The organism is uncultured Boseongicola sp. (genome assembly GCF_937988555.1).
Classification (GTDB): domain Bacteria; phylum Pseudomonadota; class Alphaproteobacteria; order Rhodobacterales; family Rhodobacteraceae; genus Boseongicola.
The window spans coordinates 1-47,436 of sequence record NZ_CALJXO010000190.1 but is presented as its reverse complement, the minus strand read 5'-3'; the positions used below and the strand labels follow the sequence as shown (position 1 = coordinate 47,436).

General features: G+C 57.7%; 52 protein-coding genes and 2 pseudogenes. 34 read left to right on the top strand and 20 right to left on the bottom strand.

What is annotated here, in order from left to right:
• The 9 genes from Q1B15_RS10680 to Q1B15_RS10640 form a co-directional block, all read right to left on the bottom strand.
• Window positions 1–201: hypothetical protein (locus Q1B15_RS10680; RefSeq protein WP_299753727.1), on the bottom strand; the 201-nt coding region annotated here is incomplete at its 3' end.
• A 360-nt stretch (window positions 202–561) separates the two neighbouring features.
• Entirely contained in the window at window positions 562–759 is a 198-nt protein-coding gene (locus tag Q1B15_RS10675) for a hypothetical protein (RefSeq protein ID WP_299753726.1), read from the bottom strand.
• A gap of 72 nt (window positions 760–831) precedes the next feature.
• The gene (locus Q1B15_RS10670; protein WP_299753725.1) at window positions 832–2,043 is read right to left on the bottom strand and encodes an acetyl-CoA C-acetyltransferase; all 1,212 of its coding nucleotides are present in this window, start codon (window positions 2,041–2,043) and stop codon (window positions 832–834) included.
• 16 nt (window positions 2,044–2,059) lie between these two features.
• Entirely contained in the window at window positions 2,060–2,695 is a 636-nt protein-coding gene (locus Q1B15_RS10665; RefSeq protein WP_299753724.1) for a glutathione S-transferase family protein, read from the bottom strand.
• 37 nt (window positions 2,696–2,732) lie between these two features.
• Window positions 2,733–3,248 (bottom strand): hypothetical protein, encoded by a 516-nt coding sequence (locus tag Q1B15_RS10660; RefSeq protein ID WP_299753723.1) that lies wholly within the window; start codon window positions 3,246–3,248, stop codon window positions 2,733–2,735.
• A 2-nt stretch (window positions 3,249–3,250) separates the two neighbouring features.
• The gene (locus Q1B15_RS10655) at window positions 3,251–3,463 is read right to left on the bottom strand and encodes a hypothetical protein (protein WP_299753722.1); all 213 of its coding nucleotides are present in this window, start codon (window positions 3,461–3,463) and stop codon (window positions 3,251–3,253) included.
• Window positions 3,464–3,477: 14 nt separating this feature from the next.
• Entirely contained in the window at window positions 3,478–5,256 is a 1,779-nt protein-coding gene (locus Q1B15_RS10650; protein WP_299753731.1) for an acyl-CoA dehydrogenase C-terminal domain-containing protein, read from the bottom strand.
• A gap of 28 nt (window positions 5,257–5,284) precedes the next feature.
• Window positions 5,285–5,689, bottom strand: coding sequence for a MerR family DNA-binding transcriptional regulator (locus tag Q1B15_RS10645; RefSeq protein WP_299753721.1), 405 nt, complete (start codon window positions 5,687–5,689; stop codon window positions 5,285–5,287).
• Window positions 5,690–5,858: 169 nt separating this feature from the next.
• On the bottom strand, window positions 5,859–6,227 hold the full coding sequence (locus Q1B15_RS10640) for a MerR family DNA-binding protein (RefSeq protein ID WP_299753720.1): 369 nt from the start codon (window positions 6,225–6,227) through the stop codon (window positions 5,859–5,861).
• Between the two features lie 121 nt (window positions 6,228–6,348).
• On the opposite strand from Q1B15_RS10640, the gene Q1B15_RS10635 reads away from it, so the two are divergent.
• From Q1B15_RS10635 to Q1B15_RS10625, 3 genes are read left to right on the top strand one after another with little or no spacing between them, the layout of a single operon-like run.
• Entirely contained in the window at window positions 6,349–6,786 is a 438-nt protein-coding gene (locus Q1B15_RS10635; protein WP_299753719.1) for a PaaI family thioesterase, read from the top strand.
• Window positions 6,783–7,298: a PaaI family thioesterase gene (locus Q1B15_RS10630; RefSeq protein WP_299753718.1), complete on the top strand. Its 516-nt coding sequence runs from the start codon at window positions 6,783–6,785 to the stop codon at window positions 7,296–7,298. The genes Q1B15_RS10635 and Q1B15_RS10630 overlap by 4 nt, the downstream gene beginning before the upstream one ends.
• On the top strand, window positions 7,295–8,629 hold the full coding sequence (locus tag Q1B15_RS10625) for an MATE family efflux transporter (RefSeq protein ID WP_299753717.1): 1,335 nt from the start codon (window positions 7,295–7,297) through the stop codon (window positions 8,627–8,629). The genes Q1B15_RS10630 and Q1B15_RS10625 overlap by 4 nt, the downstream gene beginning before the upstream one ends.
• Here Q1B15_RS10625 and arsC read toward each other — a convergent pair.
• From arsC to Q1B15_RS10610, 3 genes are read right to left on the bottom strand one after another with little or no spacing between them, the layout of a single operon-like run.
• Window positions 8,626–8,970: an arsenate reductase (glutaredoxin) gene (gene arsC, locus Q1B15_RS10620; RefSeq protein WP_299753716.1), complete on the bottom strand. Its 345-nt coding sequence runs from the start codon at window positions 8,968–8,970 to the stop codon at window positions 8,626–8,628. The two genes, Q1B15_RS10625 and arsC, sit on opposite strands and share 4 nt — an antisense overlap.
• A complete protein-coding gene (locus Q1B15_RS10615; RefSeq protein WP_299753715.1) occupies window positions 8,967–10,013 on the bottom strand; it encodes a quinone-dependent dihydroorotate dehydrogenase in 1,047 nt (348 codons plus the stop codon). The genes arsC and Q1B15_RS10615 overlap by 4 nt, the downstream gene beginning before the upstream one ends.
• Entirely contained in the window at window positions 10,010–10,348 is a 339-nt protein-coding gene (locus tag Q1B15_RS10610) for a DUF952 domain-containing protein (protein ID WP_299753714.1), read from the bottom strand. The genes Q1B15_RS10615 and Q1B15_RS10610 overlap by 4 nt, the downstream gene beginning before the upstream one ends.
• Before the next feature lie 127 nt (window positions 10,349–10,475).
• On the opposite strand from Q1B15_RS10610, the gene Q1B15_RS10605 reads away from it, so the two are divergent.
• Window positions 10,476–11,975: a 5'-nucleotidase C-terminal domain-containing protein gene (locus tag Q1B15_RS10605; RefSeq protein ID WP_299753713.1), complete on the top strand. Its 1,500-nt coding sequence runs from the start codon at window positions 10,476–10,478 to the stop codon at window positions 11,973–11,975.
• Window positions 11,976–12,040: 65 nt separating this feature from the next.
• Complete coding sequence (locus Q1B15_RS10600) at window positions 12,041–12,700, top strand: SOS response-associated peptidase (RefSeq protein ID WP_299753712.1); 660 nt, start codon at window positions 12,041–12,043, stop codon at window positions 12,698–12,700.
• Window positions 12,701–12,914: 214 nt separating this feature from the next.
• Here Q1B15_RS10600 and Q1B15_RS10595 read toward each other — a convergent pair whose 3' ends face one another.
• Window positions 12,915–13,439, bottom strand: coding sequence for a Crp/Fnr family transcriptional regulator (locus Q1B15_RS10595; protein ID WP_299753711.1), 525 nt, complete (start codon window positions 13,437–13,439; stop codon window positions 12,915–12,917).
• Window positions 13,440–13,507: 68 nt separating this feature from the next.
• Here Q1B15_RS10595 and Q1B15_RS10590 point away from each other — a divergent pair, with 68 nt between their 5' ends.
• A complete protein-coding gene (locus Q1B15_RS10590) occupies window positions 13,508–14,068 on the top strand; it encodes a hypothetical protein (RefSeq protein WP_299753710.1) in 561 nt (186 codons plus the stop codon).
• A gap of 45 nt (window positions 14,069–14,113) precedes the next feature.
• Here the strand turns inward: Q1B15_RS10590 and irrA are convergent, their stop codons facing one another.
• Window positions 14,114–14,530: an iron response transcriptional regulator IrrA gene (gene irrA, locus Q1B15_RS10585; RefSeq protein WP_299753730.1), complete on the bottom strand. Its 417-nt coding sequence runs from the start codon at window positions 14,528–14,530 to the stop codon at window positions 14,114–14,116.
• A 187-nt stretch (window positions 14,531–14,717) separates the two neighbouring features.
• On the opposite strand from irrA, the gene fabA reads away from it, so the two are divergent.
• From fabA to Q1B15_RS10570, 3 genes are read left to right on the top strand one after another with little or no spacing between them, the layout of a single operon-like run.
• Window positions 14,718–15,227, top strand: a complete 510-nt coding sequence (gene fabA, locus Q1B15_RS10580; RefSeq protein WP_299753709.1) for a bifunctional 3-hydroxydecanoyl-ACP dehydratase/trans-2-decenoyl-ACP isomerase — start codon at window positions 14,718–14,720, stop codon at window positions 15,225–15,227.
• A 30-nt stretch (window positions 15,228–15,257) separates the two neighbouring features.
• The gene (gene fabB, locus Q1B15_RS10575) at window positions 15,258–16,478 is read left to right on the top strand and encodes a beta-ketoacyl-ACP synthase I (protein WP_299753708.1); all 1,221 of its coding nucleotides are present in this window, start codon (window positions 15,258–15,260) and stop codon (window positions 16,476–16,478) included.
• Between the two features lie 4 nt (window positions 16,479–16,482).
• On the top strand, window positions 16,483–17,271 hold the full coding sequence (locus Q1B15_RS10570) for an enoyl-ACP reductase (RefSeq protein ID WP_299753729.1): 789 nt from the start codon (window positions 16,483–16,485) through the stop codon (window positions 17,269–17,271).
• Between the two features lie 152 nt (window positions 17,272–17,423).
• Here the strand turns inward: Q1B15_RS10570 and Q1B15_RS10565 are convergent.
• From Q1B15_RS10565 to Q1B15_RS10555, 3 genes and pseudogenes are all read right to left on the bottom strand, one after another.
• A pseudogene (locus Q1B15_RS10565) lies at window positions 17,424–17,675 on the bottom strand (transposase); the annotation flags it as partial.
• A 54-nt stretch (window positions 17,676–17,729) separates the two neighbouring features.
• Entirely contained in the window at window positions 17,730–17,870 is a 141-nt protein-coding gene (locus Q1B15_RS10560) for a hypothetical protein (protein ID WP_299753707.1), read from the bottom strand.
• Window positions 17,871–18,149: 279 nt separating this feature from the next.
• Window positions 18,150–19,100 (bottom strand): L-threonylcarbamoyladenylate synthase, encoded by a 951-nt coding sequence (locus tag Q1B15_RS10555; RefSeq protein WP_299753706.1) that lies wholly within the window; start codon window positions 19,098–19,100, stop codon window positions 18,150–18,152.
• A gap of 123 nt (window positions 19,101–19,223) precedes the next feature.
• Here Q1B15_RS10555 and Q1B15_RS10550 point away from each other — a divergent pair, with 123 nt between their 5' ends.
• From Q1B15_RS10550 to Q1B15_RS10530, 5 genes are all read left to right on the top strand, one after another.
• Window positions 19,224–20,930: an acyl-CoA dehydrogenase gene (locus tag Q1B15_RS10550; RefSeq protein WP_299753705.1), complete on the top strand. Its 1,707-nt coding sequence runs from the start codon at window positions 19,224–19,226 to the stop codon at window positions 20,928–20,930.
• Window positions 20,930–21,979, top strand: a complete 1,050-nt coding sequence (locus Q1B15_RS10545; RefSeq protein WP_299753704.1) for an MBL fold metallo-hydrolase — start codon at window positions 20,930–20,932, stop codon at window positions 21,977–21,979. Before Q1B15_RS10550 ends, Q1B15_RS10545 begins: the two co-directional genes overlap by 1 nt.
• Entirely contained in the window at window positions 21,979–22,440 is a 462-nt protein-coding gene (locus Q1B15_RS10540) for a DUF6173 family protein (RefSeq protein WP_299753703.1), read from the top strand. Before Q1B15_RS10545 ends, Q1B15_RS10540 begins: the two co-directional genes overlap by 1 nt.
• A gap of 88 nt (window positions 22,441–22,528) precedes the next feature.
• On the top strand, window positions 22,529–22,663 hold the full coding sequence (locus Q1B15_RS10535; RefSeq protein ID WP_299753702.1) for an aa3-type cytochrome c oxidase subunit IV: 135 nt from the start codon (window positions 22,529–22,531) through the stop codon (window positions 22,661–22,663).
• A gap of 16 nt (window positions 22,664–22,679) precedes the next feature.
• Complete coding sequence (locus Q1B15_RS10530; RefSeq protein ID WP_299753701.1) at window positions 22,680–23,288, top strand: hypothetical protein; 609 nt, start codon at window positions 22,680–22,682, stop codon at window positions 23,286–23,288.
• Window positions 23,289–23,292: 4 nt separating this feature from the next.
• Here Q1B15_RS10530 and Q1B15_RS10525 read toward each other — a convergent pair whose 3' ends face one another.
• The gene (locus Q1B15_RS10525; protein ID WP_299753700.1) at window positions 23,293–23,619 is read right to left on the bottom strand and encodes an AzlD domain-containing protein; all 327 of its coding nucleotides are present in this window, start codon (window positions 23,617–23,619) and stop codon (window positions 23,293–23,295) included.
• A complete protein-coding gene (locus Q1B15_RS10520; protein WP_299753699.1) occupies window positions 23,616–24,317 on the bottom strand; it encodes an AzlC family ABC transporter permease in 702 nt (233 codons plus the stop codon). The genes Q1B15_RS10525 and Q1B15_RS10520 overlap by 4 nt, the downstream gene beginning before the upstream one ends.
• A 55-nt stretch (window positions 24,318–24,372) precedes the next feature.
• Here Q1B15_RS10520 and Q1B15_RS10515 point away from each other — a divergent pair, with 55 nt between their 5' ends.
• From Q1B15_RS10515 to Q1B15_RS10485, 7 genes are read left to right on the top strand one after another with little or no spacing between them, the layout of a single operon-like run.
• A complete protein-coding gene (locus Q1B15_RS10515) occupies window positions 24,373–25,254 on the top strand; it encodes a formate dehydrogenase accessory sulfurtransferase FdhD (protein ID WP_299753698.1) in 882 nt (293 codons plus the stop codon).
• Window positions 25,251–25,433, top strand: coding sequence for a hypothetical protein (locus Q1B15_RS10510; RefSeq protein WP_299753697.1), 183 nt, complete (start codon window positions 25,251–25,253; stop codon window positions 25,431–25,433). The genes Q1B15_RS10515 and Q1B15_RS10510 overlap by 4 nt, the downstream gene beginning before the upstream one ends.
• Window positions 25,430–25,756, top strand: a complete 327-nt coding sequence (locus Q1B15_RS10505) for a hypothetical protein (RefSeq protein WP_299753696.1) — start codon at window positions 25,430–25,432, stop codon at window positions 25,754–25,756. Before Q1B15_RS10510 ends, Q1B15_RS10505 begins: the two co-directional genes overlap by 4 nt.
• Window positions 25,746–26,288 carry a hypothetical protein gene (locus Q1B15_RS10500; RefSeq protein WP_299753695.1) on the top strand — a complete coding sequence of 181 codons (543 nt, stop codon included), beginning with the start codon at window positions 25,746–25,748 and terminating at the stop codon, window positions 26,286–26,288. Before Q1B15_RS10505 ends, Q1B15_RS10500 begins: the two co-directional genes overlap by 11 nt.
• Window positions 26,285–26,890 (top strand): molybdenum cofactor guanylyltransferase MobA, encoded by a 606-nt coding sequence (gene mobA, locus Q1B15_RS10495; protein ID WP_299753694.1) that lies wholly within the window; start codon window positions 26,285–26,287, stop codon window positions 26,888–26,890. Before Q1B15_RS10500 ends, mobA begins: the two co-directional genes overlap by 4 nt.
• On the top strand, window positions 26,887–27,381 hold the full coding sequence (mobB, locus tag Q1B15_RS10490) for a molybdopterin-guanine dinucleotide biosynthesis protein B (RefSeq protein ID WP_299753693.1): 495 nt from the start codon (window positions 26,887–26,889) through the stop codon (window positions 27,379–27,381). The genes mobA and mobB overlap by 4 nt, the downstream gene beginning before the upstream one ends.
• Window positions 27,378–29,489, top strand: a complete 2,112-nt coding sequence (locus tag Q1B15_RS10485) for a molybdopterin-binding protein (RefSeq protein ID WP_299753692.1) — start codon at window positions 27,378–27,380, stop codon at window positions 29,487–29,489. The genes mobB and Q1B15_RS10485 overlap by 4 nt, the downstream gene beginning before the upstream one ends.
• Window positions 29,490–29,574: 85 nt before the next feature.
• On the opposite strand, the gene Q1B15_RS10480 is transcribed toward Q1B15_RS10485, so the two are convergent.
• The gene (locus Q1B15_RS10480) at window positions 29,575–29,949 is read right to left on the bottom strand and encodes a rhodanese-like domain-containing protein (RefSeq protein ID WP_299753691.1); all 375 of its coding nucleotides are present in this window, start codon (window positions 29,947–29,949) and stop codon (window positions 29,575–29,577) included.
• Window positions 29,950–30,378: 429 nt separating this feature from the next.
• On the opposite strand from Q1B15_RS10480, the gene Q1B15_RS10475 reads away from it, so the two are divergent.
• The 13 genes and pseudogenes from Q1B15_RS10475 to Q1B15_RS10410 form a co-directional block, all read left to right on the top strand.
• The gene (locus Q1B15_RS10475; protein WP_299753690.1) at window positions 30,379–31,302 is read left to right on the top strand and encodes a helix-turn-helix transcriptional regulator; all 924 of its coding nucleotides are present in this window, start codon (window positions 30,379–30,381) and stop codon (window positions 31,300–31,302) included.
• Window positions 31,303–31,579: 277 nt separating this feature from the next.
• A complete protein-coding gene (gene rplJ / locus Q1B15_RS10470) occupies window positions 31,580–32,098 on the top strand; it encodes a 50S ribosomal protein L10 (RefSeq protein WP_299753689.1) in 519 nt (172 codons plus the stop codon).
• Between the two features lie 66 nt (window positions 32,099–32,164).
• Window positions 32,165–32,542 (top strand): 50S ribosomal protein L7/L12, encoded by a 378-nt coding sequence (gene rplL / locus Q1B15_RS10465; RefSeq protein WP_299753688.1) that lies wholly within the window; start codon window positions 32,165–32,167, stop codon window positions 32,540–32,542.
• 604 nt (window positions 32,543–33,146) lie between these two features.
• On the top strand, window positions 33,147–37,286 hold the full coding sequence (gene rpoB / locus Q1B15_RS10460; RefSeq protein ID WP_299753687.1) for a DNA-directed RNA polymerase subunit beta: 4,140 nt from the start codon (window positions 33,147–33,149) through the stop codon (window positions 37,284–37,286).
• 50 nt (window positions 37,287–37,336) lie between these two features.
• Window positions 37,337–41,578 (top strand): DNA-directed RNA polymerase subunit beta', encoded by a 4,242-nt coding sequence (rpoC, locus tag Q1B15_RS10455; protein WP_299753686.1) that lies wholly within the window; start codon window positions 37,337–37,339, stop codon window positions 41,576–41,578.
• A gap of 354 nt (window positions 41,579–41,932) precedes the next feature.
• Window positions 41,933–42,210, top strand: a pseudogene (locus Q1B15_RS23455) (PucC family protein); the annotation flags it as partial.
• 91 nt (window positions 42,211–42,301) lie between these two features.
• Window positions 42,302–42,448 (top strand): hypothetical protein, encoded by a 147-nt coding sequence (locus Q1B15_RS10440; protein ID WP_299753685.1) that lies wholly within the window; start codon window positions 42,302–42,304, stop codon window positions 42,446–42,448.
• 94 nt (window positions 42,449–42,542) lie between these two features.
• Window positions 42,543–42,809 carry a hypothetical protein gene (locus tag Q1B15_RS10435; protein ID WP_299753684.1) on the top strand — a complete coding sequence of 89 codons (267 nt, stop codon included), beginning with the start codon at window positions 42,543–42,545 and terminating at the stop codon, window positions 42,807–42,809.
• Between the two features lie 143 nt (window positions 42,810–42,952).
• Window positions 42,953–43,849 (top strand): DMT family transporter, encoded by an 897-nt coding sequence (locus Q1B15_RS10430; RefSeq protein WP_299753683.1) that lies wholly within the window; start codon window positions 42,953–42,955, stop codon window positions 43,847–43,849.
• Between the two features lie 305 nt (window positions 43,850–44,154).
• On the top strand, window positions 44,155–44,526 hold the full coding sequence (gene rpsL / locus Q1B15_RS10425) for a 30S ribosomal protein S12 (protein ID WP_076980154.1): 372 nt from the start codon (window positions 44,155–44,157) through the stop codon (window positions 44,524–44,526).
• Between the two features lie 12 nt (window positions 44,527–44,538).
• The gene (gene rpsG, locus Q1B15_RS10420; protein WP_299753682.1) at window positions 44,539–45,009 is read left to right on the top strand and encodes a 30S ribosomal protein S7; all 471 of its coding nucleotides are present in this window, start codon (window positions 44,539–44,541) and stop codon (window positions 45,007–45,009) included.
• 21 nt (window positions 45,010–45,030) lie between these two features.
• Window positions 45,031–47,151, top strand: a complete 2,121-nt coding sequence (gene fusA, locus Q1B15_RS10415) for an elongation factor G (protein ID WP_299753681.1) — start codon at window positions 45,031–45,033, stop codon at window positions 47,149–47,151.
• A 39-nt stretch (window positions 47,152–47,190) separates the two neighbouring features.
• Window positions 47,191–47,436 (top strand): GTP-binding protein (locus Q1B15_RS10410; protein WP_299749747.1); only part of this gene is annotated, 246 nt, incomplete at its 3' end.

The following is a 47,436-nucleotide window of genomic DNA, read 5'->3' as shown; positions in this document are numbered from 1 at the left end:
GAGGTCCATTCCGCCGGCGAATGTGTCCTTGCCTGAGGTAATGACGATGCCCTTCACGGCTTCGTCTTCCAGACCTCTGTCGAGCAGGCCTTCGAAAGTCACGAAAGCTTCGCGTGTCAGCACGTTCATGGATTTTCCGGGCACATCCCAAGTGATGACCGCAACGCCGTCGTCGTGGAGGCTATATGTGAAATCAGACATCGGTGAATTCCTTTGTAGGCATGGGCAGACGGACGGCTGGCCATTCGGGGCGTGCGGTCTTTTGAGAGGTGGCAGTCGGAGTGCGGTGCGGTGTTCGTGCGGCCTTGAGAAGAGGGACCTTTTTCCAAAGGGGATAGAGATAGGGATCAGTTCGACGCTTTCGATCCGCAAGCGGTTTTAAACGTCCCATAGACAAAGATAGCGGGAGGTATTGACCGCCAAGGGCGCGTTCTTGGCGTCGTAAAACACGGAGTTGACCTTGCCCGGATACCGCGCGTTGCGCGTTTCGCTGACGTCTGGGACCTTGGCAGATATGGATGCTCCGCCAATTGCGGCGACATCGTCGCGCCGACTGCGAACCTAGGCTTTGGTCTCGCCGAGCGAATGGTCGATGCGGATGTGTCCATTGATGAGCAGCGAGCAGGGATAGAGATATATATCCGCAAGGCAGTCGAGTTTCCCCACCAGCAGCTTGGTGCTGTACCAGTCGAAAAACTCTCGAAAAGCGTCGATTTCCATCTGCGGCTTCTTGGTCGTATTGATCGACATCTCGTCCATTTGGTGCCGCCCATAGGCATATTTTATTCATGGGGGTACACCTTTGGATTGAAATCAACATAGTCTTAACGATCAGACGCGTTCGATGATTGTTGCGGCGCCCATGCCCGAGGCCACACAGAGCGTCGCAAGCCCAAGCGTTTTGTCGGTGCGCTCCATCTCGTCAAGGAGAGTACCGATGATAATTGCGCCGGACGCGCCAAGCGGGTGGCCCATAGCAATGGCTCCGCCGTTGACGTTCACTTTGGCGTGGTCGACGTCAAAGGCCTGCATGAAGCGCAGGACCACGGACGAGAACGCCTCGTTGACTTCAAAGAGATCGATGTCGCTGATGGCGATACCGCTGTCCTTCAGGATTTTCTGAGTGGCAGGGACCGGGCCGAGGAGCATGATCGTTGGATCGGTGCCGATTTTTGCGGTGGCGCGGATGATTGCGCGGGGTTTCAGGCCATGCGCTTCGCCGAATGCCTTCGATCCAATGAGGACACCCGCCGCGCCGTCAACGATGCCGGAAGAGTTGCCGGCGTGATGGATATGGTTGATCGTCTCAAGGTGCGGGTACTTCATTAAGGCAACGGCATCAAAGCCGGGCATGACCTCGCCCTGATCTTTGAAGGCGGGTTTTAGCGCGCCGAGGGCCTGCATGTCAGTTCCGGGGCGCATGTATTCGTCGCGTGCGAGGATGGGCAGGCCGTTCATGTCGTTGATGGCGATGATCGAGCGGTCAAAGCGGCCTGCGCCCCAAGCCTTCGCGGCGCGATTTTGGCTTTCCACGGCAAGCGCGTCCGCGTCATTGCGTGATATGCCGTATTGTGTGGCGATGATGTCGGCGGAGATGCCTTGTGGGACGAAATAGGTGTTCATGGCGATCGAGGGGTCAACGGCAATCGCCGCGCCGTCCGCGCCCATGGGAACACGGCTCATGCATTCGACGCCGCCAGCGATATAGCCTTCGCCCGCGCCGCCTTTAATCTGGTTGGCGGCGATGTTCACGGCTTCCATGCCTGAGGCGCAGAAGCGGTTAATCGAGAGACCCGGAATGCGTTCGTCCAGTTGAGAGGCAAGAACGGCAGTGCGCGCAAGGCAACCGCCTTGTTCCATGACTTGGGTGGCATTGCCCCAGATCACGTCTTCAACGGCGTGGCCTTCAAGATTATTGCGCGTTTTCAGGGCGTTCAGCATGTCGGCGGACAGCTTGACCGATGTCACTTCGTGCAAGCTTCCGTCGGCGCGACCTTTGCCGCGGGGCGAACGGACGGCGTCGAAGATATAAGCGTCGCGCATGGAGTTTTCCTTTATTTCAGGCCCGGTCGGCGGGGGAGCCGGGCATCAGGTCGTAGGGATGTTTCCATCCCGGCGTACCGGCGAGGCGGTCAAGCCATCGCGTGATATTGGGCCAGTCCGTGCGGTCAAATCCGAAGTGTTCCGGATAATAGAGATAACCGCAGCAGGAGAGATCTGCATTTGTGACGTTGCCGCCAACGATAAAGTCACGTGACGTGAGGTGCGCGTCGAGGACCCTATAGGCGGCTTTGAGGCGACCTTGGAGGAAGGTGATGACCTGCTCGGGGCGCTTTTCGGGCGCGAGGAAATTCATCATGAAGCGCGTTGTTCCGATTTGGCTGGACAGTTTGTGGTTGTCCCAGAGGACCCAGCGCAAGATTTCACGGGTCTCTTCTGGGGTGGTGCCGCCGAACTTGCCGGTTTTCTCGGTGATGTAGTGTTGGATGACGCCGGATTGAGTGAGGCGAATGTCGCCGTTGATCATCACCGGCGCTTCGCCCATCGGGTTTAACTCGGCGTACGCCGGGGCGCGGGTTGCGCCGTTGAAGAAGTCGACCCAGACCGGTTCCCAATTGAGGCCCGAAAGTTCAAGCGCAAGCGCAGCCTTGTAGCTGTTGCCGCTTTCGCCGAAGCAATGGAGTTCGATGGTCATGGCTGTGTGGTTCCAGTCTATTAATGCTATGGCCAGTTTATTCAGGCAGTGGAATGTCGGCGAATTCCGGATAGGCCGCGCGGAAGATGGTGTAGTGTTGATCCAGTTCGATCCGCATCAGATGCCATGTGTTGTCCAGATCGACCGCAAGCGTGAGAGTCTTGGCCTCGAGTACCGGGTTGTCGCCAACTGCGATCCGGGAGGTCGTTGGCAGGAAGGCATAGTTGGTTCCGGCGGTGGTGGTGCCGCTTGTCATTGTCTCGAAATCCATCAAAAAGTCTTCGACTTCTGCACTGCTCATGATCGTTGCCATTTGGGCAGTCACGGATGTGCGAATGGTTTCGGGCGAAAGCTTGGCTTGCGCTGAGATCAGGTCGATCACGCCCGGCGGGATCGCGGCGACGACGGCTTTGTAGTCGGCGGCTTGGAGGTCGGCGGCGTAGGCTTGAAGGGCTTGTTCAAGGCGAGTCTTGTCGCCTGCGTCGAAGGCCAGAGACGGAAGTGCGAGGCTTGTCGCAAGGATGGTTGCTGATAAGAATTTGATAAAGCGCATAATTATCTCTTTCTCGAATCTAGTTCAGCGTTAAACAATCGTAATCGCGTTGCGAGATTGTCGTGGTCCATCACCGAGTTGAAGTTCTCAAACAAGAAGCTCAGCGCCTCGCCTTCGTCCAGACCCGCCTCCGCCGAAAACTTTTTGAGGCGACGATAGCCGTCCTCGGTCATGGCGACGGGGAAGCGACGGGTCAGGCGAAGGCGTTTGGGCATGTTGGCTCCGGATCTTAGAAGTGGTCAGCCTCCAGCGTCATCACCGGATCGGCTCCGGATTGAATACGCGCAAGGTGAGTGGATGTCATCGGCAGTTGGCGTGCCATGTAGTAACGGCCGGTTTCAATCTTGGCGGTGTAGAACGCAGTGTCGGTCGCGCCGTCGTCCAATGCTACCTGCGCTGCTTTCGCCATTTTCGCCCACATCAGGCCGGTGACCACGTGGCCGAAGAGGTGCATGAAGTCGTAGCTTCCGGCAAGCGCGTTGTTTGGGTTTTTCAGGCCATCAGACATGAAGTACATAGCGGCGGTTTGCAGGTCTTTCGACGCGCCTTTGAGCGGGTCGAGGAACTGGGTTTTCAGTGTCTCGTTCCCCTCGTTTTCTTTGATGAAGCTTTTGACCATTTCAAAGAACGCCATGATCGTTTTTCCGCCATTCTGGCCAAGCTTGCGCCCCACAAGATCAAGCGACTGGATGCCGTTGGTGCCCTCGTAGATCATGGTGATACGGGCGTCGCGCACGAATTGCTCGAGGCCCCATTCCTTGGTGAAGCCGGACCCTCCGAGGGTTTGTTGGGCCAGGACGGTGGCCTCGAAGCCTTTGTCGGTGAGGAAGCCTTTCATCACTGGGATCAGAAGCGAGACCATCGCTTCGGCGTCTGCGTCGTCCATACGTTGGGACCGGTCGATCATTGATGCTCCCCAGTACACCAGTGCGCGGCCGCCCTCGGCGATTGATTTCTGATCGAGCAAATTTCGGCGCACGTCCGGGTGGACGATGATCGGATCGGCGGGGCCGTCGGGGTTTTTTGTCCCCGTCACGTCACGCCCCTGAAGGCGATCCTGGGCGAATCCAAGGGCGTTCTGGTAGGCGACTTCGGCCTGAGCGTAGCCCTGAAGCGCGACCGAGAGGCGCGCTTCGTTCATCATTGTGAACATCGCGCGCATGCCCTTGTGCATGTCGCCAAGAAGCCAGCCGGTCGCGCCGTCATAGTTCATCACACAGGTCGCGTTGCCGTGGATGCCCATTTTGGACTCGAGCCCGCCGCACGTAACGGTGTTCCTCTCGCCAAGGGAGCCGTCTTCGTTCACCATGAATTTCGGAACGACGAACAGCGAGATGCCTTTGACCCCGTCTGGACCGCCCGGGATTTTGGCGAGGACAAGATGGACGATGTTTTCGGCCAGATCGTTTTCGCCGCCTGAGATCCAGATTTTCTGGCCCGTGATCTTGTAGCTGCCATCATCTTCGGGGGCGGCCTTTGATCGGATAAGACCCAGATCGGTGCCGCAATGTGGTTCGGTCAGGTTCATCGTGCCGGTCCATTCGCCGGCGTAAAGCTTGGGTAGGTAGGTAGCTTTTTGCACGTCGGTGCCGTGGGCGTGCAGGGCGGACGCGGCGCCGTGGCTAAGGCCGACATACATCTGGAACGCCATATTGGCCGAAGAAAACAATTCGCCCGTGGCGGTGTTCAGAAGGTGGGGCATGCCCTGACCGCCGTATTCGGGGTCACAATCAAGGCCCATCCAGCCACCGTCCGCCATCGTGGCAAACGCTTCTTTGAAGCCCTTCGGTGTCCGTACAACGCCGTTTTCCAACGTGCAGCCTTCATCGTCGCCGATACTGTTAAGGGGCTGAAGGACGTTCGCGGCGATTTTGCCTGCCTCTTCAAGAACGGCACCGGTGAAGTCGGCATCAAGCTCGTCGTAGCCGGGGGTGTCGCTTTGCGAGACTTTCAGGACCTCGTGGAGGATGAACTGAATGTCTTTAACAGGCGGGATAAAGAAGGGCAGGTGCGGGGTCCTCCGGGTCGGGAAAGGGTTACTGGGCGGCGGCGCTTGACGAGGACGTCAACGAGGCGATGACCTGGTTGCCCCAGTCCATCTGTTGGCGAAGATCGTTGATGGCGACAGTCAACTCATCGCGCTGGCGGATCATGTCGCCGAGACGTTCCAGAGCCAGCTCATACGCACGTTGGATCTGCACAAGATTCTGGCCAGACGTGTCGTAAAGGTCGAGCAACTGCCGGATGTCTTCAAGGCTGAACCCAAAGCGTTTTCCGCGCAAGATGAGTTTGAGACGCGCACGTTCCCGGCGGGTATAGAGGCGGCGGGTGCCTTGGCGGAGCGGTGAAATAAGCTCTTTTGCCTCGTAAAACCGCAATGTGCGCGGCGTAACGTCGTAGGCCTCGCACATCTGGCGAATGGTCAAATAATGTTCTGTCACGGATCTCTCCAAAAGGTGGTCGGACCAAGTCGGGTAGGATGCAGACTTGCCCATGCAATGCCCTTCCCGCAAGTGACGTTGACGTTAACGTCAACAAAACGTTGCGTCACAGGGCAGATCTCCAGGTTCATTTGTTGTTTTAGGTGGTGCTGGCGAGAATAAACGGTGGCTACTCGAGAGACTTCAGGACGTCGGCGCGTGCTTTTCTGAGGTCCTTGATGGTGTTTGTCAGTGTTTCTAGCTCGGCGTCGAGCGTATTCAGCTGACGGTCGGCAAGACGGACGAACTCGCGGTACTGAGGCGAGGTCCCTTCCTTTTCGTAGATCAGAAGCCATTGGCGGATTTCTTCGAGGCTGAACCCCCATCGTCGGCCGCGCAGGATCAGGGTCATCCGGGCGATCTCGCGTGTGGCATAGAATCTGGATCGGCCTTCCTTTTCAGGGGCGAGCAGTTCGAGGTACTCGTAGTATCGCAAGGTGCGTGGCGTGACGTCGAAACGTGCGCACATTTCCTTGAAATTCAAGCGTTCTTCAGGCATGCGCCTTCTCCCTTGCCTGAGGATAGTCCCGCTTTGGTTGTTGATCAACGGCGACGATGGAGACTGTGCTTGCAACAACAACGCGGCGCTGGTTGATAGATTGCAGAACAGGAGGCGTGTGGTGTCAGAAGATCGCAGGGCGCAGATAGCGCGGCAGTTTATTGAAAGCATTCCGCATGCCCGTGCTTTGGGGATGTCTTTTGTCGAGATCGGCGAGGGCGTGGCGGAGATGTCGATGCCTTACGACACACGTCTGATCGGGGATCCGCAGACCGGCGTTGTGCATGGGGGTGCAATCTCGACGTTAATGGACACGTGCAGCGGCGCGGCTGTGATTGCGCATCCGGCGAACCCAGGCAGCACGGCGACCTTGGATCTGCGGATCGATTACATGCGGGCGGCGACGCCGGGGCAGGCGTTGGTTGCGCGGGCCGAGTGTTATCACATCACGCGGACGGTCGCGTTTGTGCGCGCTGTGGCGATGGATAATGACCGTGACAATCCGGTGGCCTCCGCGACGGGTGCGTTTACCGTCGACCCAGCGGGGCCGGGGTCATGAGGCAACGTCCAGAGCCGATGCAAGTTGTGAAAGAGCGGCGGGATCGCGCCTTGGCTACATTGGTGGCCGGTGTTCCTTATATCCAGTTCCTGAATATCACCTTTGATCGGCGCGGCGATGAGTTGACGTCGGTTTTGAATTTCGACGAGACGATTATCGGCAATCCGATGTTGCCTGCGATCCACGGCGGGGTGACGGCTGCGTTCCTTGAGACCACGGCGATCATTCAGCTGGGCTGGCAAGCGCTTTGGGAGGAGATCGAAGGGGGCCGGGTGGATGCGGATGCGCTTCAGCCGGAAACCTTGCCCCGTTTGCCGAAGACGATTGATTTCACGGTGGATTATTTACGTTCAGGGCTGCCGCGCGATGCCTACGCGCGTGCGACAGTGAATCGGTCGGGTCGGCGGTATGCGAGCGTGCATGTCGAGGCCTGGCAGGACAATCGTAGCCGGTTGTTTGCGCAGGCCACTGGGCATTTTCTTATGCCGTCAGACAGTGGATCGGCTGAGTGAGTGGGTCTGACACGGCCTCTGTGGCCAAGCCCATAACCCATGCCCGGGTGCTCGCGATTGCCTTGCCAATCGTAATATCAAACGCGACGGTTCCGATACTTGGGATCGTCGACACGGCGGTGGTTGGTCAGTTAGGCGACCCGGTTCCGATCGGGGCTGTGGGCATTGGTGCGATCATTCTGTCAGCGTTTTACTGGATATTCGGGTTTCTTCGGATGGGAACGGTCGGGCTGACCAGTCAGGCGCTGGGGGCGAATGATCAGGCCGAGGCGGATTCTTTGCTGAGCCGTGCGTTGCTGATCGGCTTGTCAGGTGGGGTGATCCTGATCCTGTTGCAGGTGTTTATTTTCGCAGGTGCGTTTCGGGTGTCCCCTGCTTCGGCAGCGGTTGAGACTTTGGCGCGTGATTATATGGAGGTCCGCATTTGGTCTGCTCCGGCGTCTATTGCGCTTTATGGGATCACTGGTTGGCTGATTGCGGCAGAGCGGACCAGCGCAGTGCTGGTTATTCAGGTCTGGATGAACGGGCTGAACATCGTTCTTGATTTCGCGTTTGTGCTGGAGCTTGGCTGGGGTGTGCAGGGCGTGGCGTTTGCGACGTTTCTGGCCGAATGGTCGGGCCTTGTCGTTGGGTTATGGTTTTGTCGTGACGCGTTTTTGCGTCCATTCTGGAAGCAATGGGCGCGGGTTCTTGATCGCGCACGCCTGATCCGGATGGCGGCCGTTAACCGGGACATTCTGATCCGGTCATTGTTATTGGAGGCGATCTTTGTGTCGTTTCTTTTTCTGGGTGCGGATTTTGGCGACGTGCCTTTGGCGGCGAACCAAATCCTGCTCCAGTTTCTGCATGTAACCGCCTTTGCCTTGGACGGGTTCGCCTTTGCGGCGGAAGCCTTGGTGGGCCAGGCAATGGGCGCGCGGTCTTTGGCGCGCCTGAGGCGCGGGGCTATTTTGACCAGCCTCTGGGGCGGCGGTGTGATGGTGTTGTTCGCGCTGGGCGTGGCGGTGTTCGGTCCGGCGGTGATTGATTTGATGACCACGTCCGAAGAAGTCCGGGTAAAGGCCCGCGAGTTCTTGCCTTGGATGGTGGCAGCCCCGGTTGTCGGGGTCGCGGCCTGGATGTTAGACGGGATATTTATTGGTGCGACGCGCACCGCTGACATGCGCAACATGATGGTTATATCAGCGCTGGTCTATGGCGCGGCGGCTTGGGCGTTGGTCCCGGTCTATGGCAATCATGGGCTTTGGGTGGCGCTGATCGTGTCGTTTGTAGCGAGGGCCGTTACATTGGGCGTGCGCTATCCTGCGCTGGAGCGCGCGGCGCGCGACTAAAGGATGTCGAGGACGGCTTCCGGAGGGCGTCCGAGCCGCGCTTTTCCTTTAGAAAATACGATGGGTCGTTCGATCAGGATCGGGTGGGTTGACATGGCCGCAATCAGGGCGTCGTTGTCGGTGACGCCCTTCAGCCCAAGATCTTTGAACAGCTTTTCGCCTGTGCGCAACAGCTCCGTTGCGGGGAGATCAAGCTGGGCGAGGGCCCCGCGGATTTCAACCTCGGTCGGCGGTGCCTGAAGGTAGTGGCGAACCTCGATTTGCGTGCCGTTCGCTTCGAGCAGGGCGAGCGTTTGGCGCGACTTAGAACACCGCGGATTGTGCCAGATCGTGACGGTCATGCGTAGTCCTTTGCGGACACGCCGACAGCGTCGCGGACGTTGGTAAAGCTGTCATGGGCCAGCATCTCGTCAAGGCCATGAACGATACGCGGGATCAGCGACATGCCGCAGAATACCATTGCGGTGTAAAGCTGGACGGCCGAAGCGCCGGCCCTTATTTTGGCGTAGGCGTCGGCCGCGGAAGTGATGCCGCCCACGCCGATCAGGGGAATATGACCGTTTGTTTCGAGGTAAAGGCGAGCAAGGACGCGGGTCGAGGGGGCGAAGAGAGGGCGGCCCGAGAGACCTCCTGCCTGGACCTTGTGCGCGTTCTGGAGGCCGTCGCGCGACAGTGTCGTGTTGGTGGCGATGATCGCGTCGACGCGTGTTTCTGCCGCCACTTGGGCGATTTCTGCAATTTCCGCGTCTGTTAGATCGGGCGCGATCTTGAGGAAGACGGGCGTCGTGCCTTTGATGTCCGTGACACCTGTCAGAAGCGCGCGCAGGGCCTCAGCTCCTTGCAGGTCGCGCAGTTTCTCGGTGTTGGGGGACGAGACATTGACGGTGGCAAAGTCGATGTGCGGCGCAGCAAGGCGCATGACTTCGACATAGTCGTGGGCGCGGTCCTTGCTGTCTTTGTTTGCGCCAAGGTTCAGGCCTACCGGTATGTCGTGTGGGCGGTTGGCTAGCCGTTGGGCGATCGCCTCAACACCTTCGTTGTTGAACCCGAAGCGGTTGATTGCAGCACTGTCTTCGGTTAGGCGAAATAGCCGTGGGCGTGGGTTGCCGGGTTGTGGGCGCGGGGTTGCGGCACCGACTTCGAGGAAGCCGAACCCAGCGCGCATGAGGGGGGCGATGGCCTCGGCGTTTTTGTCAAAACCGGCGGCAAGGCCCACGGGATTGGGCATTTTGAGGCCAGCGACTTCTGTGGCAAGCGCAGGCGACGTCGGCGGGCTGATATTAGGTGCAAACGGGGTCTTCAGGGCTTTCAGCGCGAGGCTGTGCGCCGTCTCGGGATCGAGCCATTGCAGGGCAGCGAGGCCGAGGCGTTCGATCGCACTCATTTGACGCCCTCGGGCAGGAGATGGCCGTCCGGTGTTTGTGGATAGGCGCGGGCCCAAAGCACGTCCGCAAGTCGCAATTTGCGATAAAGGTGCGGGAATAGCTGGCCACCACGGGAGGGTTCCCATCTCAGGTCATCGCCGAGGGTGTCGCCATCGAGCGCGAGCAGCAGCAGATCACCTGCATCTTTAAAATGCTTTTCGGCGGTCTCGACCACCTGAAATGCGGTAGAAAAGTGAATATAGCCGTCCGCGATGTCGATCGGGGCGCCGTCTGTGTCGCCCTGTACGTGCAGGGACTGCCACTCAGAAGGGCGGAATATCTTGAAAATGAGCATGGTCCGTCTCTGGCGCGCAGGATGCGTTCGGTCAAGGAACAATACGTGTGGCCGAGTCATCTTTTTTTGACACCGGCGCGCTATCGGGTCAGTGTTGAGATTGATTACGACAGGGGAGTTTACCAAAATGATCAAAAGATTGATGACCGGCGGTGCCATTCTGGCACTAAGCGCCGGGGCTGCGATGTCAGAAGATGTCAAAATTACCATTCTTGGCGTAGGAGATGTCTACGAATTTGATGCCGATGACGGGCGCGGCGGCTTTGCAAGATTAAACGCCGTCGCTAAGGCGGAGCGTGCTGCGAACCCAAATACGCTCTACGTATTTGACGGTGACATGCTTTCGCCTTCGCTTCTTTCTGGGTTCGACAAGGGGCAAAATACGATCGACCTCACTAATCTCGAACCATTCGACATTGCTGTTCCCGGCAACCACGAATTTGATTTCGGCGTTCAGAATTTCTACGACAAAGTAGAATCCTCGGTCTATCCGTGGGCTGCGATCAACATTACTCAGGCGGATGGGTCTGCCTTGCCGGGTGTTGGCGGAGTTATGATGAAAGATTTGGGCGGCGTAATAGTTGCTCTTATCCCAGTCGCGCAAGACACCACGCCCGGCGTTTCCACAACTGATGATCTCGTCTTTACCTCAACGGTAGAAACCGGCATTGCCGCCGCCGAGCAAGCTCGTGAAGATGGTGCGGATCTTGTTGTTGGGGTGGTTCAAACCAACGTGGCCAATGACCGTTTGCTCATTGGGTCGAATGCGTTTGACGTCATCATGTCAGGTGATGACCATTCATATGGAACGTTTTACGACGGCCGTACGGCCTACGTGGAAACATCGATTGACGGACGATTTCTATCGCCGGTCGATTTGATGGTCACGATTTCGGAAGACGACGGAAAACGAAAAGTCGACTGGGTACCGATGTTTCGCTTCATCGATACGATGGACGTCGTGCCTGATCCTGAATCGCAAGCGATGGTTGATCAGTTCAACGCCAGCCTCGATGAAAGCTTGGATATCGTCATTGGCCGCACCGACGTTGCGATAGACTCACGAAGAAATACGGTTCGTGGAGAGGAATCTGCGATGGGCAACCTCGCAACGGATGCGTTGCGCGATGCGACCGGGGCAGATATCGCTATCGTCGGAGGGGGCGGCATCAGAGCCGATCGCACTTATGAACCAGGTGCCGAGTTGACGCGCCGTGATATCTTGAGCGAATTTCCCTTCGGCAACAAAACAGTTGTGACTGAAATACCAGGGTCTCAAGTGCTTGCAGCCATCGAAAACGGAGTTAGCCAAGTCGAAAATGGAGCAGGTCGCTTTCCACAGGTGTCTGGCATAGCTTTTGTGTATGACCCGACCGCTCCGGCAGGATCGCGGGTGGCCGAGATTACGGTCGGTGGTGCTCCGCTCGATACAAACAAGCTTTATACGGTGGCAACCAACAACTACATGCTGGCTGGAGGTGACGGTTACGGTGCACTTGGCGGGGGTCGGGTGCTGATCAACGCTGACGACGGAAACCGGGATGCCAATGACGTAATCAACTATGTCGAAAAAATTGGCGTGGTGATGGTGGGCGTCGAGGGCCGGATCAAGACTGTCGGACAGTGATGGCGGCGATAGCCAAATGAAACTAAAGGGCGCCCCGCTCGGAACAGGCGGGGCGCAGTATCACTATGTGCGGGCGATTTGCGATCACATTACCTGACGATGCGATGGCTTCATTGTTTGAAGCTGTTCCGGCGAATGATTTGCCCAACGTTCCCAACTACAATGTCTGTCCGACGGTTCAGGTGCACACCGTGACGTCTGAGGACGGCATCCGGCGGCTGCGGCCAATGCGTTGGGGGTTTCTGCCGCATTGGTACAAGTCTTTGACCGATGGGCCTTTGTTGATCAATGCGCGCTCGGAAACGATTGCCGAAAAGCCTGCCTTTCGTGCAGCGGCGCGCGATCGGCGGTGTCTTATTCCGGCGACTGGGTTTTACGAATGGACGAAAGACAGCGAGGGTAAACGCCTGCCATGGTATATCCATTCACGCGAGAGAGAAACGCTTGCGTTTGCAGGGGTTTGGCAGGTTTGGGAGAAGGGCGACGCGCTGCTGGTGACATGTGCGATTGTGACCACGCAGGCCAACCAGGCAGTGGCGGCGATCCATCACCGCATGCCGGTGATTTTGGGTCCCGAGGACTGGCCGTTGTGGCTGGGCGAGGCTGGAAAAGGTGCCGCGACTTTGATGACGTCCGCGCCGGAAGATGCTTTGGCGTATCACCGGGTGGACCAGGCGGTGAATTCAAACCGGGCGGCGGGGTCAGATCTGATTAAGCCGATCTGAGCGAGTTTTTGCAACGGCCGCCGCGGGGCGGTGTTGCGCAACACGCGCCAAAGGTTGATGCGGTAAAGCAAGGGGTTTGGCGCGGGATCGGCACGTCCGTATCACGTCGGAATTGCATCGGCGCGCCCTGTGGCGCGCGCATTCCGGACCACCACATGTGGTGACGGTGTTCAGGTTGGTATGGGTTTAGTTCATGGCCGTCATGGCGGGCCTGTCAGGAACTGCTTCGACGTCTGGCCAGCTCTCGGTAAAGTGCGGGTTGCGATACGCCGATTGCATCGGCCACACGAACCCAACCGCTTTCCTTTGGTGGGCCGTAAAGATCGAGCCAGGCGTCAAGGCGGTCCGCGACCCGGCGCAGGCGAAGGATCTCGATTCGGGCTCGCTGGGTCTGAACGTCACGCGCAAGAACTGACATCAGCCCAAGAGCTGCATCAGAAGAGGCCCTGAACGCATTCATGGCGACGTTGCGGGGAAGGGTGGCAATGGTTGTCGGGTATCGGGCGACGGCGTCGCAATGATAGGTATCGGCAAAGAGCGACGCCTCGGCAACGGCCATGCCATCGGTCGCAATATGAAGAGTGAGCGCGGTCCCGTCCGCCATTGACCTCTCCAGCGCGATCTCGCCGGAGCGTACCAGAAACATCGATTTCACAGGATCATCGCGCCGAAACAGCGTGTCGCCTTTAGCGAGGTCGCGTGGGGCTGCGTTGTCGTAAATGCTTCGCCAGTCTGACATGATAGATATCATACTGGATTGTCGGCGGGCCGGGTAGGCATGATGTCAACTTACCCAATGAGGTTCCTATGAAATCGATCCCGATAATTGCCCTTTCCATCCTGCTTGCGAGCGCAGGATTTGGATATTCTCAGATGAACCACGCCGATCATGGCGCGCAGAGCGAGATGGGCGCTCGCGGCGCCGGTTTGACTGAGGCGGGACAGGGGGCGTTTGCCGCCTTATCGGAGGCAGTCAGATTGCTGGAGGCCGATCCGGACACCGAGTGGTCGACGGTCGATGTTCGCGGATTGCGCGACCACCTTGTCGATATGGACCGCCTTGTGACCCATTCGGTGGTGCGCGAGGTAGTCTTGGAAGACGGGGTTCGTGCGGTAGCCGGAGGAGACGCCGCGACGCTTGCGACTTTGCGGCGGATGGTGCCGGCACATGCGGGCGAATTGGCGACGGATGATCGCTGGAGCGTGACGGTGTCAGACCAGGAAGATACGGTGGAACTGCTTGTCACAAGCGATGATCCCGCCGTTGCGGCACGGATCAGGGGATTGGGATTTTTCGGGTTGATGGCCAGTCAGGACCACCATCGTGCGCATCACTTACGGATGCTGCGCGGAGAAGACGCGCATTAGCACCGATTTCAGCGGCCGCAGGCTTTGGTCTTTGCTGGGGCTGCTTTAGCGCCGCCGGAGCCTGATCACCACGTCGACCTTTGAGACCTCGGTGCCCTCGGGCGCTTCGGGCAGGCGCAGGATTTCAAGCTGATCGGCAGGTGCGTCTGTCAGGCGCATTTCGTCTTCCCAGTAGAAGTGAGGATGGTCGTCGGTCCGTGTGTCGAAGTAGCTTTTCGATCCGTCCACGGTGACTTCCTGAACAAGGCCAGCATCGCAAAACGCGCGCAACGTGTTGTAGACAGTGGCCAAAGACACGGCGTCCTCGCTGGATTGCGAGGCGGCGTGGAGGCTTTCTGCAGTGACGTGACGGTCCTGCCCGTCGCCAACCAAAAGCGACGCCAAAGCGAGGCGTTGACGGGTCGGGCGCAGGTCAGCTTTTGCAAGCCAATCGGTGACGCGGGTTTGGGTTTCGGTATCCATCAGATCAAAATCACCTTGTTTGATTAGAATATAGGGTGTCATTGCACTTGGTTTCAATGTGAAATCCAGATGTTTTACACTGATGTCACATCCATCTCGGCACTTGCGCCACATTCCAAGGCTTTGATATGGGCGAGGAACTATGTGACAAAGTGAAATAAAGATAACGAGATAGGGGCGGGATGACATGAGTGGATATCCGACATCGTTCGACCGGGAAGGTCTTTTGGCATGTGCGCGCGGCGAGCTTTTCGGGCCTGGCAACGCGCAATTACCTGAACCTCCGATGTTGATGATGGATCGCATCACGGACATTTCCGGGGATGGCGGTGAGCACGGGAAAGGCCATGTGCGCGCTGAGTTTGATATATCGCCCGACCTTTGGTTCTTTGATTGTCACTTTCCGGGCAACCCGATTATGCCGGGCTGCCTTGGTCTTGATGGTCTGTGGCAGTTGACGGGCTTTAATCTTGGCTGGCGCGGCTGGCAGGGGCGCGGCTATGCGCTTGGAGTTGGCGAGGTAAAGCTGACCGGCATGGTGCGACCGGATCGCAAGATGCTGACCTACTACGTTGATTTCACCAAGGCTATACAGACCCGTCGTTTGACTATGGGGGTTGCTGATGGCCGGGTCGAGGCCGATGGAGAGACCATCTATCTGGTCAAAGATATGAAAGTCGCTTTGTCCGAAAACTAAGCGCAAACACTTCAAAGAAAAGGACCGCCCATGCGTCGTGTCGTTATCACCGGGATCGGGATTATCTCGCCCATCGGAAACTCTGCCTCTGAAGTCGAAGCCAGTCTGCGCGCTGGGAGATCGGGTGTCGTTGCGGCGCCGGAATATGCCGAGCATGGCTTTCGCAGTCAGATCCACGGCAAACCACAGATCGAATTGGCGGACCATATCGACAAGCGGCAATTGCGCTTTATGGGGCCGACGGCGGCTTATGCGTATCTGTCGATGGAGCAGGCGATTGCGGACAGCGGATTGACCGAGGCGGAGGTGTCGAACGAGCGTGCCGGTCTGGTGGCGGGGTCAGGCGGGCCGTCGACCTCGAACTTTTTCGCGGCCTTTGATGCGGTGATCAATAAGGGCGCGCCAAAGCGGATGGGGCCGTTCATGGTAACCCGTTGCATGTCATCGACCGTGTCGGCGTGCCTTGCCACACCGTTCAGGATTAAGGGCGTGAATTACTCGATCACGTCGGCCTGTTCGACTAGCGCACATTGCATTGGCAATGGTGCGGAACTGATCCAGATGGGCAAGCAGGATATTGTGTTTGCCGGCGGTGGCGAGGAACTGGACTGGACGTTGTCCTGTCTGTTCGACGCGATGGGCGCGATGTCATCGAAGTACAACGACACGCCGCAAAATGCGGCGCGGGCGTTTGACGCGACGCGCGATGGTTTCGTGATCGGCGGCGGCGGCGGCATGGTTGTGCTGGAGGAACTGGAGCACGCGAAAGCGCGTGGGGCCAAGATTTACGCCGAGGTCACCGGCTACGGCGCGACATCTGACGGCTACGACATGGTGGCGCCTTCGGGTGAGGGCGGCGAGCGATCGATGCGGCAGGCGATCTCGACAATAGGTGATCGCAAGGTTGACTACATCAACGCGCATGGCACATCGACGCCGGTGGGGGATATCACCGAGGTTGAGGCTGTCCGCCGGGTGTTTGGCGACGAGCACGCGCCGATTTCGTCAACGAAGTCGATGACGGGTCATTCGCTGGGGGCCACGGGCGTCCACGAGGCGATCTATTCGCTTTTGATGATGGAGGGCGGATTTATCGCGCCGTCGATCAATGTGACCGAGCTTGATCCGGCGCTGCGCCCCGAAGAGATCGTGACTGAAATGCGGAACGCTGATCTGGATACGGTTTTGTCGAACAGCTTTGGCTTTGGCGGAACGAATGCAACGCTCGCGTTGAGCAAATATCACGGGTGACATGATGCCGGGACTAATGACGGGCAAGCGCGGGTTGGTGATGGGGGTTGCGAACGAGCGATCTATTGCCTGGGGGATCGCGAAAGCGCTGGCTGGCGAGGGTGCAGAGTTGGCCTTCACCTATCAGGGCGAGGCATTCGGGAAACGATTGGAGCCATTGGCCGAAAGCGTGGGCTCGGACATTCTGGTAGATGTCGATGTGACGGATGACGCTTCGCTGGACGCGGCGTTTGGGGTGTTGGCGGAACGCTGGGACTCGCTGGATTTTCTGGTTCACTCGATTGCGTTTTCGGACAAAAACGAGCTAACGGGCCGGTTCATCAATACCTCGCGCGAGAACTTAAAAAACACGTTGGATATCTCGTGTTATTCTTTTGTCGACGTGGCGCGGCGTGCGCGGCCGATGATGGTGAACGGCGGGTCGATTATGACGCTGACGTATATGGGCTCGAACCGGGTGCAGCCGAATTACAATGTGATGGGTGTGGCCAAGGCGGCATTGGAATCGGCGGTGCGGTATCTCGCGAATGATCTGGGGCCGGAAGGCATTCGGGTAAACGCGATTTCTCCGGGACCGATGAAGACGCTGGCAGGTGCTGCGATTGGTGGCGCGCGTAAGACTTATAAGACGACAGAAATGAACGCGCCTATGCGGTCTAATGCGACACTTGAAGCTGTGGGCGGAACGGCTGTGTATCTTGCGTCCGATCAGGGGGCTTTCACCACAGGCGAGATTATCCGGGTTGATGGCGGATATCATATTCTGGGGATGATGCAGTCGGAGAACCTGTAGGCTTTTGCGTGTTTATAGGGGCGCTGCCCTTCGCGCCTTTCGGCGGTCATCCCAGAGTATCTTAAGTGATTTCGCGTTCAATTTGAAGCATATCCAGCAGTCTGAAGGTAGGTCCAGCACTGATGCGGACTGAACATGTCACAGATATCGCCGATGGCTTCAAAGAGTTGATCAAATGTCCTTGCCCCGACCCTGCGCAGATGCGCTTTCAGTTTAGAGAACGCCATTTCGATAGGGTCGAGGTTTGGGCTGTATGGTGGCAGAAACAGGACCCAGCGGCTCTTGTCTTGCAGGGGCTGAGCCGCCGCAACATTTAGGTGAGGCGCGAGGGTGTCGAGGATCACGACCGGGCGCGGTTTCAGAGCGGCTGTACGTTGGGTGCGACTGTAAGTTTCAAAGGCCAATCCGCCCGTTCACTGCCCGGCAGTGCTTGTTTACATGCATGAAAAGGGCCCCCTTTAATAACCCACGGTGCGATCAGGCCATCTATCGTCAATCCGGCGATAAAGGTCTGGGTGTTCCATGATCTGAACGGTCCCGCCTTCCTCAGCGGAGCGCCGGAACCGATTGCGAATACCCATCGACAGGGCTTTGGTCATGTACTCCTCCTGCTGAAAAGGGTGGAGCACAAACATAACCGAAGGGGACCCCTCAAAGTCTCAAGTCAACAGCGAAACGCTTTGGCTTAGAGGAAAGACAATTTGACTGGCATTGTTCGTGCAGTACAGGCGGGAGCGCCGATCACCGCCCAAGGAGAAGGCAACTTCTCAAGAGGGTGCTAGGGGATAACCTTTGCGCCCTCGATTTTTCTTGGGGAAAGTACTCTCTGGGGAGCGCGAGGGGGCAGACAGCCCTTCGCGGTCAGGCGGTGCAAGCAGTCAATCGCGAGGTGTTGCTGCCCGGGTTAGGCGATCATTGATCGCGCGACCGAGGCCCGTTTCGGGAATGGGCGCCACGGCGATGGGTTTGCGCATTGCATCCGCCTTGTGGAGCAGTCGGAAGAGGTTTGCGGCGGCCTCGACAAGGTCTCCGGTCGGCGACAGCGAAAAGTCTCCCGCGATGGTTCCAAAGCCGATCAGAACTTCATCCGCACCCGCTGTTCGCGCATTCAGGCGCACGGCGGCCCCGGGGGCATAATGCGAGGCCAGTTGGCCCGGTGCGGTCAGGGCTGCGTCCGCAGCGGGGGGTCTCAGCATTGTGCCGAGACAGGCTTCGATTGCCTCTGCCGGGATGCCGCCAGCGCGCAGAAGAGTGGCGCCATTTGTGAAGCCGATGATCGTGCTTTCGACGCCGACGGGGCAGGGGCCGCCGTCGACGATAGCGTCTATCCGACCCATAAGGCCTGCTTTGACATGATCAGCTGTCGTGGGGGAGATGCGGCCCGACGGGTTGGCGGAAGGGGCCGCTATTGGGGTCTTCGCGGCTTTGAAAATGGCGGTTGCGACGTCTCCGGCGGGCATGCGTAGGGCGAGGTGGCCGCCTCCTGCGGTGACCAGTCTTGAGATGCCATTACCCGGTCTAAGGGGCAGGACCAGGGTCAGTGCTCCGGGCCAGAAAGCCTCGGCAAGGCAACGGGCCTCCGGGCTAAAGACGCACAGGCGTTCCGCTGTTTCGATGTCGGGGACATGAGCGATCAGCGGATTGAAGCTGGGCCGGCCTTTCGCAGCAAATATGCGCGCCACTGCTTTGTCGTTGGTTGCATCCGCACCGAGGCCGTAGACAGTTTCGGTTGGGAACGCCACAAGTTCGCCGCGGCCGAGTTTTTGGCCTGCCTCGGCAATCTCGGCGTCGCTGGTGCCGAGGATGCGTGTTTCTACTGTTTCGCTCATTTATCGCCTTTGTGACGCGGCGTTCGTGTTGTGGGCGCATGCTGCTTGCGCGCAGTGTTGCAGCGAGCCTGCGGACGCTTAGCGCCTAACAGGGAAATTGCCAAGCTGACAGATGAGGTCGGGATGTCTTTTCGGTCCCCAGTTTCAGACATAGATTTCGTGCTTTCGGCAGTGGTCGGGTACGATCAACTTGTTGCGACCGAACGCTTTGCGGATGCTGGATCCGAGACGGTTTTGGCCGTCTTGGGCGAGGCTGGCAAGCTGTGCGACGCGGTGATAGCGCCTTTGAACCGTGCCTCAGACTTGTATCCTGCTCGGCTTGAGAAGGGTGTTGTTCAGGCGACTCCCGGCTTTGATGCAGCCTATGCGGCCTTCTCGGAAGGCGGTTGGATCGGGCTTGCTGCCTCCGTTGCGCAGGGCGGCATGGGGTTGCCGGAAACGGTTCAGTTCGCAGTGAACGAGATGCTTTCGGGCGCCTGTGTGTCGTTTCAGCTTTTGCCGTTGTTGTCTCAAGGGCAAGTGCAAGCGTTGGACGCCCATGCCTCAGACGAGATCAAGGCGCTTTATATACCGAAGCTGTTGTCCGGCGCGTGGTCGGGGACGATGAACCTGACCGAACCGCAAGCCGGGAGCGATGTCGGCGGGTTGCGCACGAAGGCCGTGTCGAATGGCGACGGGACGTTTGCGATTTCGGGGCAGAAGATTTTCATCTCATGGGGCGATCATGATCTGGTCGATAATGTCTGCCATCTGGTTTTGGCGCGGCTCCCGGATGCCGCACCGGGCACGCGGGGGATCAGCCTGTTCATGGTGCCGAAGTATTTGCCGGATGAGAACGGCGCTGCTGGTCTTGCGAATGCGCTGAGTGTGGTGAGCCTTGAGCATAAAATGGGGCTTCACGGGTCACCGACCGCGGTGATGAGTTACGACGGCGCGACGGGTTGGCTTGTGGGGTCTGAGAACGGCGGAATGGCTGCCATGTTCACGATGATGAACGCTGCGCGGCTTGCGGTTGGGTTTCAGGGCGTCGGTGTGGCTGAAGCCGCCTATCAAAAAGCGGTGGCTTTTGCGTCTGAGCGCAAGCAGGGCGCGGTGGGTGGCACGGGCGCAATCATTGAATTTGCGGACGTGCGCCGGATGCTGATGGGCATGAAGGCGGATATCTTTGCGGCGCGGTCGATCTGTTATGCCTGTGCGGTTGCACTGGATATGGAAACAGCAACCGGCGATGCGGCCTGGATGGCGCGCGCTGCGTTTTTGACACCGATTGCCAAAGCGTTTGGATCGGATGTGGGCGTGGCGGTGGCTTGCGAAGGAGTGCAGGTTCACGGCGGCATGGGCTTTGTTGAGGAAACCGGTGCAGCGCAGTTTTTGCGTGATGCGCGGATCACGCCGATTTACGAAGGCACCAACGGCATTCAGGCGATGGACCTTGTGGGTCGCAAAATGATGGACGGCGGCGAGGCAGCGTTCCGGCTTTTGGACGAGATCGAAGGCGGGGCCGAAGCTGCGCGTCAAATGCTGCCCGAGTTGGGCGACGCGGTGTGGAGTGCGGCGGAGAGTTTGCGTGAGACGACCGAGTGGTTGGTTGCGCAGGACCAAGGCGGGAGGTTTGCCGTTGCGGTCCCATACCTGCGGGCGTTCGCGCGGGTTTTGGGCGGGCATTTCCACCTGAAGGCTGCGCATGTTGTGGGTGGCAAAGGTGCGCGCGCCGGAGTGGCACGGTTTTACATTGATCGCCTATTGCCCGAGCATGACGGGTTGTTGGCGCAGGTGCGTATTGGCGACAAGGGGCTTTACGATCTGAGTGTGGATGACCTACTTGCCTGATGGCTGAATTTACCCGCTCTTTGCGCTATCCGTTTGAAACGCCGCCGCCGGAGGGCGAGGTCGCTGAGGTTGGCGACGGCATTCTTTGGGCCCGGTTGCCGCTGCCCATGGCGCTTGATCATGTGAATGTCTTTGTGTTGGACGGCAAGGACGGCTGGACCGTCGTTGATACTGGTATGCAAAGTCGGCGTACAAAGGCTATCTGGCAAAAACTGCTGGACGGGCCGCTTGCGTCCAAGCCGGTCGCACGGGTTTTGATCACGCATCATCATCCTGATCATATTGGGCTTGCGGGTTGGTTTATGGCTGAACACGGGGCCGCGTTGCTGACGTCTCGGACGGCGTGGCTGACAGCGCGGATGTTGGTTTTGGATGTGCAAGAGCGGCCATCTTCCGAGACGATTGCCTTCTGGGAGAGCGCCGGGATGCCTGCCGATATTCTGGCTGCCCGTTTGCGCGAACGGCCTTTTAATTTTGCCGATACGGTTGCGCCGTTACCGCTTGGCTATACCCGCCTGAAGGACGGTGATCGGGTCGATCTTGGGGGGCGTGGCTGGCGCGTCTGGTCCGGCGATGGGCATGCGCCCGAGCATCTGACGCTTTGGTCCGAGGATGGGGCGGCTGTGCTGGGGGGCGATCAGTTTTTGCCGTCGATATCGCCGAATTTAGGATTGTATGCCACCGAGCCTGAAGCCGATCCCGTGGCCGAATGGATGGCGTCCTGCGCGCGGTTCACGCCATTTTCGAAGCCAGATCAGTTGGTTTTGCCTGGGCATAAGCTGCCCTATTTCGGTCTTTCGACGAGGCTTGATCAGTTGATCGCCAATCATGAGGGCGCACTTGCGCGGCTGGCGGCGTTTCTGGTCGAGCCGCACACCGCAGTTGAGTGTTTTCGCACGCTGTTCAAGCGCGATATCCGGGGCGGTGAGTTTGGGCTCGCGCTTGTTGAGGCGATGGCGCACTGCGTGCATCTTTGGCATGCTGGTCGCGTGACGCGGGTGCGTCGCGATGATGGCGCGTGGCTTTGGCAAGTTCGGGGAGATGTCTGATGGACAACAAGATCGAGACGACGGCGGAACATGTCGAGGCGGCGGCGATGCGCCTGGGGCGTGCCGTGTACACTGGTGATGGCCCTCGCCCTGGACCCGAAATCGCGCCTTTGCCGGATGCAATTACCAAGAAACCTTTCGAGGAAAAGTCCCCGGCAGAATGGGCCTACGAGCGCTTAATTCTGTATATTAAGAACTTCGAAGAATTGCTGGACGGTGAGCAAGAGGTGGCGATGGGGCTAACGGATACCGGGGCGGGGGTGCTTCGGATCGAAGGACTTGGGTATTTCGATCCCGACATTGTGACATTTTACGGGACCGACGGGACAGGCGCGCGTATTCAGTTGGTACAGCATGTGACCCAGTTGAATGTTGTGTTGCGCGCCACTCCGAAGCCGGATCAGGCAGCCCCTGCGCGACGGATCGGGTTTGATCTGGCCAAGGGGCTAGACGAGGCGTGAGGTGCGGCCATCGGTCGTGTTAGTCCTTGCGTGACATAGCTGTTTGATTGCGGTAGCACACCTGCAAACAGGAACCGGAGAGACCGCCATGTCTGAACATAAGCACGGCAGCATGAATATCGAAGATCAGGAGAAAGCCTTTGCAGGCTTTATGCGCTTGGCAAAGAACGTCGCGATTTTTGCGATCTGTGTTCTGATCTTCCTCGCGATTTTCAATACCTGATCTTGTGGGCGTGAGGGTGCGTGTCCTCCGCAATCTGATCCTGCTTTTATTCCCGCTTTGGGTTGCTGCCTGTGGCGGCCCTGCCGAGCCTGTCTGGGCGCCGGATACCGCCGTTGCGCGTGCGTCGTATGTCCATGAAGGACCAACGCGCGTAACGTTGTTTACGGTTGTTAGCACGCGGAACGGATCTGGTGGGCATTCGGGATTATTGATCAACGGGTCCGAGCGGGTGATGTTTGATCCTGCCGGTACGTTCGACGTTCCGTTCGCGCCCGAGCGCAATGACGTTCATTTTGGTATGACCCCCCGTACGCTGGCGGCATATGTGGATTACCACGCGCGCGATGCCTGGAATGTCCGGGTTCAGGAGTTGAACGTGACAGCGGCGCAGGCAGAAGCGTTGCTTGTCGCTGTGAAGGCCTATGGGGCAGTTCCAAAGGCGCAGTGTTCGCTTGCAATTACCCGGATTTTATCGGGCGTTGCTGGTTTTGAGGGCATTGGCTTCAGCTATTTCCCGAATGCTTTGTCGAAAGATTTCGGCAGACTTTCCGGCGTGCGCGAAAAGTTGGTGACCGACGCGACGGCCGACAAGGGACACAACGTCGTCTTTCTGGAGCGGCCTTAAGCACCTAGAGAAGGTATTGAAGGCCGCCGTAGGTGATGACACCCGCGATGACGCTGGGGAGCATGTCTTTACGCCACCAACCAACGACTATTGTGGCGAAGGCTGCGGCAATGCGGACCGGATCGGCCTCGCCGGTGACCGGGTTTGGCATTAGCACCAGTGGAGCCACGAGACCCGGAAGAACCGCGACAGGTGTGTAGCGCAGGTGGCGCAGGGCCCATTCCGGCAGTTTGCGGTTGCCGACAAGTCCGAGGAACGAAAAGCGGATCAGATAGGTGCCAACACCTATGATCGCGATGATCGTCCAGATTTGGCCATCGGTATAGCTCATCGCCCGCGTCTCCGTTCAATCTCGGCACCGACCGCCATCGCGATGAAAGCAGCAAGCAGCAAGCCGGTGCCCGAGGGCATGCCGGAGAGCGCAAGCACTGCGATAACCGAGGTGACGGCAGCCGCGAGGTGAGCCAAAGTTTTGAGCATTGGGGCCGCAAGCGCGAGGAACAGGATGGGCATCGCGAAATCAATGTTAAAGCCGTTGAGGAAGCGGTCTCCGGCGACGGCTCCGATATAAGTCCCCAGGAACCAAATCGGCGTCATAAGCGACACGCTTCCCAGAAAAAAGGCGGCTTTCTCAGACACGCTGAGGGACGGTTCTTTTTCATAGCGTGCGATGCTGATGGCGTAACTTGCGTCGAAGTTAATGTAGGCCACAAGCGCGCGCTGCCAAAGGGGCGCGGTGGCGAGGTGGGGTTGAAGGCTTGCCGAATACATCGCCATGCGCAGGTTGACGGCAAGGGCGGCGGCAATGACGCTCCAGACCGGGACGGCTTCGCTCATGAGCTGAACGGCGGTAAACTGCGAGGCGCCTGCGATCACGATGATCGTGAAACCCATGGCTTGGGCGACTGACATGCCTGCTTCTGTCGCGATAATTCCGAAAAACAACGCAAATGGAAAACCCACCGCGATAAACGGCAGTCCTGCCCAAAAGCCTGAGACAAATGCGAATTTTGATGTGGTGGAGGTCATGAAGGCGTCCTAGTATTGGTTTGCGCTTATCGCGGGGAGGTGTCTGACGCAAATCATGGTTCGTGCTGACATTGATCATTATCTGATTGCGCCTGATCCGGGGCGCGCTGGGCTGACGCGCAGGCTTTCGGGCGTGGATGAGACAGGGACTGAGGCGTATCTTGGCGTTATCGAAGAGCGACCTTTGACGATTTTTCTGAATGGCCAGGAGATCGTGACGGCGATGACAATCGGGGATTACCCTGAGTATCTGGCGCTTGGGTTCTTGCACAATCAGGGTATGTTGGCGCCCGGCGAGGCCGTTGTTGGCGTAGATTTTGATGAAGAGCTGGAGACGGTGGTTGTGCGCACGGATGGCCAGACGACCTATGAGGGCAAGCTGAAGAAGAAAACGCGCACCAGCGGCTGTGCGGTGGGGACGGTTTTTGGCGATATGATGGAAGGGCTTGAGGGGCTGACTTTGCCTGAAGCCGAGGTGCGGACTTCCTGGCTTTATGCCTTGGCGGGCCGCATCAACCGCACACCGTCGTTGTATCTTGAGGCTGGCGCTATCCACGGATCGGTGTTGTGCGAGCGGGATCGACCCCTGGTTTATATGGAAGACGTGGGGCGGCATAATGCAGTTGATAAGATCGCAGGCTGGATGGTGGCCGAGGGCGTTTCGGGTGGGGACAAGATACTTTATACCACCGGGCGTTTGACCTCCGAGATGGTGATTAAATGTGCGCATATGGGCATACCGGTTCTGGCATCGCGGTCGGGGTTCACGGCGTGGGGTGTGGATATTGCGCGCCAGGTCGGTTTGACGCTGATCGGACGGATGCGCGGGCGGCGGTTTCAGTGCCTTTCGGGCAATGAGCGGTTGACCCGTGACGCAGACCCCAAGGGCGCTGCGCAAGAAGACCGCAAGCATCGCCGGAAGGGGGGCGAGGCTTGAATAACTTTACAGCTGAAGTTTATGGCACCGAAGAGGCCCGCGCTGAGATTGCGACGATGATCGCCACAGGGCACGCGGACACCTGGCAACTCACTTACGCGCGGTGGCGGGCTGTAATCGCGATGGTTGGGGCAGGAACAGTCTCGCTTTTGTCGCTGGGTCTGGTGGTTTGGGTGTGACTGGCCGTTCGCCTCCGGTGTGGTTGGGCATTGCTGCCGCGTTCTCAGGGGCGTGGGTATGGACGCGGTCAGCCCTTGCACCGGTACGCCGGTTGACGGGTGCTTTGTCGGACGCGTCGCCCGCGAAGGACGGCAGACAAGTCTGGACGTTTGGCCTGGACGGGGTGCGCATTGGCGCGGATGTGGCGGACAGTCAGTTCGGCTGGCGCGTGTTTGATCGGGTGCTTGCGGGACAAAGCGCGATTGGTTTGGCGTCGGGCAATGTCTATTTTGCGTTGCCGGTCGATCTGACCTTATTGAAAGGATCGAAGCGTGGATGGTGATGTGAGGGGCGAAACTGACGCGATAGTCTTGCGCTATCGGTTCGACACGAAGGTGTTGCCCGCCGCCATGACTGGCTGGTGGCGGAGCGCTGTGCAGCCCGTAAAGTTTTTGCATCGCGCGGTTTTCTGGGCGGTGGTCTGGCTTGGGCTATTGGTCCTGGCGGGCGCTATCGGGAAGGCGGGGTTGCCTCCAACGTTTGTGGTTGCCGGTATCTTGGGGGCCGCTGTGATGGTTGCGGCCTTTGCCTATTTGCAGCGAACCCGGATGCGGCAGTTTTACCGGACCGTTGGCACGCATTGGGATCGGGCAGGCGAGATTTCGGTGCGCTTTGATGCGCGCGGCATGGACATGCGGGACGACGTGTCAGAACGACGGTTCCAGTGGGGTGCGATTGATGCGGTGCGAAAGGCGAAGGGCGCGACGGTTTTGCGCTCAGGCATGTCGATGATCGCGATCCCGGATACAGCGATACCTGAGGGGTTGACCGCAAAAGAGTTTCGCGCGCGTCTGAATGACTGGAGAGGCGCGTGAAACAACCATTGGGCGTGATCCTGGCGGGAGGGCAGGCGACACGGATGGGCGGCGGTGACAAGGGCTTGTTGCGGCTTGGACAATCAACGCTGCTTGGCCATGTGATTGATCGGTTCGCGCCTCAGGTGGCGGGACTGTGTCTGAATGCCAACGGAGAGCCTGCGCGGTTTGCGGCGTTTGGGATGCCGGTTATTGGCGATACGGTTGAAGGGTTTGCGGGGCCGCTTGCTGGGGTTTTGGCGGGGCTAGATTGGGCGGCGACCAAGGGTGCTGATCATATTGTGACTGCCGCCGCTGACACGCCGTTTTTTCCGGGCGATCTGGTGCCCCGGTTGCAGATGGCAGCCGAACTTGCGGGCAAACCTATCGCTTTGGCGCGCACCGACAATGGGCGGCACCCGACGTTCGGGCTTTGGCCCGTCGCATTGCGCGAGGATTTGCGGGTCGCGTTGGCGGATGGCGTGCGCAAGGTTGTTCAGTGGACTGACATATATGGCACTGCGATGGCGGATTTCCCAACTGGGCGTTTTGATCCCTTTTTCAATGTGAATACCCCGGAAGATTTGGTTTTAGCGGAAAGCTATGCGGGGCGCTTGTCATGAAAATCTGGGGGGTTGTGGGCTGGAAAAACGCCGGCAAGACCGGGCTGATGGAGCGCCTTGTGGCAGAATTTGTCGGGCGCGGTCTGACAGTTTCGACTGTAAAGCATGCCCACCACGCGTTCGATGTGGATCAGCCGGGGAAAGATTCTCATCGTCACCGAATGGCCGGCGCCAGCGAAGTTCTGTTGGGGTCAGCTCAGCGCTGGGCGTTGATGGCGGAACTGCGCGGTGCAGGCGAGCCGGATCTGGACGCGTTGCTTGCAAAGCTGTCTCCGGTTGATCTGGTTTTGGTGGAAGGTTTCAAGACGGCGGATCATGCCATGATCGAAGCCCATCGCGGCGAAACGGGCATGGCGTTGCTGGCGCCTGAGACGCCAAGCGTACGGGCCATTGCGTCGGATTGCAGTGCGACGCACGGGGATTTGGCGGCATTTGATCTGAATGACACCGGAGCGATTGCAGATTTCATCATGGCTGAGCTGGCGTTGTGAGCCGGTTCGATACGGTTCTGGTGATGGACTGGTCGGCGGCGCGTGCAAAATCGGCGCGACCTCAGAAAGACGCGATCTGGGCGGGGATCGCTCGGGACGGTGTTTCGGACGAGCCTGTCTATTTGCGCAGTCGGCTTGAGGCGGAGACTTGGTTACGCACCTTTTTCGTGGATGAAAACGCAGCGGGGCGTCGGGTGTTGGCGACGTTTGATTTTCCATTCGGGTATCCGTCCGGGTTTGCGCGCTGTGTGACCGGAAGCGATGATCCTTTTGTGCTTTGGGACTGGCTTGAGGCGCGGATCAGGGACGATGCATCCGGTGAGAACAATCGCTTCGAGATTGCCGAGGCGATCAACGCGTTGTTCCCGGCTTTGGGGCCTTTTTGGGGGAAGCACGCCAAGGACCGCAACCCCGGCGTTCCTTACCGCAAAGTGGACGTCCGCTTTGACGGGTTTGCGGAAAAGCGCGCGACGGATGTGGTTGCGCAGTCTGCGTCAAGTTGCTTTCAACTGGCGTTTCCGCCGACCGTTGGGGGTCAGGTATTGATGGGGTTGCCAGTTATGGCGCGGCTTCGCCAGATGTCGGGGGTTGCGGTCTGGCCGTTTGAAGACTGTGGCGCGGCATCCGTGGTTTTGGCTGAGATTTGGCCGTCTTTGGTGGACCGTGCAGTGCGGCGGTCGGGAGATGTCATTCGGGATCGCGCGCAGGTGCAGCTTTTATCTGTGGCCTTGTCGCGCTTGCCGCAAGACGAATTGGCTGTTTGGATGGATGTGCCTGATGTTGCGCGGGAAGAAGCGTGGATTTTGGGAAGCGGTCATGGGGATCGGTTGGACGAATTGACGAGAGATCAGATGCTTAAGCCGCCGCGCCTGAAGAACGATTGCTTTGCCCTGCCGCCCGGCGTCGACTGGACACCGGTTAATGATGCTTTGGGGCGGCTGCGCGCGGCTTTGGTGCCGGTGGCGCGCATTGAAACCTGCGCGTCCTCAGAGGCATTGGGGCGTGTGTTGGCGAAAGACGCTGTGGCGCTTCGCGCGAACCCTCCGGCCGCGAATTCGGCGGTTGACGGATATGGGTTTGCGCATAGCGTGACGGGAGCAGGGGACCAGATTTTGCCGCTGGCCGATGGTCGCGCGGCGGCTGGGGCGGCCTTTGACGGCGTGGTTCCGCAAGGTTCTGCGATCCGTATTCTGACCGGCGCGATCTTGCCGGACGGCGTTGATACTGTGGTGCTTGAAGAAGACACGACGACCGACGGCGCACGGGTTGCTTTTGAAGGGCCGGTGAAGGCTGGTGCGAATGCGCGCCGTGCGGGTGAAGACGTGGAGGCGGGCGAAGTGGCGGTTCTGGCCGGCTGTCGGTTGGGGCCTGCCGAGCTGGCGCTCTTGGCCGCAACCGGTGTGACTGAATTATCTGTGTTCCGCCCGCTTCGTGTTGGCGTTTTGTCTACAGGTGACGAGATCGTCGCCCCGGGATCTACGCAGGATCCGGCGCGCACTTACGACGCAAATCGTCCCATGTTGTTGGCGCTTTTGTCGGATTGGCGGATGGCGGCAGTTGACCTTGGCCATGTGGGCGATGACCGGGCGGCGGTCATTGCGCGCCTTGATGCCGCGGCGGGAGAGGTTGACGTCATCCTTACTTCTGGTGGCGCATCGGCTGGGGACGAAGACCACGTTTCGGCGGCCTTGGGCGACGCAGGTGTGCGGCATGATTGGCGTATCGCATTAAAGCCGGGCAGGCCCCTGGCGCTTGGGATGTGGGGTGGCGTCCCGGTTTTTGCGCTTCCGGGCAATCCTGTCGCTGCATTGGTCTGCACGATGATTTTTGCACGGCCTGCATTGGGGCTGATGGGCGGCGAGGATTGGCGCGTGCCGCAAGGCTTCATGGTGCCTGCGGCGTTTGGGAAAATCAAAAAGCCGGGGCGGCGGGAGTACCTGCGGGCGCGAATAAACGCCGAAGGCGCGGCCGAGGTGTTCCATTCTGAAGGGTCAGGCCGCATTTCCGGCCTCGGCTGGGCAGATGGTCTGGTTGAAATTGGCGACGAAGCCCGGACGATCTTAGAAGGCGATCTTGTCCGCTACATTCCCTACGCCAGCTTTCGCTGATTTCTTTTTGGCTAAAATACTCTCGGGGGAGTTTGAGGGGGCAGACGAGCCCCCTCATCACTGTGATGCCGCAAGGCAGCGCACATCAGTCTTCGACGGGACCGCCCGCTTCTTTCCATGCCGCAAACCCACCGACGTTCGACACGTTTTTATAGCCCATGTCCTTCATTGTCTTGCCGGCTAAAGCCGCCTGACCGCCCGCGCCGCAGAACAATACGATGTCGGCGTCTTTGCTAAGCGCGCCATTGTGCAGATCGTGGGTGTTGTCGGCGCGAAACTCCATCATGCCACGCGGAATACGCAAGGCGCCTGCGATTGTGCCGGAAGCCGCGATCTCGGTGCCGTCGCGCACGTCAACGAAGGTTGTGTTCCCTGCGGCATGTTTGGAAATCCCGTCTTGGGGCGAAATTTTCGGAACGACGGTGTTTGCTTCGTCAAGGTAGTGAGTTGCGGTTTTCATAAAGGGTTCCTCCTGTAAAACTCTGGTTACAGGTAGGGTCCGCCCAGCAAAGTGCAAAGTCCAAATTCAGATATCGTTTATCGTGATGGATAGCGGAGGCGTCTTTCCGCGCTCCAGCCTGCGCGGTTTTGGTGTCTGACTGGATGCCATTCCTCTGACTTGGCGAGGTTTGCACTGTCGGTGGGTCGGCACCATGTGATGGAAACCAAGTGGCAGAGGACGTCTGAGAAAATGGTGAAGGGCAGGCGCATCCGGAAACTCCGCTGTTGGGCTGTGTCGGCTTCATCTTTGCGCGGTCGGGGACAGATGACCCACTGCTGTCACCCGCCAGAAGCGGATCTATCCGTAAGTCACCCGTAAGTCCCTTGGCAGGGAGCGCGGTCGTAGGGCATTGTGATCTGACTTTTAAACGGTCCAAGGGGCGATTGATTGGCCACTGCATCACTCTTTGCGCGGAAATTGCGGGCTTGGCGGGCGACTGCGGGGCGCAATGGACGCATGACCCAAGAGGCTCTGGCCGAGATGCTTGGGGTCAGTGTCGACGCGATTGGCAAATATGAGCGATCGGTTTCTTTTATTCGCGGCGACCTTGAACCGCGCCTTTCGGACGCGCTTGGCTGGAGCCGTGAAGACATTCTGGCGTGTCGCGAAGACTGGGAGATCCGGCAGCATGCGCGACACGGGCGCGGCTACCGGCTTTTGGACCAGAGCGTTCTGGACGAGGCCTTTGGCGGGTCATTGGAGGCTGCGATTGTCTCGGGGCTTGATATGGCTGACGCCGAGTTCGGGGAGTTGCCAGAGGCTTTTGCCCCTTCGAGGGCGACATTTGTTCCGATGTATATGGCCGTCCGGGATCACTGGGCGATGGTTCTTGAAGGCGATAGGATTGTTGCGAAGTGGGCTTTGCCGTTTCTGCTGCCAGAGGACGAGGCGTTGTTTCGTGCAGGGGAGTATCGCGAGTCGGATATGAAAGTAGATCGTCTGCGGCGCGCGCTCTTGCCGGGCGAGTATTTCGGGTATTGTCCGGCGCTTGTGGTACGCGCCGGGCATGAGGCCGCCAGTCCGCTTTTGCTGTCGTCTTTCGTCACGTTTCTGGAAGGTCTCGCTCGGCGTGACATCTATCTCGGGGGAATTGGAACAGTCTCATGCACAGCGGCGGGTGCTCAGGTTTGCCGGGAACTGGGCATGACGTATCTGGGTGGGCACAAGATCCAGGCAGATTTCGGGGTCTGGGTTCTGGAGGGGGCGGCGATCGCGGGGTCGGTTTTTGGTCGCCGTAGTCCAAGCTTGCGCCGCCGCTATGGTGAGGCGTTCGCCGCGCAGGATCAGACGGATACAAATTCTGGCAAATAGGGAAACCTCAGTTTTCCCTTCACAAGTCACCAGAATCCCTCTAAGGACCGCTCGTCCGGGGAAGGTGCTTTGTAGCTTCTTCGTACATTTCGTCCGAGACGGTGGGTGAGCCGCGCATCTTGCAAAGCTCATAATTCCTACCTGAGACGGGAACCAAGAATAACGTTTTCAGGAGACTGAGGGCGCGATTTTGAAGGACCCGTAAGGACCCGTGGGGTGGCATGAGTTGCCCCCGTGTTGAGCCGGAGGGTCAAACCTCCAAACTTGGAGTGAAACTGTGGATAGAGCCCAGAAAGAGAAAGTGGTCGAGGAACTCGGCCAAATCTTTGAAAGCTCTGGCGTTGTAGTGGTTGCCCACTACGCGGGTATCACGGTTGCTGAGATGCAGGACCTTCGTTCGCGTATGCGAGCGGAAGAGGGGTCCATTCGTGTCGCCAAGAACAGGCTTGCCAAAATCGCCCTTCAAGGAAGCCCAAGCGAAGCGCTTGGGGGACTGCTGACGGGAATGACCGTACTTGCTTATTCCGAAGATCCGACTGCTGCGGCACGGGTTATGGAAAAGTACGCCAAGGACAACAAGAAGTTGGAAATCCTTGGTGGTACTATGGGCGAGACGGCTCTTGATGCCGCCGGTATCAAGGCAGTGGCTGAAATGCCGTCGCGTGAGGAGCTTATTGCTTCGATCGTCGGCTGTATTGGCGCACCTGCTTCGAACATCGCTGGCGCGATTGGCGCACCTGCTTCTAACATCGCGAGCATTCTCTCAACCATCGAGGAGCGCGCCGAAGCGGCGTAATCCTTGTGCCCGCGTGGGGTTAACCTTGCGCGTTGGAACACATCTTAGGAAACGGAAAGCATTAAAATGGCTGATCTGAAAAAACTTGCTGAAGAGATCGTGGGTCTTACCCTTCTCGAAGCACAAGAACTGAAGACGATCCTGAAGGACGAATACGGCATCGAGCCCGCTGCTGGCGGCGCTGTCATGGTGGCCGGTCCTGCTGGTGGCGAGGGTGATGCTGCTGAAGAGCAGACAGAATTCGACGTCATCTTGAAGGCGGCTGGTGCCTCCAAGATCAACGTGATCAAGGAAGTCCGCGCAATCACAGGTCTCGGCCTGAAAGAAGCCAAGGACCTCGTCGAAGCTGGCGGCAAAGCTGTCAAAGAAGGCGTCTCCAAGGCAGAAGCTGACGAAGTCAAAGGCAAGCTGGAAGCAGCTGGCGCCGAAGTCGAAGTCAAGTAATCTCTTCCGGTCCGCAGGGTTTCCTTGCGGACCGGCCGGGCTATCCGGGGCCAACTTTTGGGGCCTCTGGACGCCGCTACTTTGCCGCAGCCGAGGCAAGCCGTTCCGGCTAGAGGCAGATAACACTCCCTCCTGAACCAGATTTCCGACGAATTGGCGTGTGACGGGCGCATTTTGTATGCCTCGGATAGATTTTCTCGGTGCATCCGGTGTCGTCAGATGAGGCTTGCCAAGCCGCCGCCCGCAAAGCAGACTGTCGTTTATCGCTATTCGCCTCGGGACATCGCCGCTTTTCCGGGCTTAAAAGGAGCGTGTAAATTGCAGTTGTAGTGTCGCTTTCGGTTGAAAGCCGACCAAGTCGTTGTTATCTGGATCGCTCAGGCGGAAATTTGATTCGGTGAGCGCGCAGCCACAAGCATCATAAACCATTGATATTGCCTTATCACAGCGTAACGGAGTGTTGCGCTTTGATAGGGCAGTTAACGTTTCGGGCGAGGGATCTTTGGGAGGTCTCTCTGGTATGGAAGCGGAAACTGTTCCGATCTGGCACTGCTCCGGACGCCCAAACCGGTGGCCGTGCCGATTAAACGGAGATTCATATCCTATGGCAACGACCTTTCTCGGCCAGAAACGTCTTCGCAAGTACTACGGTAAAATTCGTGAAGTTCTTGAGATGCCGAACCTTATTGAGGTTCAAAAATCTTCCTATGACCTTTTCCTTGGGTCCGGCGATCAGCCGGAGCCAATGGACGGCGAAGGCATCATGGGTGTTTTCCAGTCGGTTTTTCCGATCAAGGACTTCAACGAAACGGCCGTTCTCGAGTTCGTAAAGTACGAGCTTGAGAAGCCGAAATACGATGTTGAGGAATGTCAGCAACGTGACATGACCTACAGCGCGCCTTTGAAGGTGACGCTGCGCCTCATCGTATTTGATGTGGACGAAGATACGGGTGCGAAATCGGTTAAGGACATCAAGGAACAAGACGTGTTCATGGGCGACATGCCTTTGATGACGCCGAACGGAACGTTCGTCGTGAACGGTACCGAGCGGGTGATCGTGTCTCAGATGCACCGGTCGCCCGGTGTGTTCTTTGACCACGACAAGGGTAAGACGCATGCGTCTGGTAAGCTTTTGTTTGCTTGCCGTATCATTCCTTACCGTGGCTCCTGGCTCGACTTTGAATTCGACGCGAAAGATAATGTCTTTGCCCGGATCGACCGTCGCCGGAAATTGCCTGTCACGACCCTGCTCTATGCTTTGGGCTTTGACCAAGAAGGCATCATGGATGCCTATTATGATACGGTTAATTTCAAGCTGAAGAAGAACAAGGGTTGGGTTACCAAGTTCTTCCCTCAGCGTGTGCGTGGCACCCGTCCTACGTTTGATCTTGTCGATGCTAAAACCGGTGAAGTGATTGCCGAAGCCGGCAAGAAGATCACTCCGCGCGCGGTGAAGCAGCTGGTTGATGAGGGCAAGGTTAAGGATCTTCTGGTGCCGTTTGATAACCTCATTGGGCGGTTTGCAGCCCGTGACATCATCAACGAAGAAAACGGTGCGATTTATGTCGAAGCCGGGGATGAGTTGACTTGGGAGCTTGATAAAGCGGGCGAAGTCAGTGGCGGTACGCTGAAAGAGCTGATGGATGCAGGGGTCAATGACATCCCGGTTCTGGACATCGACAACATCAATGTCGGTCCTTATATCCGCAACACTCTTGCTGCCGACAAGAACCTTGGCCGTGACACGGCACTGATGGACATCTACCGCGTCATGCGTCCGGGCGAGCCGCCCACCGTGGACGCAGCGTCTGCTTTGTTTGACACGTTGTTCTTCGACAGCGATCGTTATGATCTCTCGGCCGTTGGTCGTGTGAAGATGAATATGCGTCTTGCTCTGGATGCTGAAGACACGCAGCGCACGCTTCGCAAAGAAGACATCGTTGCCTGTATCAAGGCATTGGTCGAGCTTCGCGACGGCAAGGGCGATATCGACGATATTGACCACCTTGGTAACCGCCGCGTCCGCTCGGTTGGTGAATTGATGGAGAACCAGTATCGCGTTGGACTGCTTCGGATGGAGCGCGCGATCAAGGAGCGTATGTCATCGGTCGAGATCGACACGGTGATGCCGCAGGATCTGATCAACGCCAAGCCTGCTGCTGCAGCCGTTCGTGAGTTCTTCGGCTCGTCGCAGCTGTCGCAGTTTATGGACCAAACCAACCCGCTTTCGGAAGTCACGCACAAGCGTCGTCTTTCCGCGCTTGGGCCCGGTGGTCTGACACGTGAACGTGCGGGCTTTGAAGTGCGCGACGTGCACCCGACGCACTATGGTCGTATGTGCCCGATTGAAACGCCGGAAGGGCCGAATATTGGTCTTATTAACTCGCTTGCGACGTTCGCTCGCGTGAACAAGTACGGCTTCATCGAAACGCCGTATCGCAAGGTGATCGACACCAAGGTAACGGACGAGGTTATCTATCTGTCGGCCACAGAAGAAATGCGGCACACCGTGGCGCAAGCGAACGCGAACCTTGATGAGAACGGCAAATTCGTAAATGACCTCGTAAACACCCGAAAATCGGGTGACTACACGATGTCACAGCGCGAAAATGTTGATCTGATTGACGTTTCACCCAAGCAGCTGGTGTCGGTTGCGGCCTCGCTTATTCCGTTTCTTGAAAACGATGACGCGAACCGTGCCTTGATGGGCTCGAACATGCAGCGTCAGGCGGTTCCTTTGTTGCAAGCGGAAGCTCCGCTGGTTGGCACGGGCATCGAAGAAGTTGTGGCCAAGGACTCTGGCGCGGCAATCATGGCGAAGCGTGCGGGCATCATCGACCAGGTCGACGCTCAGCGTATCGTTGTGCGCGCAACAGCTGATCTTGAGCCGGGCGATCCGGGTGTGGACATCTATCGTCTGCGCAAGTTCCAGCGGTCGAACCAGAACACCTGTATTAACCAGCGTCCGCTGGTCAAGGTGGGTGACACGGTTGGCAAGACAGAAGTAATTGCGGACGGTCCGTCCACCGATATTGGTGAATTGGCCCTTGGTAAGAACGTCGTCGTCGCCTTCATGCCGTGGAATGGCTACAACTATGAGGACTCGATCCTGATCTCCGAGCGCATCGTGCGTGACGACGTGTTTACGTCTATCCACATTGATGAATTCGAAGTCGCGGCCCGTGACACGAAGCTTGGGCCGGAAGAGATTACCCGCGACATCCCGAACGTTGGTGAAGAAGCGCTGCGCAACCTCGACGAGGCTGGAATCGTTTATATCGGCGCGGAAGTGGGGCCGGCGGATATTCTGGTCGGGAAGATCACACCAAAGGGCGAAAGCCCGATGACGCCGGAAGAAAAGCTTCTGCGCGCCATCTTTGGTGAGAAAGCATCCGACGTGCGTGACACGTCTTTACGTCTGCCGCCGGGTGATTTCGGAACGATCGTTGAGGTTCGTGTCTTTAACCGGCACGGCGTCGAAAAAGACGAGCGTGCGCTTCAGATCGAGCGTGAAGAAGTCGAGCGTCTGGCCCGTGACCGGGACGATGAATTGGGCATCCTTGAGCGCAACATCTATTCGCGTCTGAAGGACGGCCTTCTGGGCAAAGTTGCTGTGAAGGGTCCGAAAGGCGTGAAGCCGAAGTCGAAGATCGACGAAGACCTTCTTGAACAGTTGTCTCGTGGTCAGTGGTGGCAGCTTGCTATCGCTGACGAGAAGGAAGCGCAGCAGATCGAAGCCCTGAATGCGCAGTACGAAGCACAAAAGCGTGCTTTGGATCACCGCTTTGAGGACAAGGTCGAGAAAGTCCGTCGTGGTGACGATCTTCCGCCGGGTGTGATGAAGATGGTCAAAGTCTTTGTGGCCGTGAAGCGCAAGCTTCAGCCGGGCGACAAGATGGCTGGTCGTCACGGCAACAAAGGTGTGATCTCGAAGGTTGTTCCGATGGAGGACATGCCGTTCCTTGGGGATGGGACGCCGGTGGACTTCGTTTTGAACCCGCTGGGTGTGCCTTCGCGCATGAACGTCGGTCAGATCCTTGAAACCCACATGGGTTGGGCATCGCGCGGTCTGGGTATCCAGATTGACGAAGCTTTGGGCGAATACCGTCGTTCGGGCGATATGACTCCGGTCCGTGATGCGATGAAGATCGCTTATGGTGACAACGTCTATGACGAGGGCATCAAGGATCTCAGCGAAGATCGTCTGCTTGAAGTTGCGGGCAACGCAACAAATGGTGTGCCGATTGCAACGCCGGTCTTTGACGGTGCGAAAGAAGCTGACGTGAACGATGCGCTGACACGCGCTGGGTTCAGCCAAAGCGGTCAATCGGACTTGTTCGATGGTCGTACAGGCGAGAAGTTTGCGCGGCAGGTGACGGTCGGTATCAAGTACCTTCTGAAGCTGCACCACCTTGTCGATGACAAGATCCACGCGCGATCAACCGGGCCTTACAGCCTTGTCACGCAGCAGCCTCTGGGTGGTAAAGCCCAGTTCGGCGGTCAGCGTTTCGGGGAGATGGAAGTCTGGGCGCTGGAAGCCTACGGTGCGGCATACACGCTTCAGGAGATGCTCACTGTCAAGTCGGACGACGTTGCAGGCCGTACCAAAGTCTACGAGTCGATTGTCAAAGGCGAGGACAACTTTGAAGCGGGCGTGCCCGAAAGCTTCAACGTTCTGGTCAAGGAAGTCCGAGGCCTCGGTCTAAACATGGAACTCCTGGATGCGGTGGAGGATGACGAGTGACGGTTTTCGTCACTCCCACCTTCTCCAACGCCAGCCTCTAAGGAAAAAGCATGAACCAGGAACTGACAACAAACCCGTTTAACCCGCTTGCGCCCGTTAAAACGTTCGACGAGATCAAAATCTCTCTGGCGTCACCCGAGCGTATTCTTTCGTGGTCCTACGGCGAGATCAAAAAGCCCGAGACGATCAACTACCGGACGTTCAAGCCTGAACGCGACGGTCTGTTCTGCGCGCGGATTTTTGGCCCGATCAAGGACTACGAATGTCTTTGCGGTAAATATAAGCGCATGAAGTATCGCGGCGTTGTCTGCGAGAAATGCGGTGTTGAGGTGACGCTTCAGAAGGTGCGTCGCGAGCGGATGGGCCATATCGAATTGGCTGCTCCTGTCGCGCACATCTGGTTCCTGAAGTCGCTGCCGTCGCGCATCGGTCTGATGCTTGACATGACGCTGCGTGATCTTGAGCGTATCCTCTATTTCGAGAACTACGTCGTGATAGAGCCCGGCCTGACGGACCTGCAATACGGTCAGTTGATGTCGGAAGAGGAGTTCATGGACGCGCAAGATGCCTATGGCATGGACGCGTTTACCGCGAACATTGGCGCCGAAGCTATCCGCGAGATGTTGCAGAACATCGACCTTGAGTCCGAGGCCGAGCAGCTGCGCGCTGATCTGGCTGTCGCAACGGGTGAATTGAAGCCGAAGAAGATCATCAAGCGTCTGAAGATCGTTGAAAGCTTCATCGAGTCGGGCAACCGTCCCGAATGGATGGTTCTGACCGTGATCCCTGTGATCCCTCCGGAACTGCGTCCGCTGGTGCCGCTTGACGGTGGCCGGTTCGCGACGTCGGACCTGAACGATCTTTATCGCCGCGTAATTAACCGGAACAACCGTCTGAAGCGCCTGATCGAGCTTCGTGCGCCAGATATCATTGTGCGGAACGAAAAGCGGATGCTGCAGGAATCTGTGGATGCGCTGTTTGACAACGGACGCCGCGGTCGCGTCATCACGGGTGCCAACAAGCGTCCTCTGAAGTCGCTTTCCGATATGCTGAAGGGTAAGCAGGGGCGTTTCCGTCAGAACCTTTTGGGTAAGCGCGTCGACTTTTCGGGTCGTTCGGTCATCGTGACGGGACCGGAACTGAAGTTGCACCAGTGTGGTTTGCCGAAGAAAATGGCGTTGGAGCTGTTCAAGCCGTTCATCTATTCGCGTCTTGAAGCCAAAGGTCTGTCATCGACCGTGAAGCAAGCGAAGAAGCTTGTCGAAAAAGAGCGTCCCGAAGTTTGGGATATTCTCGACGAGGTTATCCGCGAGCACCCGGTTCTGTTGAACCGTGCGCCAACGCTTCACCGTCTTGGCATTCAGGCGTTCGAGCCTGTTTTGATCGAAGGTAAAGCAATCCAGCTGCACCCGCTTGTCTGTTCGGCGTTCAACGCTGACTTCGACGGTGACCAGATGGCTGTTCACGTGCCTTTGTCGCTTGAAGCACAGCTTGAAGCCCGCGTTCTGATGATGTCGACGAACAACGTTCTGTCGCCAGCAAACGGCGCGCCGATCATCGTTCCATCGCAGGACATGATCCTTGGTCTCTATTACGTTTCGATGGAGCGCCAGGGCATGAAAGGCGAAGGCATGGTCTTCACCGATGCCGACGAAGTTCAGCATGCATTGGATGCAGGCGAAGTGCACCTGCACTCCAAGATCAAAGCGCGCGTGAAGCAGATCGACGACGAAGGTCAGGAAGTTATCGTGCGTTTTGACACGACCCCCGGTCGCATCAAGCTGGGCGCACTTTTGCCACTGAATGCAAAGGCTCCGTTCAGCTTGATAAACCGCCTTCTGCGCAAGAAAGAAGTGCAGCAGGTCATCGACACCGTCTACCGTTATTGCGGTCAGAAAGAGTCTGTAATCTTCTGTGACCACATCATGACGATGGGTTTCCGCGAAGCGTTCAAGGCAGGCATTTCGTTCGGTAAGGACGACATGGTTATCCCGGACAGCAAGTGGACTATCGTTGATACGGTCCGCGATCAGGTCAAAGAGTTCGAAAAACAGTACATGGACGGTCTGATCACTCAGGGTGAGAAGTACAACAAAGTTGTCGATGCATGGTCGAAGTGTTCGGATGACGTAGCTGACGCGATGATGGGCGAAATCTCGTCCGTTAAGATCGATGATGCCGGCGCCGAGAAAGAACCGAACAGCGTTTATATGATGTCGCACTCCGGTGCGCGTGGCTCGCCTGCACAGATGAAGCAGCTTGGCGGTATGCGTGGTCTGATGGCCAAGCCGTCGGGTGAGATCATCGAAACGCCGATCATCTCGAACTTTAAAGAAGGTCTGACGGTTCTTGAGTACTTTAACTCCACCCACGGTGCCCGGAAGGGTCTTGCGGATACGGCGTTGAAGACTGCGAACTCGGGGTATCTGACGCGTCGTCTTGTTGACGTCGCACAGGATTGCATCGTTCGTATGCATGACTGTGGCACCGAACTTGCGATCACGGCAGAGCCCGCGATCAACGACGGTGAAGTCGTCGCAACCTTGGGTGAGCGTATTCTGGGCCGTGTGTCTGCAGAGGACGTACTGGCTCCTGGCACCGATGAGGTGTTGTTGACCAAGGGCGAGCTGATCGACGAGCGTAAAGCTGATCTGGTCGAGCGGGCGAAAGTTCCGACAATGCGGATGCGGTCACCATTGACCTGCGAAGCGGAAGAAGGCGTTTGCGCCATGTGTTATGGTCGTGACCTTGCGCGTGGTACTTTGGTGAACCAGGGCGAGGCGGTCGGTATCATCGCGGCTCAGTCCATCGGCGAACCAGGCACGCAGCTGACGATGCGGACGTTCCACATCGGCGGCATTGCTCAGGGTGGTCAGCAGTCGTTCCTTGAAGCATCTCAGGACGGTAAGATCTTGTTCAAGAACTCGAACCTTCTTGCCAACGATGCGGGCGAAGAGATCGTCATGGGTCGTAACATGCAGCTTGTCATCATTGACGAGAATAGCATTGAGCGGGCCAGCCATAAGTTGACGTACGGCACCAAGGTCTTCCCGAAAGAGGGCGACACGGTAGCGCGCGGCGACAAGTTGTTCGAGTGGGACCCGTACACACTTCCGATTATCGCCGAAAAGGCGGGTGCTGTGCGTTTTGTTGATCTTGTTTCGGGCATTTCGGTGCGCGATGAGACCGACGACGCAACCGGCATGACGCAGAAGATCGTGACTGACTGGCGTTCTGCGCCAAAGGGCAGCGATCTGAAGCCTGAAGTGATCCTTGTGGGGAGCGACGGTGAGCCAGTGCGCAACGAAGCCGGTAATCCGATCACCTATCCAATGTCGGTCGACGCGATTTTGTCGATTGAAGAAGGCTCGGATGTGAGGGCGGGTGACGTGATTGCGCGTATTCCGCGTGAAGGTGCGAAGACGAAGGACATCACCGGTGGTCTGCCGCGTGTTGCTGAACTCTTCGAGGCACGTCGTCCTAAGGACCACGCGATCATCGCTGAGATCGACGGCTATGTGAGATTCGGACGCGACTATAAGAACAAGCGCCGGATTTCGATCGAAGCGGCCGAAGAAGGCGCGGATGCAGTCGAATACATGGTGCCGAAAGGCAAACACATCCCCGTGCAAGAAGGCGACTTCGTGCAGAAGGGCGACTACATCATGGACGGCAATCCGGCGCCGCATGACATCCTGTCCATTATGGGTGTCGAGGCGCTTGCTGACTACATGATCGACGAGGTGCAGGACGTTTATCGTCTTCAGGGCGTTAAGATTAACGACAAGCACATCGAAGTCATCGTGCGTCAGATGCTTCAGAAGTGGGAGATCCAGGATTCTGGGGAAACTACGCTTTTGAAGGGCGAGCATGTCGACAAAGCTGAGTTCGATGCGGCGAATGAGAAAGCAACGGCCGAAGGTCGTCGTATGGCACAGGGCGAGCCGATCCTTCTGGGGATCACCAAGGCGTCCTTGCAGACACGTTCGTTCATCTCTGCAGCGTCGTTCCAGGAAACCACGCGGGTTCTGACCGAAGCTTCGGTTAAGGGTAAGCGCGACACGCTGGTCGGTCTGAAAGAGAACGTCATCGTGGGTCGTCTGATCCCGGCGGGTACTGGTGGGGCAACTCAGCAAGTTCGTCGCGTGGCAGCTGAGCGTGACCTAAAGGTCATTCAGGAAGCGCGCGCCGAGGCGGAAGCTGCGGCAGCGCTTGCTGCACCAGTGATGGAAGACATCGAGGTGACGGAGATTGACACCGATCTGGTGGAGACCCCGGAGAGCCGCGACTGATAGTCGTCGCCCTGTAGAATTGAAAAAGCCCCGCATTTTGCGGGGCTTTTTTATGGTGTCGGGGTTCGGCGGCCGCGAGGGATCGGGAGTCGGAAGCCCCTCGTGAATTCCGAGATATTCCTGGACTGCGAACGCGTATTTTTTATGAAACGCCTGCGAAAATCTTGAATTTTTATGGATGTTTCTGCTGCACGCTGCGCCATTCACGGTGCAGGGAAACCCAAAAATTTTTGAATTTACCACTGAAGGTCAGCGCTTCAGGGCTTCACAAAGGCTCACTTGGTCTGATTGTAATTTTTTTCTGACAACGATGATGGAAGTGAAAGTGACAGGTGCGTCAACTTGACGCCAGTGATGTTTCTCGTGGGCACGTTGCTGACAGGACTGGGGGCGGGATTGTTCGGCCATGCAACTTTGACGGCGTCTATTCGTCTTGCGCCTAAAGACCGCATTGGTCTGGCGCTTGGGGGGCGGTACAGGCGACGGCGGCTGGGGTAGGCATCGCTCTTGCGGGTATCGTTCGCGACGTGATCTTAAGGGCTCAAGGCGCTGGATTGACGCCAAACACGCCCTATAATGTGGTATTCACGATTGAAGCTTTGTTTTTGGTCCTGGCAATTGTTGTGGGGCTTCCAATGGCATCCCGGGCGCGTCGCGCACAGCAAACGGACGTGCACCGGACCGGCGCGACGACCACAAACAGTCAGAGACTGTGGAGGTATCATGACACCGGTAATCATGCGGTATTTCGACAGCGTAGAGCAGGCCCGTTCGGTCAAATACGAACGTGTGCGCCATAGAGGGTTTTCTTTGAGGATCTTAAGTTTTTATGAAGAGGTCGATGGTCTTGTGGACGCGCTGAACGCGTAATCTGTCGAGATTGAAACCGCCCGGGCCTATGAAGAGCGTATGGCAAGGGGGCGGTGCGGTCATTTTGGTCAGGGCTGGCTACAAGCCGCTCAGCGTGCCTAATACAACACGTGAAGTGATGGCCGAGATGGGCGCTGCCGACATGGGCAGCTTGACCGAAGAGATTTACGTCAAGGATCAGCTGCGCCCGATGCTCAGCATCCATGCGGACCATCCTCTTATGCTGTCGTGCCCAAGCGATCCGACGAGCCGTAGCCTTCCGATGGCCGACTGGCCGATCCCTTTAGCCGTCACAAGCCATTTGCCGAAACGCTGTTTCCACGCCATGCCCGGATGGCTAATTTCCCATGGCCACCGCTGATGAGCGACTCTGAGATTTCGGTTTCCAAGATGCTGGGAATTCCGACAGTGATCCGGCGCTAGCCCGGTCAAAAAAACTACGGAAGGCTATCAGATACTACAATTCGCTGGCTGGGCATTCTCATTCCAACTAAGCCTCACCGCATGACTTTGACCCCCAATCTTCGCGGCGCGCTTTTGATGACGGGGGCGATGACGGCGTTTACTGTCAATGATGCGTTCATGAAGCTGTTAAGCGACCATGTGCCTTTCTTTCAGTTGCTGTTCCTCAGAAGCGGCGCTGTCGTTGTGTTGATTGGCTTGATGGCCTGGCGGGCAGGGGCGTTTTCGGCTCCGGTGTCTTCAAAAGACAAAGCGCTTATCGGTCTGCGAACTGTGGCAGAGATCGGGTCGGCGTACTTTTTCCTGAATGCGTTGTTCAATCTTCCGATAGCGAATGTCACGGCGATCATTCAGGCGCTGCCGCTGACGGTCACGCTTGGGGCGGCCCTGGTTCTGAGAGAGCAAGTCGGGTGGCGACGGTTCCTTGCGATCGGAGTTGGATTCGCCGGCGTGATGATCATTGTCAGGCCGGGGAGTGACGGGTTCACGATCTACTCGGCCTATGGGTTGCTGGCTGTGGTTTGTGTGACTGCGCGCGACCTTGCGGCGCGCAAGCTGAACGCTGAGGTGCCGTCGTTGATGGTTGCTTTTGTGGCAGGTGCCGGCGTGTTGCTGTTTTCGGCAACGGGGGCCGCGTTCATTGACTGGCAGCCTATGGGGCGCGGTGATTTCGTGCTTTTAGCTTTCGCGGTGTTTGCGATCATCGGTGGCTATCTGTTCTCGGTCATGGCGATGCGAGTCGGCGAGATCGGAGCAGTGGCGCCGTTCCGATACACATCGCTTTTGGCTGCTCTTCTGCTTGGGGTTTTTGTTTTCGGCGAGTGGCCGGACACTTGGACGCAGATCGGGGCAATGATCGTTGTTGCGACCGGGCTTTTCACCCTTTGGCGCGAGCGAAAATCGGCGCGCGGGACACCTAAGGGCATTCGGGTGCGATAAGGGCCTCGGGCGCTGTTGACAGTACTGGCGACTCTGGCTAGAACGCGCCCACTTGGCCTCTCGGGTTGATCGCCTGACATGCCTTTAACAGATGTAAGTGGTCACGATCCGGACTGAATGGTCCCGATCCTCTGGATACCCACCGCGTGCCCCCGAAGATTGGGAGCGCTGCGGTTTACTGCGTTGTCGTGGACGCACGAAGACGCGACGACGAGCCGGGGCATGCGCGCCCCAGAATTTAAGATGGCCGGCGATACGCGCGGGTCGAAACAGATAAGTGTTGCAACACGGGGAAGACGAGCCCAATGCCAACGATCCAACAGCTGATCCGGAAACCCCGGCAGCCCAAAGTAAAACGCTCGAAGTCGCTGCACCTTGAGGGATGTCCTCAAAAACGTGGTGTATGTACGCGGGTGTATACAACGACACCGAAGAAGCCGAACTCGGCCATGCGGAAGGTTGCCAAAGTGCGCCTGACAAATGGTTTCGAGGTCATCAGCTATATCCCGGGTGAGAGCCACAACCTTCAGGAGCACTCTGTGGTTCTGATCCGTGGCGGCCGGGTAAAAGACCTTCCTGGTGTTCGTTATCACATTCTGCGCGGTGTTCTGGATACCCAGGGCGTCAAAGACCGTAAGCAGCGTCGTTCGAAGTACGGCGCTAAGCGTCCGAAGTAAGAGGAATACGAGATGTCCCGTCGTCACGCCGCCGAGAAGCGCGAAGTTCTGCCCGATGCCAAGTATGGCGACCGGGTTCTGACAAAGTTCATGAACAACCTCATGGTTGATGGTAAGAAATCCATCGCCGAACGCATCGTTTACAATGCGTTTGAGCGGGTTGAAGACCGCCTGAAGAAGTCTCCGTTGGAAGTTTTCCACGAAGGCCTCGAGCTCATCAAGCCATCGGTCGAGGTTCGCTCGCGCCGTGTGGGTGGTGCAACCTATCAGGTGCCTGTCGAAGTGCGTCCCGAGCGTCGCGAAGCGTTGGCCATTCGCTGGCTGATCGCTGCTGCGAAGTCCCGCAACGAGAACACCATGGAAGAGCGTCTTGCCGGTGAAATGGCAGATGCGGTGAATGGTCGTGGCTCTGCGGTGAAAAAGCGCGAAGACACCCATAAGATGGCCGACGCCAACAACGCGTTCAGCCACTACCGCTGGTAAAGACTTTCAGGAGCAGCCCTAATGGCACGCGAATATCCTCTCGAGCGCTACCGTAACTTCGGGATCATGGCGCATATTGACGCCGGCAAGACCACGTGTTCCGAGCGCATCCTTTTTTATACAGGCAAGTCGCACAACATTGGCGAAGTGCACGATGGCGCTGCGACCATGGACTGGATGGAGCAAGAGCAGGAACGTGGCATCACGATCACGTCCGCTGCGACCACCACGTTCTGGGAGCGCACTGAGGACGGCGACACCCCTGACTCGGCTAAGCACCGCCTGAACATCATCGACACCCCTGGCCACGTTGACTTCACTATCGAAGTTGAACGTTCGCTTGCGGTTCTTGACGGAGCGGTTTGTGTTCTGGACGCCAACGCCGGTGTCGAGCCGCAGACTGAAACAGTTTGGCGTCAGGCTGACCGTTACAAGGTTCCGCGGATCGTGTTCGTGAATAAGATGGACAAAATCGGCGCTGACTTCTTCAACTGCGTTCACATGATCCAAGACCGTACAGGGGCCACGCCATGCCCGATCCAGATCCCAATTGGGGCAGAGACCGAGCTGGAAGGCATGATCGACCTTGTCACCATGGAAGAATGGGTCTGGGAAGGCGAAGATCTGGGCGCGTCCTGGGTCAAAAAGCCGATCCGTGACAGCTTGAAGGCGCAAGCCGATGAATGGCGTGCCAAGATGATCGAAGTTGCCGTCGAAATGGACGACGACGAGATGGAAAAATATCTAATGGACGGCGCTGAGCCGGACGTTCCAACTTTGCGACGCCTTATTCGTGCTGGCACTTTGGCCATTAAATTCATCCCTGTTATGTGTGGATCTGCGTTTAAGAATAAAGGTGTTCAGCCGCTTCTCAACGCTGTGATCGACTACCTGCCAAGCCCAATCGACGTTGTCGACTACATGGGCTTCAAGCCGGGCGACGACACCGAGACCCGTAACATCCCGCGTCGTGCTGATGACAGCATGCCGTTCTCGGGACTTGCGTTCAAAATCATGAACGACCCGTTCGTGGGGACTTTGACCTTCGTGCGCGCCTATTCGGGCACGCTTTCGAAGGGCGACACGATGCTGAACTCGACAAAAGGCAACACCGAGCGTGTTGGCCGGATGATGATGATGCACTCGAACGACCGCGACGAAATCACCGAAGCATTTGCTGGTGACATCATCGCGCTTGGTGGCCTGAAGAACACGACGACTGGCGATACTCTTTGCGACAAGAGCGATCCGGTCGTTCTGGAAACTATGACGTTTCCTGATCCCGTTATCGAGATCGCGGTCGAGCCGAAAACAAAGGCTGACCAGGAGAAGATGTCCTTGGGTCTGCAGCGTCTGGCTGCCGAGGACCCGTCTTTCCGCGTTGAGACCGACATCGAGTCGGGTCAGACGATCATGAAGGGTATGGGCGAACTTCACCTCGATATCCTCGTTGACCGTTTGAAGCGTGAATTCAAAGTTGAAGCGAACATTGGTGCGCCTCAGGTGGCTTACCGCGAGACGATTTCGCGCGAGACCGAGCACACCTACACCCACAAGAAACAGTCGGGTGGTTCGGGTCAATTTGCTGAAGTGAAGATGATTATCACTCCGACAGCTCCGGGCGAAGGGTATTCCTTCGAAAGCAAGATTGTTGGTGGTGCGGTGCCAAAGGAATACATTCCGGGCGTCGAAAAAGGCATCACGTCGGTTATGGACAGCGGCCCGCTGGCTGGTTTCCCGGTCATCGACTTCAAGGTTCAGCTGATCGACGGTAAATTCCACGACGTGGACTCGTCCGTTCTTGCCTTTGAAATCGCCGCACGTCAGTGGATGCGCGAAGCGATGAAGAAAGCGGGCGCCAAGATGCTCGAGCCGATCATGAAGGTCGAAGTTGTGACGCCAGAAGACTACACCGGCAGCATCATCGGCGATCTTACATCGCGCCGGGGTCAGGTGACCGGTCAGGATCCACGCGGCAATGCGATTGCGATCGACTGTATGGTGCCGCTGGCAAATATGTTTGGCTATATCAATAACTTGCGTTCGATGTCTTCGGGCCGTGCGCAGTTTACGATGCAGTTCGATCACTACGAAGCGGTCCCGCAAAACATTAGTGAAGAAATTCAGTCCAAGTACGCGTAAGCGCGTTCTTGGTCAGTAGAAGACAGACAGGAGGCCATCATGGCAAAGGCAAAGTTTGAACGTAACAAACCGCACGTTAACATTGGCACGATTGGTCACGTTGACCACGGCAAGACGACGCTGACTGCGGCGATCACGAAGTATTTCGGTGACTTCCAGGCGTATGACAAGATTGATGGCGCGCCGGAAGAGAAGGCACGCGGGATCACCATTTCGACGGCACACGTCGAATATGAAACCGAGGCACGCCACTATGCGCACGTCGATTGCCCGGGCCACGCTGAC

Excerpts from the sequence above, each read along its gene's own strand:
- Q1B15_RS10480 (WP_299753691.1), bottom strand. The coding sequence starts at position 29,949 with ATGAAAACCGCAACTCACTACCTTGACGAAGCAAACACCGTCGTTCCG.
- Q1B15_RS10600 (WP_299753712.1), top strand. The coding sequence starts at position 12,041 with ATGTGCGGGCGATTTGCGATCACATTACCTGACGATGCGATGGCTTCA.
- Q1B15_RS10550 (WP_299753705.1), top strand. The coding sequence starts at position 19,224 with ATGTCTTTTCGGTCCCCAGTTTCAGACATAGATTTCGTGCTTTCGGCA.
- Q1B15_RS10545 (WP_299753704.1), top strand. The coding sequence starts at position 20,930 with ATGGCTGAATTTACCCGCTCTTTGCGCTATCCGTTTGAAACGCCGCCG.
- Q1B15_RS10570 (WP_299753729.1), top strand. The coding sequence starts at position 16,483 with ATGCCGGGACTAATGACGGGCAAGCGCGGGTTGGTGATGGGGGTTGCG.
- rpsG (WP_299753682.1), top strand. The coding sequence starts at position 44,539 with ATGTCCCGTCGTCACGCCGCCGAGAAGCGCGAAGTTCTGCCCGATGCC.
- Q1B15_RS10640 (WP_299753720.1), bottom strand. The coding sequence starts at position 6,227 with ATGCCTGAAGAACGCTTGAATTTCAAGGAAATGTGCGCACGTTTCGAC.
- rpsL (WP_076980154.1), top strand. The coding sequence starts at position 44,155 with ATGCCAACGATCCAACAGCTGATCCGGAAACCCCGGCAGCCCAAAGTA.
- fabA (WP_299753709.1), top strand. The coding sequence starts at position 14,718 with ATGAGTGGATATCCGACATCGTTCGACCGGGAAGGTCTTTTGGCATGT.
- Q1B15_RS10535 (WP_299753702.1), top strand. The coding sequence starts at position 22,529 with ATGTCTGAACATAAGCACGGCAGCATGAATATCGAAGATCAGGAGAAA.
- Q1B15_RS10525 (WP_299753700.1), bottom strand. The coding sequence starts at position 23,619 with ATGAGCTATACCGATGGCCAAATCTGGACGATCATCGCGATCATAGGT.
- Q1B15_RS10520 (WP_299753699.1), bottom strand. The coding sequence starts at position 24,317 with ATGACCTCCACCACATCAAAATTCGCATTTGTCTCAGGCTTTTGGGCA.
- Q1B15_RS10515 (WP_299753698.1), top strand. The coding sequence starts at position 24,373 with ATGGTTCGTGCTGACATTGATCATTATCTGATTGCGCCTGATCCGGGG.
- Q1B15_RS10605 (WP_299753713.1), top strand. The coding sequence starts at position 10,476 with ATGATCAAAAGATTGATGACCGGCGGTGCCATTCTGGCACTAAGCGCC.
- fusA (WP_299753681.1), top strand. The coding sequence starts at position 45,031 with ATGGCACGCGAATATCCTCTCGAGCGCTACCGTAACTTCGGGATCATG.
- Q1B15_RS10555 (WP_299753706.1), bottom strand. The coding sequence starts at position 19,100 with ATGAGCGAAACAGTAGAAACACGCATCCTCGGCACCAGCGACGCCGAG.
- Q1B15_RS10660 (WP_299753723.1), bottom strand. The coding sequence starts at position 3,248 with ATGCGCTTTATCAAATTCTTATCAGCAACCATCCTTGCGACAAGCCTC.
- fabB (WP_299753708.1), top strand. The coding sequence starts at position 15,258 with ATGCGTCGTGTCGTTATCACCGGGATCGGGATTATCTCGCCCATCGGA.
- rplL (WP_299753688.1), top strand. The coding sequence starts at position 32,165 with ATGGCTGATCTGAAAAAACTTGCTGAAGAGATCGTGGGTCTTACCCTT.
- Q1B15_RS10610 (WP_299753714.1), bottom strand. The coding sequence starts at position 10,348 with ATGCTCATTTTCAAGATATTCCGCCCTTCTGAGTGGCAGTCCCTGCAC.
- Q1B15_RS10655 (WP_299753722.1), bottom strand. The coding sequence starts at position 3,463 with ATGCCCAAACGCCTTCGCCTGACCCGTCGCTTCCCCGTCGCCATGACC.
- Q1B15_RS10560 (WP_299753707.1), bottom strand. The coding sequence starts at position 17,870 with ATGACCAAAGCCCTGTCGATGGGTATTCGCAATCGGTTCCGGCGCTCC.
- rpoC (WP_299753686.1), top strand. The coding sequence starts at position 37,337 with ATGAACCAGGAACTGACAACAAACCCGTTTAACCCGCTTGCGCCCGTT.
- mobB (WP_299753693.1), top strand. The coding sequence starts at position 26,887 with ATGAAAATCTGGGGGGTTGTGGGCTGGAAAAACGCCGGCAAGACCGGG.
- Q1B15_RS10430 (WP_299753683.1), top strand. The coding sequence starts at position 42,953 with ATGACTTTGACCCCCAATCTTCGCGGCGCGCTTTTGATGACGGGGGCG.
- rpoB (WP_299753687.1), top strand. The coding sequence starts at position 33,147 with ATGGCAACGACCTTTCTCGGCCAGAAACGTCTTCGCAAGTACTACGGT.
- arsC (WP_299753716.1), bottom strand. The coding sequence starts at position 8,970 with ATGACCGTCACGATCTGGCACAATCCGCGGTGTTCTAAGTCGCGCCAA.
- irrA (WP_299753730.1), bottom strand. The coding sequence starts at position 14,530 with ATGGATACCGAAACCCAAACCCGCGTCACCGATTGGCTTGCAAAAGCT.
- Q1B15_RS10665 (WP_299753724.1), bottom strand. The coding sequence starts at position 2,695 with ATGACCATCGAACTCCATTGCTTCGGCGAAAGCGGCAACAGCTACAAG.
- Q1B15_RS10595 (WP_299753711.1), bottom strand. The coding sequence starts at position 13,439 with ATGTCAGACTGGCGAAGCATTTACGACAACGCAGCCCCACGCGACCTC.
- Q1B15_RS10615 (WP_299753715.1), bottom strand. The coding sequence starts at position 10,013 with ATGAGTGCGATCGAACGCCTCGGCCTCGCTGCCCTGCAATGGCTCGAT.
- Q1B15_RS10440 (WP_299753685.1), top strand. The coding sequence starts at position 42,302 with ATGACACCGGTAATCATGCGGTATTTCGACAGCGTAGAGCAGGCCCGT.
- Q1B15_RS10630 (WP_299753718.1), top strand. The coding sequence starts at position 6,783 with ATGAGGCAACGTCCAGAGCCGATGCAAGTTGTGAAAGAGCGGCGGGAT.
- Q1B15_RS10590 (WP_299753710.1), top strand. The coding sequence starts at position 13,508 with ATGAAATCGATCCCGATAATTGCCCTTTCCATCCTGCTTGCGAGCGCA.
- Q1B15_RS10670 (WP_299753725.1), bottom strand. The coding sequence starts at position 2,043 with ATGCGCGACGCTTATATCTTCGACGCCGTCCGTTCGCCCCGCGGCAAA.
- Q1B15_RS10675 (WP_299753726.1), bottom strand. The coding sequence starts at position 759 with ATGGACGAGATGTCGATCAATACGACCAAGAAGCCGCAGATGGAAATC.
- Q1B15_RS10540 (WP_299753703.1), top strand. The coding sequence starts at position 21,979 with ATGGACAACAAGATCGAGACGACGGCGGAACATGTCGAGGCGGCGGCG.